The following is a 55,675-nucleotide window of genomic DNA, read 5'->3' as shown; positions in this document are numbered from 1 at the left end:
AGCCCACCAGCACCAGGCTGGACAGCACCACCTTGACCTTGACGCCCGGTGTCCAGCTGGCGGCGAAGGTCTGCACGCAGGTGATGATGGCAAGTACCGCGCCATAGAGGTTGAGGGCGTTGTGGCTGATGATGTTGAGCAGGAACAGCACCATCAGCACCGGGCCCAGCCAGCCGGTGGCCTGGGCCACGGCGGCCATGGCGTCGTTACCGGCCGGCACCGCCAGCACCGCCACCACACCAAAGGAAAAGGCCAGGATGGTGCCCAGGGTGGCGCCCAGGTAGGTCGCCCAGAAAGGTCGTGCGATCCCCACGGCTTCCGGCAGATAGCGCGAGTAGTCGCTGGTGTAGGGCGAGAAACTCAGTTGCCAGATCACCCCCAGCGACAGCGTAGCGACGAAACCGCTGGCATTGAGACCGCCACGGGTCAGGAAGTCCGCGGGTAGCGGCTGGGTCAGCATCATGGCGAAACCCGCCAGCAACCCCGCGCCCATGACCCAGGTACCCCAGCGATTGAGGGTATGGATGCAGCGATAACCGATCACCCCGATGGCCGTGGCGCTCAGGGCGCCGACCACGATGGCCAGCGGCATGGGTACGGCCGGCACCAGGCCTTGGATCGACTTGCCGGCCAGCACCACGTTGGAGGTGAAAAAGCCCACGTAGATCAGCGCGGTAACGCAGACGATCAGCAGGGCGCCATAGCGGCCGAACTGGCCACGACTCTGCACCATCTGCGGAATGCCCAGGCGCGGCCCCTGGGCCGAGGCCAGGGCCAGCACCACCCCGCCGAGCAGATGCCCGAACACGATGGCCATCAGGCCCCAGGCCAGATTCAGGTGGAAGGTCTGGACCACCATGGCGCCCGTGACGATAGGCAACGGCGCGATATTGGTGCTGAACCAGAGGGTGAAGAGATCGCGGCTATGGCCGTGGCGTTCGGCCGGGGCGACGTGATCCACGGTATGGGTTTCGATGGCGACGGCGGAGCGAGGGGCTGCGGACATCCAGGAATTCCATTGTTGTAGTTGTGGAAGACGCCTGCTGGACAGGTCGTCCTGGTGAGCAGAAAGTATTACGGTATACCAGATTACACAACCGCCTTTTGGCGTGTGGAAGCGACGTCTGGGGACCGCCGCCGAATCTCGTTACATCTCTGCTTGCCAGTTCACGTATTATGGTATACCAATAAAAACATCGACTGGCTGAGCCGTCGCGTACCGCCAACAAGAGACACCCGAGCCCCGCGCCGAGGTGGAAGACAAGAGGTAGGCTTCTATGAAATTTTCCCTGTTCGTGCACATGGAACGCTGGGACGAAAGCGTCAGCCATCGGCAGCTGTTCGAAGAACTGACCGAGCTGACCCTGATGGCCGAAGCCGGCGGGTTCTGCACCGTCTGGGTCGGTGAGCATCATGCGATGGAATACACCATTTCCCCCAGCCCCATGCCGATCCTGGCCAACCTGGCGGCGCGTACCTCGACCATCCGCCTGGGCGCCGGCACCCTGATCGCGCCTTTCTGGCATCCCCTGCGTGCAGCCGGCGAATGCGCCCTGCTGGACGTGATCAGCGAAGGCCGCATGGAAGTAGGCCTGGCCCGCGGCGCCTACCAGGTGGAATTCGACCGCATGGCCGGTGGCCTGCCTGCCACTGCCGGCGGCAAGCACCTGCGCGAACTGGTCCCGGCGCTGCGCAAGCTGTGGGAGGGCGACTATGCCCACGACGGCGAAGTCTGGCAGTTCCCCACCTCCACCAGCGTGCCCAAGCCGGTCGGCACCCCGCCGATCTGGATCGCCGCGCGGGATCCGGATTCGCACAATTTCGCCGTGGCCAATGGCTGCAACGTCATGGTCACGCCGTTGATGAAGGGCGATGAGGAAGTGGTCGACCTCAAGCACAAGTTCGACAACGCCCTGGCCAACAATCCCGGCGTCGCCCGGCCCAAGCTGATGGTGCTGCGGCATACCCATGTGCACGCCGCCGAGGAGCCCGAAGGCTGGAAGATCGGTGCCCAGGCCATTGGCCGCTTCTACCGCACCTTCGATGCCTGGTTCGGCAACAAGGAAACCCCGGTCAACGGCTTCCTCGCCCCGAGTCCGGAAGAGAAGTTCGCCGGCCGCCCGGAATTCGAGCTGGAGAATATCCGCAAGAACACCATGATCGGCACGCCGGAAGAGGTGATCGCCCGCCTGCGCCACTACGAGGAACTAGGCGTCGACGAATTCAGCTTCTGGTGCGACAACAGCCTGCCTTTCGCCGAGAAGAAGAAGTCGCTGCAACTGTTTATCGACAAGGTGGCGCCTGCCTTCGCCTGATCCTCGGGCTGCGTAGTGACGCGGCCCTCAACACGCCCAAGTGCGTGGCATACCATCATCCAACAGACATCCCAGGAGTCAGCATGAGTTTCGAAATCCGCAAGGTCGTCACCTATCTCGAAGAAACCCATATCGAAGGGGGCAAGGCCACCGACAAGCCGGTGACCATGGCCGGCGTCGCCGTGGTGATCCGCAACCCCTGGGCCGGCCAGGGCTTCGTCGAAGACCTCAAGCCCGAGATCAAGGCCCACTGCTCCGACCTGGGCGCCTTCATCGTCGAGCGCCTGACCCGCGCCATCGGCGGCGCCGAACGCATCGAGGCCTATGGCAAGGCGGCCGTGGTCGGTGCCGACGGCGAGATCGAACACGCCTCGGCGGTGATCCATACCCTGCGATTCGGCAACCACTACCGCGAGGCGGTCCAGGCCAAGAGCTACCTGAGCTTCACCAACAAGCGCGGCGCGCCGGGCACTTCCATCCAGATCCCCATGATGCACAAGGATGACGAGGGCCTGAGATCCCACTACATCACCCTGGAAATGCGCATCGAGGATGCCCCGCGGGCCGACGAGATCGTGGTGGTGCTGGGCGCTGCCGATGGTGGCCGCCTGCATCCGCGCATCGGCAACCGCTACATCGACCTCGAGGAACTCGCGGCTGAAAAGGCGCGCTGAGGAGAACCCGCGAATGATCCGGTCTACAGACGCCAAGACCCCCGCCGGCACCGCCTACCGCATCGCCGGCGATGGCAGCCCCCTCGTCCTGATCCACGGGGTGGGGCTCAGCAAGGACATGTGGGGCGGTCAACTCGCGGGGCTCGCACCACGCTACCAGGTGATCGCCTATGACATGCTCGGCCATGGCGAGAGCCAGCGCCCGGCGGCGCAGGCGACGCTCGACGACTATGCCGCGCAGCTCACCGAACTGCTCGATCACCTGCGGCTGGAAACGGCCGTGGTGGTCGGCTTCTCCATGGGCGGCCTGATCGCCCGGGCCTTCGCCCTGAGCCATCCGCAGCGGCTGGACGCGCTGGTGATCCTCAACAGCGTGTTCAATCGCTCGGTGGAGCAACGCAGCGGAGTTCTGGAGCGGAGCCGCCAGGCCGAACTCGAAGGCCCCGACGCCAATCTCGATAGCGCCCTGGCCCGCTGGTTCAGCCGCGAGTATCAAGGCGCCAACCCGGCGCAGATCCAGGCGCTGCGTCAAGCCTTCGCCAACAACGACCCCCAGGGCTATCTGACCACCTACACCCTGTTCGCCACCCAGGACCGCTACGGTGCCGAGCGGCTGGACAGCCTCCAGGTACCCACCCTGGTGGCTACTGGCGAGCTGGACAGCGGCTCGACCCCGGAGATGGCGCGCCAGCTGGCCGCACGGATTCCGCGCGCGCGCACTGCCGTGCTGGCCGACCAGCGCCATATGATGCCGGTCGAGTCACCCAAGCTGGTCAACGCCCTGCTGCTGGACTTCCTCGACGACGTCCTGGCCAAGGCCCCTTCCACTTCCATCAAGGGATACGTGGCATGACCCTGCAACGTTTTCAGATGTGCATCGACGGCGAATGGACCGCGGCCCAGTCGGGCCGTACGTTCGCCAGTCTCGATCCGGCCACCGCGACCGCCTGGGCGGAATTGCCCGACGCCGATGCCGACGACGTCGACCGCGCCGTCCAGGCCGCCCAGCGAGCTTTCGAGGCGCCGGCCTGGCGTGGCCTGACCGCCAGCGCCCGCGGCAAGCTCCTGCGCCGGCTGGGCGATCTCATCGCCGCCAACAAGGAGGCCCTGGCCCAGCTGGAAAGCCGTGACAACGGCAAGCTGATCCGCGAGACCCGTGGCCAGGTCGGCTACCTGCCGGAATTCTTCCACTACACGGCGGGCCTAGCCGACAAGCTCGAAGGCGGCACCCTGCCCCTCGACAAGACCGACCTCTTCGCCTACACGGTGCATGAACCCCTGGGCGTGGTCGTCGGCATCGTGCCCTGGAACAGCCCGCTGTACCTGACCGCCATCAAGGTCGCCCCGGCCCTGGCCGCTGGCAACACCGTGGTGATCAAGCCGTCCGAGCACGCCTCCGCCACCATCCTGGAGCTGGCGCGACTGGCCCTGGAAGCCGGCATTCCGCCCGGCGTGTTCAACGTGGTGACCGGCTATGGCCCGGGCGCCGGCGCGGCCCTCACCCGCCATCCGCTGGTGCGCAAGATCGCCTTTACCGGTGGCGCCGCCACGGCCCGCCACGTGGTCCGCGCCAGCGCCGAGAACTTCGCCAAGCTGAGCCTGGAGCTGGGCGGCAAGTCGCCCAACATCATCTTCGCCGACGCCGACCTCGATAGCGCGATCAACGGCGCGGTGGCCGGTATCTATGCCGCCTCCGGGCAGAGTTGCGTGGCCGGCTCGCGGCTGCTGGTGCAGGACGAGATCTACGATGAATTCGTCACCCGGCTGGTGGAGCGCGCCCAGCGCATCCGTATCGGCAATCCCCAGGACGATGCCAGCGAGATGGGCCCGATGGCCACCGAGCAGCAGCTCGCCATCGTGGAGCAGCTGGTAGAAGCGGCCCTGGTCGAAGGCGCGACGCTGCGCCTGGGCGGCAAGCGACCCGACACCGGCAGCGCCGGCTGGTACTACGAACCCACCCTGCTGGAATGCGACCGCCACTCGCTGCGCATCATGCAGGAGGAAGTCTTCGGCCCGGTGGCCGCGGTGATCCGCTTCAAGGACGAGGCCGAGGCCCTGCGCCTGGCCAACGACAGCGAGCTGGGCCTCGCCGCGGGCATCTGGACCCGCGACCTGGGCCGTGCCCATCGCCTGGCGCGGGACATCCGCTCCGGCATCATCTGGGTCAACACCTATCGCGCGGTCTCGGCCATGGCGCCGATCGGCGGTTTCAAGAACAGCGGCTACGGCCGCGAGAGCGGCATCGACTCGGTTCTGGCCTATACCGAAACCAAAACGGTATGGATCAATCTGTCCCAGGCGCCGATGCCCGATCCCTTTGTAATGCGTTAAACGAGGTTGGCAGTCATGATCGATCCCGCAATCTACAAGCAAGTGATGGGCGCCTTTCCGTCCGGCGTCACCGTGGTCACCACCCTGGATGCCGAAGGCAACCTCGCCGGCCTGACCGCCAGTGCCTTCAGTGCCCTGTCGCTGGATCCGGCGCTGGTGCTCTTCTGTCCCAACTACAGCTCCGACACCTACCCCCTGCTGCGTGACGGCAAGGGTTTCGCCATCCACCTGCTGAGCGCCGAACAGCAGCGTATCGCCTATGCCTTCGCCAGCAAGGGCAAGGACAAGACCCAGGGCATCGAATGGACGCGCAGCGCCCTGGGCAATCCGCTGCTGGCCGATGCCACGGCGGTGATCGAGTGCGAGCTGTGGCGCGAGTACGACGGGGGCGACCACGCCATCATCGTCGGGGCGGTGAAGAATCTGATCGTGCCGGACCAGGAGGTGATCCCGATGCTCTATCACCGGGGCCGCATGGGCGCCGCACCGATCTATGCCTGAGCGGACGGGCCCATGAACGCCTGCAGGGGGCATGCTAGACTTGCCCTCTTCCGCCCTGGCGAGCACGCAGGCCCCACGTAGTCGCGTGCCTCGTCGTCGCCTGTAGAACCGGTCCGCCAGAGAGCCCCATGAGACGCGCGCAACTAGACGACAGCTTCAAGATCACCCGCAGCCCGGTCACCCTGCGTGAAATGGTGTGCAATCGCCTGCGCCAGGCGATCCTGAACTTCCAGTTGCTGCCGGGCGACCGCCTGGTGGAGCGCGATCTCTGCGACCGCCTAGGTGTGAGCCGCACCTCGGTGCGCGAAGCCCTGCGTCATCTCGAATCCGAAGGCCTGGTGGAGTTCGCCGATGCCCGCGGGCCGCGCGTCGCCATCATCACCCTGGAGGATGCCTGCGACCTCTATGAGCTACGCTGCGTGCTGGAAGGCCTGATCGTGCAACTCTTCACCTTGCGCGCCGGCCCCCGGGAAATCGAGGCGCTGGAACAGGCTCTCGAGGAAAACCGCAGGGCCCTGGAGGGCGCCGAACTGCCAGAGGTCATCGAGACCGTCCAGAACTTCTACAACGTGCTGATGGAGGGCTGCGGCAACCGCGTCGCCGCCACCCAGCTGCGCCAGTTGCAGGCGCGGGTGAGCTACCTGAGGGCCACCTCGGTGTCCCAGGCCAATCGCCGCCAGGCGAGCAACGCGGAGATGGAGCGCATGGTCGCCGCCATCCGCAGTGGCGATGCCCTGGCCGCCCACCAGGCTTCGGTCGATCACGTCCGTGCCGCCGCCCACGTCGCCCTCGACTACCTGCAGCGGCAACAGGAGCACCAGGGCGAACAGGCCCGTGAACTGTTCATCCCGCGCGTCCAGGACGAGCCGCGCATCGAGCGCTAGCCCTCTTCGGCCAGCCGCGGCAACCGCCGCCCCTGGCCGCCGCTCTCAAAGTCCTTCGACGATGAAGATCTCGGCCCGGGCCGCCGTCTGCCGGTGCCCGCAGGCGTCCTGATACTCCGCCGAGCGATAGCAGGCCAGGGCCTGTTCGTAGGAATCGAACTCGATCACGACCCGGCGCGTCGCCCAGCCGTCGCCCTCCAGCTGCTCGGCGCGTCCGCTCCGTGCGAGGAAGCGTCCGCCATAGCGGGCGAAGGCCGCAGGGGCGCGCTCCGTATAGCCGCGATAAGCCTCGGGATCGGTCACATCGACCTCTGCAATCCAATAACCTTTCATGGCGCTTTGCCTCTTTCGCTACGTTTTGTCTCATGGTATACCAGATTACAGAACAATCCAAAACCCTGAGAGGTAGCCGTGGCCATCCATCCCATCGAAGCGATCATCGAGGATTTCCGTGCCGGCAAGATGGTCATCCTGGTCGACGACGAAGACCGCGAAAACGAAGGTGACATCCTGCTCGCCGCCGATGCCTGCACCCCTGCCGCGATCAGCTTCATGGCCCGCGAAGCCCGCGGCCTGATCTGCCTGACGCTGACCGAGGAACGCTGCCGCCAGCTCAACCTGATGCAGATGGTCAGTGACAACGGCACCGTCCACGGCACCGCCTTCACCGTGTCCATCGAAGCCGCTACCGGCGTCACTACCGGCATCTCGGCCGCCGACCGGGCGCGCACCATCGAAGCCGCAGTGGCACCGGACGCCACCGCGCGGGACCTGGTCCAGCCCGGCCACATCTTTCCGCTACGCGCCAGCGATGGCGGCGTGCTGACCCGTGCCGGCCATACCGAGGCCGGTTGCGACCTGGCGCGCCTGGCCGGTCGCGACCCTTCCGCCGTCATCGTCGAGGTGATGAACGACGACGGCAGCATGGCCCGGCGTCCGGATCTGGAGCGCTTCGGCGAACGCCACGGCATCAAGCTGGGCACCATCGCCGACCTCATCCACTACCGACTGCGCCACGAGCACACCGTCACGCGCATTGGCGAGAGCGAATTGCCCACCGTGCACGGCACCTTCCGCCTGCTGACCTACGAGGACCGCATCGAAGGCGGCGTCCACCTGGCCATGGTGATGGGCGACATTGACCGCGAGACGCCTACCCTGGTTCGCGTCCATGCCCTGGACCCCCTGCGCGACCTGGTCGGTGCCGAATACAGCGGGCCGCCGAGCTGGACCTTGTGGGCTGCCTTGGAACGCGTCGCCCAGGAAGGCCACGGCATCGTGGTGGTGCTGGCCAACCACGAATCCTCCCAGGCGCTACTGGCCCGGGTGCCCTCGCTGACCCAGCCCAAGCGGCTGTTCGAACGCTCCCAGTCGCGCATCTATGCCGAGGTAGGCACCGGTGCGCAGATCCTGCAGGACCTGGGCGTGGGGCGTATTCGCCACCTGGGCTTGCCCCTGCGGTACGCCGGCTTGACCGGGTACGAATTGGAGATCGTCGAGACCCTGCCTTTCCCTGGCTGAAGCCCCTTCCAGAGGCCTTGGACAGGCTTGCAAAAAGTTTGGAATACCATAATATCGAATGACAAAATGACCCACTCGACAGGGTCGACAGCTCTACTTCGAGGTGCCGCTATCCGCCTCGAATCGCACGACTCCTACAAGGCCGCGGCACCTCTGCCGCGCCGATCCAATAACAAAAGAGGGCGTCACAATGTTGCTGAAGCTTAAAGTCGTCTCTGTGGTCGCTGCCGGCCTGTTGACTACGCTGGCCCTTCCGGCCCAGGCGGAAAGTCTCAACTTCACCAGCTGGGGCGGTACCACCCAGGACGCCCAGAAGCAGGCCTGGGCCGAACCCTTCACCCAGCAGACCGGCATCCAGGTAGTGCAGGACGGCCCCACCGACTACGGCAAGCTCCAGGCCATGGTGCAGAGCGGCAACGTCCAGTGGGACGTGGTCGACGTGGAAGCCGATTTCGCCCTGCGGGCCGCCCAGCAGGGCCTGCTCGAACCCCTGGATTTCAAGACCATCGATCGCACCAAGATCGACCCGCGCTTCGTCAATGACCATGCGGTGGGCTCCTTCTTCTTCTCCTTCGTGCTCGGCTACAACCAGGGCAAGCTCGGCAGCAAGCAGCCGCAGGACTGGTCGGCGCTGTTCGATACCACCACCTACCCCGGCAAGCGCGCGCTCTACAAATGGCCGAGCCCCGGCGTTTTGGAGCTGGCCCTGCTGGCCGACGGCGTGCCCAAGGACAAGCTCTATCCCCTGGATCTGGATCGGGCCTTCAAGAAGCTCGACACCATCAAGAAGAACATCGTCTGGTGGGGCGGCGGTGCCCAGTCCCAGCAGTTGCTCGCCTCCGGCGAAGCGACCCTGGGACAATTCTGGAACGGTCGCGTCCATGCCCTGCAGCAGGACGGCGCGCCAGTAGGCGTGAGCTGGAAGCAGAACCTGGTCATGGCCGACATGCTAGTGGTGCCCAAGGGCGCCAAGAACAAGGACGCCGCGATGAAATTCCTCGCCGAGGCCAGCAGCCCTCGCGGCCAGGCGGATTTTGCCAATCTCACCGCCTATGCGCCGGTCAACGTCGACAGCATCGCCAAGCTGACCCCGGACCTGGCCAAGAATCTGCCCACCGCCTATGGCAGTGAGCAGGTCACCCTGGACTTCGCCTACTGGGCCCAGCACGGTGGCGAGATCGCCAGCCGCTGGAACGAATGGCTGGTGAAATGACATGTCTGCCTCCAGCTCCAGCCGGGCGGTGCTCGGCACTGCCAAGGACCGCCGTGCGCTGAACGATCCGGCGCGGACCCGGGGTGAACGCGCCGTCCGCTGGAAGGGCGCGAGTCACCTCGTCCCTGCCCTGCTGTTCCTCGGCTTGTTCTTCCTGGTCCCGTTGATCGGCCTGCTGCTGCGCGGCGTTCTCGAACCCACGCCGGGCCTGGGTAACTACCAGACCCTGTTCGCCAATGGTGCCTATGCCCAGGTGCTGCTCAATACCTTTGGGGTCGCCGCCCTGGTGACCCTGTTCAGCGTGCTGATCGGCTTTCCGCTGGCCTGGACCATCACCCTGATGCCCCGCGGCTGGGGCCGGGTGCTGTTCAACGTGGTGCTGCTGTCGATGTGGACCAGCCTGCTGGCCCGTACCTACGCCTGGCTGGTGCTGCTGCAGGGCTCGGGGGTGATCAACAAGTTGCTCATGGCGATGGGTCTGATCGACGAACCCCTGGCGCTGGTCAATAACCTCACCGGGGTGGTGATCGGCATGACCTACATCATGATCCCCTTCATCGTGCTGCCGCTGCAGGCAACGTTGCAGGCCATGGACCCCATGGTGCTGCAGGCCGGCGCCATCTGCGGCGCCAGTCCCTGGACCAACTTCCGCAAGGTGTTCCTGCCCATGTGCCGCTCGGGCCTGGGCTCTGGCGCGCTGATGGTGTTCGTCATGTCGCTCGGCTACTACGTTACCCCAGCGCTGCTGGGCGGGGCGCAGAACATGATGCTGCCGGAGTTCATCATCCAGCAGGTGCAGTCCTTCCTCAACTGGGGCCTGGCCAGCGCCGCCGCGGCCTTGCTGATCGTCATCGCCCTGGTGCTGTTCGCCCTCTATCTCAGGTTGCAACCGGAATCCCCGGTCGACCCCCAGAACGCGAGGTAACCCCATGCTGCTGACTCCCAGTGCCCTCGGCTGGCGGCTGCGCGGTGGCCTGCTGCTGATCACCGGCGCCATCGCCGCGGTGCTCCTGCTGCCCATCGTTTTCATCGTGCTGCTGTCGTTCGGTTCGTCCCAATGGCTGGTCTTTCCGCCGCCCGGCTGGACGCTCAAGTGGTACCAGCAATTCTTTTCCAACCTGGAGTGGATGCAGGCGGCCCTGGCGAGCCTCAAGGTGGCACTGCTGACCACCCTGGTTTCGGTAACCCTGGCGGTGCCCTGCGCCTTCGCTCTCGTGCGCGGCAAGTTTCCCGGGCGCAAGACGCTCTATGCCTTCTTCACCCTGCCGATGATCGTGCCACTGGTGGTAATCGCCGTGGCCATCTATGCGCTATTCCTGCGCCTGGGCTACACCGGCACCCTGCTGGCCTTCGTGGTCAGCCACGTGATCGTCGCCCTGCCCTTTGCCCTGATCGCCGTCATCAACTCGCTCAAGCTGTTCGATCAGTCCATCGAGGATGCCGCGGTGATCTGCGGTGCCTCGCGCCTGCAGGCCATCTACCGGGTGACCCTGCCGGGGATCTGGCCGGGGGTGTTCGCTGGCGCTCTGTTCGCCTTCCTGGTGTCTTGGGACGAGGTGGTGCTGAGCGTGATGATGGCCAGCCCCAACCTGCAGACCCTGCCGGTGAAGATGTGGGCGACGCTGCGCCAGGACCTGACACCGGTGATCGCCGTGGCCTCCACGGTACTGATCGGCCTTTCCCTGCTGGTGATGCTCGCGGCTGCCCTGCTGCGCCGCCGCCAACCCCTTTCCCGCTGAGCTCCCGGAGCCTGCCATGAGCGCCGTACTCCAGAACAACGCCCCCGCGGCCCCGCTGGTCCGCCTGCAGAACCTGAACAAGCACTACGGCGATTTCACCGCCGTGGATGATCTCTCGCTGGACATCCAGGAGGGTGAGTTCCTCACCTTCCTCGGCTCCAGCGGCTCCGGCAAGTCCACCACCCTGTCGATGCTGGCGGGCTTCGAGACGCCCAGTTCCGGCGCCATCAGCGTGGCTGGCCGCTCGCTGCTGAGGGTCCCACCGCACCAGCGCGACATCGGCATGGTGTTCCAGCGCTATTCGCTGTTTCCGCACCTGTCGGTGCGCGACAACATCGGCTTCCCCCTGGATATCCGCAAGATCGGCGCCGCCGAGCGCAACCAGAAGGTCGACGCCATGCTGCGCCTGGTGCAGCTCGAAGCCTTCGCCCATCGGCGTCCCGCGCAACTCTCCGGCGGCCAGCAGCAGCGAGTGGCCATCGCCCGGGCGCTGGTCTACGAACCACGCATCCTGCTGATGGACGAACCCCTGGGCGCGCTGGACAAGAAGCTGCGTGAAGACCTGCAGGACGAGCTGCGCCAGCTGCACCGTCGCCTGGGGATCACCATCGTCTACGTGACCCACGACCAGGAGGAGGCGCTGCGGCTATCCCAGCGCATCGCCATCTTCAGCCACGGGCGCATCGTCGGCCTGGGCAGTGGCTACGACCTCTACCAGAATCCGCCGAACGCCTTCGTCGCCGCCTTTCTCGGCAACTCCAATTTCTTGCGCGTGACCGCGCGGGCCCAGGCGCATTGCGAGTTCGAGGGGCAGGAACTGGCGATGCGGCCCACGGCCAGCGTCAGACCGAGCCAGGCGCTGCTCCTGATGCTGCGCCCGGAAAAGCTGCAGTTGCTGACCACCGAACAGGCACCGACCCTGCCCATGCCGGCAGGCTGGAACGAGATTCCGGCCCGGGTGGGCGAGGCCCTCTTCCTCGGGGAAAGCCAGAGCTGCGTGCTGCAGACCGCGGGCGGCGCCCAGCTGATGGTCAAGTCTCTGGCCCACACCCAGGGCCTGCAACCTGGCCAGGTGGTGCGCCTGCGCTGGGCCGCCAGCGATGCCTGCGTCTACACCGAGTGGAACGATGCCGACCTGACCAAGGCCGCCGCTCACTAAGGCAGGAGGGCGGGCCTCGCGCGTCCGCCTCAGCCCGCCGCCGATACCAGAAACTGCCGAAACGCCTGGGCGCCGGGTCCCAGGCGCTCCTCGGGGCTCCAGATCAACCCCAGCTCCATGGGCGGAATGGCATCGGCCACCGGACGCGCTTCCAGCTTGCGCCCTTCCAGTGACCAGCCGCGATAGAGCATGTCGGACAGGATGGTCACGCCAAAGCCATGGGCGACCAGGCCGCGCAGCGATTCCATGGACGAGGTCTTGAACACCACATTGGGCGCAAGGCCGGCCGCGCGCCAATAGCGCAGTGTCGAGGTTTCGCCCTCGTCCACCGTGGCGAGGATATAGGGATAGGGCGCGATGTCGGCCAGGCTGACCTGCTCCGGAGCGAGCAAGGGATGAGCGCTGGGCAACCAGAGCTGGCGCGGCGAACGCATCAGCAGATGGCGCTGGAAGGGCTGGGCGGCGTCGACGTTGGAGATGACGGTGAGGCCGAGCTCCAGGGTGCCATCGTTGATGCCCGCCTCGATACTGGGTCTGTCCATGTCGCGCAGGTCGATGTCGATCTGCGGATAGCTGCGCTTGAAGCGCGCCAGGAGGGTCGGCAGGTAGTAGCCGAGCACCGCATAGGAAGCCCCGACCCGGGCCTGGCCGGTCAGGGCATGACTCTGGAACAGCGGCTGACTCACGGCGTCCTGCAGGGTATCGAGAATGTGCCGGGCATGGTGATAGAACTGGTGCCCCTCGGCGGTCAGCTTGACTCCATGGGGCAATCGCTCGAACAACCGCACCGCAAGCATCGTCTCCAACTGGCTGACCGCCGTGGTCACGGCCGACTGGCTGACGTTGACCGCGCTGGCGGCCAGGGAAAACTGGCTGTTCTCGGCGGCGGCGACGAAATAGCGCAGTTGCCGCATCGAGATGTCCTTGTGCAGTGCCATCTGATTTTCCAATACCTGGATTCTATTTTTATCGTTTCACGATAGCGCATTTCTCCTCCTAGACTCAGAGGCACAGGCGCGCCGCCTTCCTCTCGCGGTCGCCACGACAAGAATAATGAACAGGAGGACGGACCATGCGCGCCCTGGCGCCATCGCTCCGCATGCGCGTCTCCCCCGCGCCCATAGCGTGCCGTCGGCAGCCACGTCCGACGCCTTTCCTGCTCGTTCTCCCGGGCCGCGCAGGATCCTGCTTGCCAGGTCATCTTCCCGTATTCCCTCTTGACCCTGGTACGCCCGGCGCTGCCCCGCTGTGCCCTCTCCTCACCCGCCAATCCCAACAACAGGTGACCCCATGAGCTATCCGAGTCTCAACTTCGCCCTGGGCGAGACCCTCGATCTGCTGCGCGATCAGGTGCGCAACCTGGTCACGCGCGAGGTGGCACCACGCGCGGGCGAGATCGATGCCAGCAACAGCTTTCCCATGGATTTGTGGCGTACCTTTGGTGACCTCGGGCTGCTAGGCATCACCGTGGGGGAAGAATACGGCGGCTCGGGACTCGGCTATCTGGCCCACGCGGTGGCCATGGAGGAGATCAGCCGCGGCTCCGCCTCGGTCGCCCTCTCCTATGGCGCCCACTCCAACCTCTGCGTCAACCAGATCCATCGCAACGGCACCGCAGCGCAGAAGGCGCGCTACCTGCCCAGGCTGGTCAGCGGCGAGCACATCGGCGCCCTGGCCATGAGCGAGCCCAATGCCGGCTCGGACGTGGTCTCCATGAAGCTGCGCGCCGAGCGGCGCGGTGACCGTTTCGTACTCAATGGCAGCAAGACCTGGATCACCAACGGCCCCGATGCCCATACCTATGTCATCTATGCCAAGACCGAGCCGGAACAAGGCGCCCATGGCATCACCGCCTTTATCGTCGAGCGTGACTGGAGCGGTTTCAGCCGCGGCAGCAAGTTCGACAAGCTGGGCATGCGCGGCTCCAACACCTGCGAGCTGTTCTTCGACGACGTCGAGGTGCCGGAGGACAACGTGCTGGGACAGGTGAACGGGGGCGTGAAGGTGCTGATGAGCGGCCTGGACTATGAGCGGGTGGTCCTCGCCGGTGGTCCGGTGGGCATCATGCAGGCCTGCCTGGACGTGGTCCTGCCCTATATCCACGACCGCCGGCAATTCGGCCAGAGCATCGGCGAATTCCAGCTGATCCAGGGCAAGGTGGCCGACCTCTACACCGGCCTCAATGCCAGCCGCGCCTATCTCTATGCCGTGGCCCAGGCCTGCGACCGTGGCGAGACCACCCGCAAGGACGCCGCCGGGGTGATTCTCTACACCGCCGAGAAGGCCACCCAGATGGCCCTGGAAGCCATCCAGATCCTAGGTGGCAACGGCTATATCAACGAGTACCCCACCGGCCGCCTGCTACGCGACGCCAAGCTCTATGAGATCGGCGCCGGCACCAGCGAGATCCGCCGCATGCTGATCGGGCGCGAGCTGTTCAACGAAACCCGGTGAGGAGCCTTCCATGACCGTGCTGACCTCCACCCTGAACCGCCGCACTCCGGACTACCAGCGCAACGCCGCCGCCATGGCCGAGCAACTGGCCCGGCTCGACCAGCTCCTGGCGCGCATCCGTGAAGGCGGCGGGCCCAAGGCCCAGGCGCGCCATACCGCCCGCGGCAAGCTGCTGCCCCGCGAGCGCATCGACCAACTGCTGGACCCCGGCTCGCCCTTTCTGGAAATCGGCGCCCTGGCGGCCCTCGACGTCTATGAGGAAGAGGTACCGGCGGCCGGGGTGGTGGCCGGTATCGGCCGCATCGAGGGCGTCGAGTGCATGATCATCGCCAACGACGCCACCGTGAAAGGCGGCTCCTATTATCCGCTGACGGTGAAGAAGCACCTGCGCGCCCAGGCCATCGCCCTGCAGAATCGCCTGCCCTGCCTCTATCTGGTGGATTCCGGTGGCGCCAACCTGCCGCGCCAGGAGGACGTCTTCCCCGACCGCGAGCACTTCGGGCGGATCTTCTTCAACCAGGCGACCATGAGCGCCCAGGGCATCCCCCAGATCGCCGTGGTGATGGGCTCCTGCACGGCCGGCGGGGCCTATGTGCCGGCGATGAGCGACGAGACCATCATGGTGCGCCAGCAGGCCACCATCTTTCTCGCTGGCCCGCCGCTGGTGAAGGCCGCCACCGGCGAGGTGGTCACCGCCGAGGAACTGGGCGGCGCTGATGTCCATTGCCGCATTTCCGGCGTGGCCGACCACTATGCCGAGAACGACACCCATGCCCTGGCCCTGGCGCGGCGCTGCATCGCCAACCTCAACTGGCGCAAGCTGGGTGACCTGCAGCTCAAGGCGCCAGTCGCCCCGCTGTATCCGGCCGAGGACCTTTACGGCCTGGTCCCGGCCGATCCCAAGCAGCCGCTGGAGGTACGCGAGGTGATCGCCCGGCTGGTGGACGGCAGCGTCTTCGATGAATTCAAGGCGCAGTTCGGCACCACCTTGGTGTGTGGCTTCGCCCATCTGCAGGGTCATCCGGTGGCCATCCTAGGCAACAACGGCATCCTCTTCGCCGAATCGGCGCAGAAAGGTGCGCACTTCATTGAACTGGCCTGCCAGAGACGCATCCCTCTGCTCTTCCTGCAGAACATCACCGGCTTCATGGTCGGCAAGAAATACGAGGAAGGCGGCATCGCCAAGCACGGCGCCAAGCTGGTCACCGCGGTGGCCTGCGCCCGGGTGCCCAAGTTCACCGTGATCATCGGTGGCAGCTTTGGCGCCGGCAACTACGGCATGTGCGGTCGCGCCTACGATCCACGCTTCCTGTGGATGTGGCCCAACGCGCGTATCGGCGTGATGGGCGCCGAGCAGGCGGCCGGGGTGCTGGTGCAGGTCAAGCGCGAACAGGCCGAACGCGCCGGTGAGCCCTTCGACGATGACGAAATCACGCGCATCAAGGCGCCCATCGTCGAGCAGTACGAGCGCCAGGCCCATGCCCACTATTCCAGCGCGCGGCTGTGGGACGACGGGGTGATCGACCCGGCCCAGACCCGCGAGGTCCTCGCCCTGGCCCTGTCGGCCAGCCTCAACGCCCCTCTCGAGCCGACGACCTTCGGCGTCTTCCGGATGTAGGCCATGACTGACTTCCAAACCCTGGATCTGACCCGCGACCCGCGCGGCTTCGCCACCCTCTGGCTCGACCGTCCGGACCGCCACAACGCCCTGGATGCACGGATGATCGCGGAGTTGGGCACAGCGCTCACCGAGATCGCCGCCGATGCCGAGCTGCGCTTTCTGCTCGTACGTGGGCGCGGCCGGCACTTCTGCGCGGGTGCCGACCTGGCTTGGATGCAGGCGTCCGCCACCCTGGACGCGGCCGCCAACCAGGCCGACACCGAGCGCCTGGCCGAGGTGATGTATCGCCTGCAGGCCTTGTCGATGCCCACCCTCGCCGTGGTGCAGGGCGCAGCCTTTGGCGGCGCCGTGGGTCTGGTCAGTTGCTGCGACCTCGCCGTGGCTGCCAGTGACGCCACCTTCTGCCTGTCGGAGGTGCGCATCGGCCTGGTGCCCGCCGTCATCGGCCCCTTCGTCATCCGAGCCCTGGGCGAACGGGTGGCACGGCGCTACATGCTGGGTGCCGAACGCTTCTCCGGTGCGCGCGCCGCCGAGCTGGGCCTGGTCGCCGAGACCGCGCCCGCCGCCGACCTGGAGCCCCTCGTGGAAGCCTGGATCGCCCGCCTGCTGGACAACGGTCCTCAGGCCTTGCGGGCCTGCAAACGGCTCCTGGACGGCGCCGGCGATGGTGTGCCGAGCCCCACGGTGCGCCAGTTCACCGAGGGCCTGATCGCCGCGGTCCGCGTCACCCCTGAAGCCCAGGAAGGCCTAGCCGCTTTCCTGGAAAAGCGCCGCCCCGCCTGGCAGGAGACCACGCCATGACCTTCGACCGTCTGCTCGTCGCCAACCGAGGCGAGATCGCCTGCCGGGTGATGCGCACCGCCAAGGCCCTGGGCCTGGGCACCGTCGCCGTGCACAGCGCCATCGACGCCAGGGCACGCCATGTGCGCCAGGCCGACCTGGCGGTAGACCTCGGGGGCGCCAAGCCGGCCGACAGTTACCTGGCCGGCGAGCGGATCATCGCCGCTGCCCTCGCCACCGGCGCCCAGGCCATCCACCCTGGTTATGGCTTTCTGTCCGAGAACGCCGCCTTCGCCGAAGCGGTGGCCGCGGCGGGACTGGTCTTCGTCGGGCCGCCCGCCGCGGCGATTCGCGCCATGGGCAGCAAGTCCGCGGCCAAGGCGCTGATGACCGACGCCGGGGTGCCCCTGGTGCCGGGCTATCACGGCGAGGACCAGTCCCTGGCCACCTTTCGCGACGCCGCGGCGCGCATCGGCTATCCGGTCCTGCTCAAGGCCACCGCCGGCGGTGGCGGCAAGGGCATGAAGATCATCGAGCGCGAAGCCGACCTGGCCGAAGGTCTTGCCTCCGCCCAGCGCGAAGCGCTCTCGGCCTTTGGCGATGCGCGGATGCTGGTGGAGAAGTACGTGCTGCAACCGCGCCACGTGGAGATCCAGGTCTTCGCCGACGGGCAAGGCCATTGCCTCTATCTCAACGAACGCGACTGTTCCATCCAGCGCCGCCACCAGAAGGTGATCGAGGAAGCTCCCGCGCCCGGTCTTACCCCCGAATTACGCCGGGCCATGGGCGAAGCCGCGGTACAGGCGGCCCAGGCCATCGGCTATGTGGGCGCCGGCACCGTGGAATTCCTGCTCGACGCCCGCGGCGACTTCTTCTTCATGGAAATGAATACCCGGCTGCAGGTCGAGCACCCGGTTACCGAGGCCATCACCGGCCTGGATCTGGTGGCCTGGCAGTTGCGCGTCGCCGCCGGTGAGGCGCTGCCTCTCACCCAGGCCCAGGTGCCCCTGCACGGCCATGCCATCGAGGTGCGCCTCTATGCTGAGGACACCGACCAGGGCTTCCTGCCGGCCTCGGGCACCCTGCAGCTCTACCGCGAGCCCACGGCGGGTCCGGGTAGGCGCGTGGACAGCGGCGTGGAGGAAGGCGACGAGGTATCGCCCTTCTATGATCCCATGCTGGCCAAGCTCATCGGCTGGGGCGACAGCCGCGAACAGGCGCGCCAGCGACTGCTGGCCATGCTTGATGAAACCGCGGTAGGCGGCTTCGCCACCAACCTCGCCTTCTTGCAGCGCCTGCTTGCCCATCCGGCCTTTGCCGCGGCCGAACTGGATACCGGCTTTATCGAGCGTCACCGGGATGCCTTGCTGCCCGTACCCTGTGAGCTACCGGAGGCCTTCTGGACCCTGGCGGCCCAGGCCTGGCTGGCGACGCTGCCGGCCGCTGCCGATCCGACGTCGCCCTGGGCTTCCCGCCAGGGCTGGCGCCTGGGTGGACCGCCACATATATCGCTGCGCCTGGCCTGTCGCGGCGAGGTGCGCACCGTCGCCCTTCCCGGTTCGTCGGCGGTGGAGCTGAGCGGTGATCGCCTCCATTGGCATGCAGACGACATCCGCCAGAGCGCCCGCTTCTATCGCCGTGGCCAGACACTGTTCCTCGAATGGGAGAATCGTTTCGAAGCCGTTACCTGGGCCGATCCCCTCGCCGAGGTCGCGCGCCAAGCCGATGCCGGTGGGCTCACGGCGCCGATGAACGCCAGTGTGGTAGCCGTCTCGGTGGCGGTGGGCGACACCGTGGACGCCGGTACGCCGCTGGTGGTGCTGGAGGCGATGAAGATGGAACACAGCATCCGCGCGCCCCGCGCCGGCGTCGTGACCGCGCTGTTCTGCAGCCCTGGCGAACTGGTGGCCGAGGGCACAGCCCTGGTGGAACTGGAGGAGTCGGCACCATGAGCGATGCCCTGCCGTCCCGGGTGCGGGTGGTCGAGGTCGGGCCACGCGATGGCCTGCAGAACGAACCCCAGGCGCTTGGCACTGCGGAGCGCATCCAGCTGTGCGAGGCCTTGGTCGCCAGCGGTGTGCAACATCTGGAAGTGGGCAGCTTCGTTTCGCCCAAGTGGGTGCCGCAGATGGCCGGGACCGCCGAGGTGCTGGCGGGACTGGGCTGCCCGGCGGGCGTGGTCCGCTCGGTACTGGTGCCCAATATGAAAGGCTTCGAGGCTGCCCTGGTAGCGGGGGTGGATGAAATCGCCGTCTTCGCCGCCGCCTCGGAGGGCTTCTCCCAGCGCAACATCAACTGCTCCATAGCCGAGAGCCTGGCGCGCTTCGTGCCAGTGGTCGAGGGCGCGCGGGCGGCGGGGATCCGGGTGCGAGGCTATGTATCCTGCGTGCTGGGCTGCCCCTACGACGGCGAGATCGCACCTGATCAGGTGGCGAGCGTGACGCGCGAGCTGCTGGAGCTGGGCTGCGCCGAAGTCTCCCTGGGGGACACCATCGGCGTCGGTACCCCCGGCCGAACCCGGGCGCTCTGGCAGCGGCTGGGTCGGGAGGTGCCGCTCACCCGGCTGGCCGGGCATTTCCACGATACCTATGGCCAGGCCCTGGCCAATGTCTATGCCAGTCTGCTCGAAGGCATCGCGGTGTTCGACAGCTCCGTTGCCGGGCTCGGCGGCTGCCCCTATGCAAGCGGCGCCAGCGGCAATGTCGCCAGCGAGGACCTGGTCTATCTGCTCGACGGCCTGGGCATCGCCAGCGGTCTCGACCTGCCCCAGCTCATCGAGGCGGGCCACCAGGTGTCCGCCCAGCTGGGGCGGCGCAACGAGTCCCGGGTCGGTCGCGCCCGGGCAGCGCGAGCGGTCGACTAGCAAAGGCTCTGGCGGGCGCCCATGGCAACCGCCGGGGCTTGCTCTCATAATGGCGACTTCTCTTCTCCAAGGACCCGTTTTGGCCAGGAAGTCTCGACGCGAACTCGCCCAGCTCGATGGCACCGCGCTGCCTCTCACCGTGCGCGAGGTCGCCCTCGCCGCCGGGGTGTCGCCCATTACCGTATCCCGGGCGCTGCACCGCCCGACCCTGGTGAGCGCTGCCACCCGCGAGCATGTCCTGGCCGTGGTCAAGGAGCTGGGCTACGTGCCCAATCTGCTGGCGGGCAGCCTCGCCTCCAGCAAGAGCCGGCTGGTGGCCATCCTGTTGCCCACCATCGCCAACTCCATCTATGCCACGGTGGTGCAGGCGATCATGGAACGCCTCACCGAGGCCGGCTACCAGGCGCTGATCGGGCCCACCGGCTACTCCCCGGAAAAGGAAGAGGAGCTGCTAGAAGCCATCCTCGGCCGCCGGCCCGATGGCATCGTGCTCACCGGCACCCTGCACACCCCAGCCAGTCGCGAGCGCCTCGCGGCGCTGAACATCCCCGTGGTGGAAGCCTGGGATCTGAGCGAAGAAGCCCTGGACATGCAGGTGGGCTTCTCCCATGAGCAGGTCGGCGTCGCCCTGGCCGACCACTTCGTTGCCCGCGGTTATCGCCGCTTCGGGGTGATCTCGGTGGACGATCCCCGCGCCATGCGCCGCAACCTGGCACTGCAGGCGCGGCTTGCCGCCCTGGGCGTCACCGAGGTACCCATGGAAGTCCTGCCCCTGCCGGCCACCTGGGAGGTCGGTCGCATCGGCCTCGCGCGGTTGCTGGCAAGGCCCGAGCCCGCGGAACTGGTGCTGTGCAGCTCAGACACCCTGGCGCTGGGCGTGGTCGCCGAGGCTACCAGCCGCGGCTTGAGCATTCCCGAGCAGCTGGCCGTGATCGGCTTCGGCGACACCACCAATGGTCGTTTCGCCAATCCGGCGCTGTCCACGGTCAGCGTCAACGCCGACGCCATGGGTCACCGCGTGGCTCAATCACTGCTCGATCGGCTGGCCGGCGATCAGCGGACCGTCCGCCTGGATACCGGCTTCGTGCTGATCGAACGCCAGAGCTCCTAGTGCGGTAGACCAGGCGTCACCCACACCATTTTGACGGCACTTTTTTGACCTGGCAGGCGTCGCCCTTCTTGCAATAGCGCTGCCATGACTCGTCATGGCGTCTGGCACAAATCGCCAACCGCTCAACCGTGCCTGTAGGATTTTTCGAAGCACCACGCTGACCAGTTTTTTGCGCCTTGCCACAGATTTACCGGTTGAATGATAGCGTTATCTGTTTAATGATACCGCTATCGTTGTCAGACGACTTACAACCTAAGACCGCTGCTCGATCTCCGCCCGCACACAAAAACAACCAGTGGGAGCTATCCATGCAAGACACCAAGCAGACGCGCGTCCGCTATCTGATCCTGTTCATGTTGTTCGTGGTGACCACGATCAACTATGCGGACCGCGCCACCATCGCCATCGCCGGCTCCAGCCTGCAGAAAGACCTTGGCATCAGTGCCGTCTCCCTCGGCTACGTCTTCTCCGCCTTCGGTTGGGCCTATGTGCTCGGCCAGATCCCGGGCGGCTGGCTGCTCGACCGCTTCGGTTCGAAGAAGGTCTATGCCGCAAGCATCTTCACCTGGTCGGTGTTCACCCTGCTGCAGGGCTACATCGGTGAATTCGGCATCGGCACCGCGGTATTCCTGCTGTTCGCCCTGAGATTCATGGTCGGCCTGGCCGAAGCCCCCTCCTTCCCCGGTAACGCCCGCATCGTCGCCGCCTGGTTCCCCACCAAGGAGCGCGGCACCGCCTCGGCCATCTTCAACTCCGCGCAATACTTCGCCACCGTGCTGTTCGCGCCGCTGATGGGCTGGATCGTCTACACCTTCGGCTGGCAGCACGTCTTCGTGGTGATGGGCGTACTGGGCATCGCCTTCTCGGCGGTCTGGATGGCGGTGATCTATAGCCCGCGCGAACATCCCCGCGCCAATGCCGCCGAGGTCGAGTACATCGCCAGCAACGGCGGCCTGGTCGACCTGGACACCCCCGGCAAGAAGAGCGAGGGTCCGAAGTGGAGCTACATCGGCCAGCTGCTGACCAACCGCATGATGGCCGGCATCTACCTGGGCCAGTTCTGCATCAACGCCCTCACCTACTTCTTCCTCACCTGGTTCCCCGTGTACCTGGTGCAGGAACGCGGCATGACCATCCTCAAGGCCGGCATCATCGCCTCCCTCCCGGCGATCTGCGGCTTCATCGGTGGCGTGCTGGGCGGGGTGATCTCCGACTACCTGCTGCGTCGTGGCAACAGCCTGAGCGTGGCGCGCAAGACCCCCATCGTCGCCGGCATGCTGCTGTCGATGAGCATGATCCTGTGCAACTACGTCGACGCCGACTGGATGGTAGTGGGCTTCATGGCCATGGCCTTCTTCGGCAAGGGCATCGGCGCCCTGGGCTGGGCGGTGGTCTCCGACACCACGCCCAAGCAGATCGCCGGTCTTTCGGGTGGCCTGTTCAACACCATCGGCAACCTGTCCTCCATCAGTACTCCGATCATCATCGGCTACATCATCGCCGCCACCGGCTCCTTCAAGATGGCCCTGGTGTTCGTCGGTGCCAATGCCCTGGTGGCCGCCATCAGTTACCTGTTCGTCGTGGGCGAGATAAAACGCGTCGAGTTGCGCGGCGTCACCACGCCGCCTGCCGAAGCCCCGCTCGCCGCTGAAACCTCTCGCTGATCGACAAGGAGCCCGACCATGACTCAATTCAATGCCTCCCCAGCCCTGCACACCGGCACGCCCTTGGTCACCTCGCTGGAAGTCGTCCCCGTTGCCGGCCAGGACAGCATGCTGCTCAACCTCAGCGGCGCCCATGGTCCCTATTTCACCCGCAACGTGCTGATCCTCAAGGACAACGCCGGTCGTACCGGTGTCGGCGAGGTACCCGGCGGCGAGACCATCCGCCAGACGCTGGAAGACGCCCGCCAATTCCTCATCGGCCAGCCGCTGGGCCAGTACCAGCGCATCCTCGGCCAGGTCCGCCAGGCCTTTGCTGGCCGCGATGCCAGCGGCCGCGGCCTGCAGACCTTCGACCTGCGCGTCGCCATCCATGCGGTGACCGCCATCGAAGCCGCCCTGCTCGACCTGCTCGGTCAGCACCTGGAGGTACCGGTAGCCGCCCTGCTCGGCGAAGGCCAGCAGCGCGATGCCGTGGAGATGCTCGGCTACCTGTTCTATGTCGGCGACCGCAACAAGACCACCCTGGACTATCGCAGCGAAGCCGAGAGCGACGACGCCTGGTTCCGCGTGCGCAACGAAGAGGCCCTGACCCCCGAGACCGTGGTGCGCCTGGCCGAGGCGGCCTACGACCGCTACGGCTTCAAGGACTTCAAGCTCAAGGGCGGGGTGCTCAGCGGCGACGCCGAGATCGAGGCGGTCACTGCCCTGGCCGAGCGCTTTCCCGAGGCGCGCGTCACCCTGGACCCCAATGGCGCCTGGTCGCTCAAGGAAGCCATCCGCCTGTGCCGCGACCAGCACCACGTGCTGGCCTATGCCGAAGATCCCTGTGGCGCCGAGAACGGCTACTCCGGTCGCGAAGTCATGGCGGAGTTCCGTCGCGCCACCGGCCTGCCCACCGCCACCAACATGATCGCCACCGACTGGCGCCAGATGGGCCATGCCATCCAGCTGCAATCGGTGGACATCCCCCTGGCCGATCCGCACTTCTGGACCATGCAGGGTTCGGTGCGGGTGGCGCAGATGTGCAACGACTGGGGCCTGACCTGGGGTTCGCACTCCAACAACCACTTCGACATCTCCCTGGCCATGTTCACCCATGTCGCCGCCGCGGCGCCGGGCAAGATCACCGCCATCGACACCCACTGGATCTGGCAGGACGGCCAGCGCCTCACCCGCCAGCCCCTGGAGATCAAGGGCGGCCTGGTCGAGGTGCCGCAGCAGGGTGGCCTGGGCGTGGAACTGGACCTGGACGCCCTCGGCCGCGCCCACGAGCTGTACAAGACCAAGGGCCTGGGTGCGCGGGACGACGCCATGGCCATGCAATTCCTCTCGCCCAACTGGACCTTCGATAACAAGAAGCCCTGCCTGGTGCGCTAGGCCCTCGGCCCGCCAACAGCGCCCGCTCCGGACTCTCCGGGGCGGGCGCTGTTTCCGTTCCAGCGTCCGAAACATCGCTTTACACTTACCGATAGCCTGCTAAGCGTTCGTTAAGCTCACCGGTTCGACACTGAACCCAAGGTATCTCGCAACCCTGCCCGATACCCCCGCGGTTCCAGTTACTTTCGTATCCGGGAGAAGCACATGAACCTCAATCGTCGTATCGCCAAGAGCCTTCTCGTCCTGACCCTCGCCTCGGTGTTTTCCACCGCCGCCCTGGCCGACACCCGACCCGACATCGCCACCCAGCAGGTCGCCACCCTGCCGGCGATCTCCCAGCAGGGCCAGCAGGCCTTCATGGACGTGGTCGCCGCCCGCCAGGACCTCTTCGAGGCCCATGTCGATCAGGCCAAGCAGCAACTGGCCGCCGCCGAAAGCGCGCTGCAGACCGCCCAAACCGACAAGACCGCCTACCTCAAGTCGGCCAGGGACCTGCGGGGTCAGGACGGCAAACTCATGGAGGTCTCCGCGCAGGACGCCAAGGCCACGTCCTGGCTGCCGATCTGGAGCGGCATGGCGCTGCGTGACGACTATGTCGCCACTCCGGCCAAGAACCAGGCCGTGGCCCAGGCCAACGAGAAGATCCAGCAGGGCGATACCAAGACCGCCGGCGAGATCCTCAAGGTGGCCGGCGTCGACGTGGACTACTCGACCGCCGTGCTGCCGGCCCAGGAAACCCTGGACCTGGTGCACCGGGCCAATCAGGAGCTGGGCCATGAGCAATACTGGCAGGCCAACCTGACGCTCAAGCAGGTGCAGAACAGCCTGAGATACGACAACGCCAACGTCGACGTGACCCCCACCAGCTGGTTCTCCAGGACCACCACGGTCTTCACCCCGGTCGACAAGACCTGAGCCGGGCGCAGGCCCCTGAGGCCCACAGAATCGTTAACTTCAGCGTAACGATTCCGTCCTCAGGTTGATTGAATGCCAGGCAGCCGAGGTCTAGGGTGGCTCCACGACAGGTGATTCGTGGAGACCACAATGACAACGACATCCTCCCCACCGGCTCGGATCGCCAGGCGCCGCAGTGACAAGCAGCAGCGCCTGGACCGGGTGGCCGCGCTGGCCGATGGCAAGGTGTTGCCCACCGCCTCCATCGTCGCCGCGCTGGAACAGCTGCTGGCCCCCGGTGACCGGGTGGTGCTGGAAGGCAACAACCAGAAGCAGGCCGACTTCCTCTCCCGCAGCCTGGCCCAGGTCGATCCGGCCAAGCTGCATGACCTGCACATGATCATGCCCAGCGTGGGTCGCGCCGAGCACCTGGACCTGTTCGAGCGCGGCATCGCCCGCAAGCTGGACTTCTCCTTTGCCGGCACCCAGAGCCTGAGGATCAGCCAGCTGCTTGAGGACGGGCTGCTGGAAGTCGGCGCCATCCATACCTACATCGAACTCTATGCCCGGCTGCTGGTGGACCTGATTCCCAAGGTGGTACTCAGCGCCGGCTTCATGGCCGATCGCGCCGGCAACATCTACACCGGCCCCAGCACCGAGGACAGCCCGGCGCTGATCGAGCCGGCGGCCTTCAGCGACGGCATCGTCATCGTCCAGGTCAACCAACTGGTGGACGATGTCTCCGAACTGCCGCGGGTGGATATCCCGGCGGACTGGGTGGATTTCGTGGTGGTGGCCGACCGGCCCTTCTATATCGAGCCGCTGTTCACCCGCGATCCGCGCCACATCAAGCCGGTGCACGTACTGATGGCGATGATGGCGATCCGCGGCATCTACGAACGTCACCAGGTGCAGTCGCTCAACCATGGCATCGGCTTCAATACCGCCGCCATCGAGTTGATGCTGCCCACCTACGGCGAGCGCCTGGGCCTCAAGGGCAAGATCTGCCGGCACTGGACCCTGAATCCGCATCCCACGCTGATCCCCGCCATCGAGAGCGGCTGGGTGGAAAGCGTGCACTGCTTTGGCACCGAGCTGGGCATGGAGGGCTATATCGCCCAGCGCCCGGACGTCTTCTTCACCGGTCGCGATGGCTCGCTGAGATCCAACCGGCTGCTCTGCCAGCTGGCCGGTCAGTACGCCGTGGACCTCTTCATCGGCGCCACTCTGCAGGTGGATGGCGACGGCCATTCCTCCACCGTGACGCGTGGTCGCCTCGCCGGCTTCGGTGGCGCGCCCAACATGGGCCATGATCCGCACGGTCGGCGTCACCCCACCCCGGCCTGGCTGGACATGCGGCAGCAGACCGGTGACAGCGCGCCCGCCCTGCTGGAACGCGGCAGGAAGCTGGTAGTGCAGATGGTCGAGACTTTCCAGGAAGGCGGCAAACCTACCTTCGTCGACACCCTGGATGCGGTGGAGGTGGCGCGCAAGACTAGCATGCCGCTGGCGCCCATCATGGTCTATGGCGACGACGTCACCCACCTGCTCACCGAAGAAGGCATCGCCTATCTCTACCGGGCGCGCTCGCTGGAGGAACGCCGGGCGATGATCGCCGCCGTGGCCGGGGTCACCGCCATTGGCCTGCGCAGCGACCCGGCCGAGGCCCGGCGCCTGCGCCAGGAAGGCCTGGTAGCCCTGCCCGAGGACCTCGGCATCCGCCGCACCGACGCCAGCCGCGAGCTGCTCGCGGCCAAGAGCATCAGCGAGCTGGTGGAGTGGTCGGGCGGGCTCTATCAACCCCCCGCCAAGTTCAGGAGCTGGTGATGCGCGCCCTCGCCCGCCTTGCCCCGTCACCCGCCGAGCGCCTGGCCGATCTGGCCGTTTCCGCCCTGGTGGACGAAGCCGAACTCTCGCCCAAGCCGGCCCTGGTGGATCGCCGCGGCCAGGGCGCCCACAGTGACCTCAGTCTTGGCCTGATGCTGACCTCGGCCCAGGCCCTGCAGCCCTGTTTCCAGGCCATGGCCGAAGCCGCAGAGCGAGGGCTGCCTGCCGCCGAACTGCGCCGCCTGATCGGCCAACTGGGGCGTGACGGCGAAGCCGCCATGCTGCAGGTCACCGGCGGGGTCAATACCCATCGCGGCGCTATCTGGGCGCTGGGGCTGCTGGTGACGGCGACCGTGCATGAACGTCCGACTTCAGCCCAAGCGCTGTGCCTGGCGGCCGGTCGCCTGGCCAGCCTGCCCGATCCGGGAGCGCCCCAGGCCGCGCCCAGCCATGGCCAGCGCGTCGCCCAGCGCTATGGCGTCGGCGGTGCCCGGGCCGAGGCCGCCGCGGGCTTTCCCGCCATCCACCAGCGCGGCCTGCCGCAGCTGCGCGCCAGCCGCCAGGCCAGTGCCGGCGAACAGAACGCTCGCCTGGATGCACTCCTGGCCATCATGACCGCGCTGGACGATACCTGTGTGTTGCACCGCGCGGGCCCCGCGGCCCTCACCACCATGCAGCAGGGCGCCCACGCCGTGCTGCAGGCCGGGGGCAGCGCCAGTCTCGCCGGGCGCCGCCAGCTGCTGACCCTGGACCGCCAGTTGCTGGCCGCCAATGCCTCCCCCGGCGGCGCCGCCGATCTGCTGGCCGCCACCCTTCTCGTCGATCGCCTGGAGCCCCGGCTCCCTGGAGACCTCTGATGGAACACTTCACCTGCAGCTATCCGGCCAGCCAGCGCCGCCAGGGTCGCGCCCTGGTGGGCTGTGTCGGTTCGGGGGACCTGGAAGTCCTCCTCGAACCCGCCAACGCCGACTTCACCCTCAAGGTGACCACCTCGGTCAACGGCAGCGAGCCTCGCTGGCGTGCCCTCTTCGACCGGCTGTTCGCTACCCGCGAGGACCTGCCGGCCCTGACCCTGGACATCCATGACTTCGGCGCCACCCCTGGCGTGGTGCGCCTGCGCCTGGAGCAGGGCCTGGAAACCCTCGACCTGGAGGAAAGCACCCATGGCTGAAGCCCCTCTTCCCGATGTCCAGGAGCTGCTGCACAGCCGCAGCTTCGTCGAACTCGGCGCCCGCGAGCGGGCCCGTGTGGTGCTCGATGCCGGCAGCTTTCGCGAGCTGGTCGGGCCCTTCGAGCGACTGATGTCGCCGTGGTTGCCCAAGCAGGGCATCGTCTGCCAGGCCGATGACGGCGTGGTGGTGGCCATGGGGCTGATCGACGGCCAGCCCGCGGTGGTCTGCGCCATCGAGGGCGCCTTCCAGGGCGGCAGCATGGGTGAAGTGGGCGGCGCCAAGATCGCCGGTGCCCTGGAGCTGGCGCTGGAAGACAACCTCGCCGGCACCCCGACCCGCGCGGTGCTGTTGCTGGAAACCGGCGGTGTGCGCCTGCAGGAGGCCAATCTGGGCCTGGCCGCCATCGCCGAGATCCAGGCCGCCATCGTCGCCCTGCGTGCGCATCAGCCGGTCATCGGCGTCATCGCCGGCAGCGTTGGTTGCTTTGGCGGCATGTCCATCGCCGCCGGCCTATGCAGCCAGCTGATCGTCACCCGCGAGGCACGCCTGGGACTCAATGGTCCCCAGGTGATCGAACAGGAAGCCGGCATCGAGGAATACGATTCCCGCGATCGCCCCTTCATCTGGAGCCTGACCGGCGGCGAACAGCGGGTCGCCACGGGTCTGGCCGACGTCTTCGTCGCCGACGACAGCACCGCCGTGACCGCTGCCATACGCCAGGGCTTCGCGGACGGCGGTGCAGCTCCCCTACGCAGCCAGCAGGCCGAGGCCTATCTGGCACGCCTTGCCGACCTCGACACCGGCCCCCAGGCGGATGCCGCGGCGGTTCGCCACCTCTATGCGGGAGATCAGCCATGAGCACCCAGCCTTCGCAACGCGGCCTGACCTGGTTCCAGGCCCTCGCCGGCCAGGGTGAAACCGGCACGGGCCTGCCCGCCTCCCTGCGCGTCGCCGACCTCGAACTGGCCGGCCGGCCCGCACGCTGGCTGGCCGTGGTGCCCGATACCGACAATCCCTTCCCCCGCGCCCGGCAGGGCGAGGTCGGCCTGCTGGAAGGTTGGGGCCTGGCCCGGGCGATCCAGCAGGCCGTCACCCAGGATCGCGACGCCTCGGTAAAACGCACGTTGATCGCCCTGGTGGACGTGCCCAGCCAGGCCTACGGTCGCCGCGAAGAAGCCTATGGCATCCACCAGGCCCTGGCCGGAGCCGCGGGTGCCTATGCCGAGGCGCGCCTGGCCGGCCACCCGGTGCTGGGCCTGCTGGTGGGCAAGGCCATGTCCGGGGGCTTTCTGGCCCACGGCTACCAGGCCAATCGGCTGCTGGCCCTGCGTGATCCCCAGGTACAGGTGCATGCGATGGGCAAGGCCTCGGCGGCGCGGGTGACCCTGCGCAGCGTCGAAGACCTGGAGCGCCTGGCCGCCGACATCCCGCCCATGGCCTACGACCTGGACAGCTATGCCTCCCTGGGCCTGCTCTGGCGCCAGCTGCAAGTCGCTCAGCCCGACCAGCCCTCGGCCGCCGATCTGGAGCAGGTACGCCAGGCCCTGGCCGAGGCCCAGGCAGATGTGCTCGCCAGCGGCGCCACCGATCTCAAACTGCGTCTGGACGGCGCCAATCGCGCGGCCTCTCGCGAGGTGCGCGAGCGCCTGCGGGCAGGTTGGAAGGCGTGATGAGCAGGCGGAAGAGCCCGTTGGGCTTCGCTGATGCTCAACCCAACCTACCGGACACCCCTGTAGGTTGGGTTGAGCGCAGCGAAGCCCAACACAGGCCCCACGACCTCCTCTGGGGCCTGACCCCGGACGCCTTGCCCGCGCACGCTCCACTCTGGGCCCACCAGATCGCTCAGACTGGGCTGCCCGTGGTGGTGCGCCGAATCGCACCCGAGGCCGGCCGCATCCCCGTCGGCCTGCGCGGTGCCACCCGCGCCGAGCGCTTGGCGGCCTGGCTGGCACCGACCGCCGTAGTGCAACAGCGCGCGCCTGAAAACCTGCGGATCGCTGAGGGCTGCCGCGATCTACCTGTCTTCGACACCCTGGCCCGCGTGCAAACCCTGCTCGATGACCTGGGGCTGCCCTGGGGTCCTACCGGTGCTGCCGGTTACGAACTGGCCTCTGGCTGGCCGGCGCTGCATGCCGGCAGCGATCTGGACCTGCTGGTCCGCTGCGACGTCCCGCTGCCTCGCGATCAGGCACGAGCGCTGCTGGCGTCGCTACAGGCGCAGGCACTCTGCCGGCTGGACATCCTCCTCGAAACCCCGCATGGCGGCGTCGCTCTCGCCGATTGGGCCGGAAGCGCGCCAAGGGTGCTGCTCAAGACCGTTGCCGGTCCCCAGCTGGTTAGCGATCCCTGGCCAGGGGAGCGCGCCGCATGAGCACCCTCTTCCAGTTTCCCGGCCAGGGCGCCCAGCGTCCCGGCCTGCTGCATGCCCTGCCCGCGGAGCCCGAGGTCCGGCGCACCCTGGAGGAAGCCACCAAGGTGCTGGAAGCCGATCCCCTGAGCCTGGACACCGCGCACGCCCTGGAACACACCCGCGCCGTCCAACTGTGCCTGCTGATCGCCGGCGTCGCCACCGCGCGCCTGCTGCTCAATCGCGGACCGGCGCCGCAGCTGGTGGCGGGTCTGTCGATTGGCGCCTATGCCGCGGCGGTGGTGGCCGAGGCCCTGGACTTCGCCGACGCCCTGCGCCTGGTGGCCCTTCGCGGCGAGCTAATGCAGACGGCCTATCCCAAGGGCTACGGCATGCTGGCGATCCTTGGTTTGGACCGTGCCACGGTGGAAGGGCTGGTCGCTGACCACCATCGTGCCGAAGCGCCTATTTATCTGGCCAACGCCAATGCCGAACAGCAATACGTAGTCGCGGGTAACGACGCCGGCCTGGCAGTGCTGTCCGAGGCGGCGCGCACCCAGGGCGCCGCGGCGGCCAAGCGCCTGGCCATGAGCGTGCCCTCTCACTGCCCCCTGCTCGCCGAAGCCGCCCAGACACTCAACCAGGCCTTTGGCGAGGTCGAGCTACGCGCGCCTCGGCTGGCCTATCTGAGCGGGACTTCCGCGCGGCGGCTGGTGCGCGCCGAGCAACTGGGTGACGACCTGGCCTTCAACATGGCGCGGCCCATCGAATGGCACGCCACCCTGGAAGCCGCCCGCGAACGCGGCGTGCGCCTGGCTATCGAACTGGCGCCCGGCAGCGTCCTCAGCCAACTGGCCAAGCGCGTCCTGCCTCCGGCTGGCGTACTGGCCTGGCAGGATACCCACCCCGAGACCCTGGACGCGCTCAGGCGCGAGGAGGCGGCCCGACTGGACTGAGCATTCCCCATACGGCGGCTGCCCTCACCCCAGCCCTTTCCTGAGGGAGAGGAGGTAAAAGCGAGGACAGTGGCCAGGCTTCACCCCACCCCAAGCACAACCGAGGACAACAACAATGATCATCTACGGTGTAGCTCTCCTGGCCGTCTGCATGCTTGCAGGCGTCATCATCGACGACTTCCTGGGCGTCTTGCTCGGGGTCAAGTCCAATGTCGGCGGGGTGGGCATCGCCATGCTCCTGCTGATCTGCGCCCGACTCTATATGGAGCGGCACGGTGGCATGAGCAAGGAATGCGAATTCGGCGTCGGCTTCTGGGGCGCGCTGTACATCCCGGTGGTGGTGGCCATGGCCGCCCAGCAGAACGTGGTCACCGCCCTGCATGGCGGACCCGTGGCAGTGCTGGCGGCCGTTGGCGCCGTGGGTATCTGCGGGGTGACCATCGCCCTGATCAGCCGCAGCCATCGCGGCGAACCGTTACCCCCGTTGCCGGACGCAGCCGTGGTACCCGCGCCAGCGGTCGCCCATGCCGCGCCGGCCGGAGGTCGCTAGGATGAACGACATCGTCACCAAAGCGCTGCAACACAATGGCCTGGTCGCTGCCTTCGCGCTGATCGGCCTGATCATGTGGATCTCGGTGGTCCTCTCCCGCCGGCTGACCTTTGGCCGGGTGCACGGCTCGGCCATCGCCATCGTCATCGGCCTGGTGCTGGCCTGGGTCGGGGGCACCGTCACCGGTGGCCAGAAAGGCCTGGCTGACCTGGCCCTGTTCTCCGGCATCGGCCTGATGGGGGGCGCCATGCTGCGTGACTTCGCCATCGTCGCCACCGCCTTCGAGGTGCAGGCCACCGAGGCACGCAAGGCGGGGATGATCGGCGCCGTGGCCCTGCTACTGGGTACGGTGCTCCCCTTTATCGTCGGCGCCGCCGTGGCCTGGGCCTTCGGCTATCGCGACGCCGTGAGCATGACCACCATCGGCGCCGGTGCGGTGACCTACATCGTCGGCCCGGTGACTGGCGCCGCCCTGGGCGCCAGTTCCGACGTCATGGCGCTGTCCATCGCTACCGGCCTGATCAAGGCAATCATCGTCATGGTGGCGACGCCCGCCTCGGCGCGGCTGCTGGCGCTGGACAATCCGCGCTCGGCAATGGTCTTCGGCGGCCTGGCAGGCACCGTCAGCGGCGTTACCGCCGGCCTCGCCGCCACCGATCGCCGGCTGGTGCCCTATGGTGCCCTCACCGCCACCTTCCACACCGGTCTGGGCTGCCTGCTGGGGCCGTCGCTGCTGTTTTTCTGCGTGCGGGCATTGGTCGGTTAATTACGCGCATACATCCGGCATTCAGCGACGAACGCGAGCAGATTGGGGTCGCGCTCGCGGCTACGCAGGAACACCGCACCAATGCGCTGCTGGAGGCGATAGCGCGGCGCCAGGGGCAACAGCTTGAGGCGGTTCTGGTAGACCGCCTCGACCCGCCCGGGCAGCAGCGCGTAGCCCACCCCGGAGCTGACCATGCTCATCAGCGAGAAGATGTCGTTGACCTGCATGATCACCTCCGGCTCGAAGCCGGCCTGGGCGAACACCTGGCGCCCGTCGCGAAAGGTGGCGAAGCCCTGGGTCAGGGTCACGAAGGGCACGCCGGCGAGGTCACGCAGGTCGACCTCGGCCTGGTCGGCGAAGGGCGAATCACTGGGCGCGGCGAGAAAGATGTCGTCACTGAACAGCTCCACGCTTTCGCAGTCGGCATCCACCACGGCGTCGTCCAGGGCCACCAGCATGGCGTCCAGCTTGAAGTCGTGCAGTTGCTCGGCGAGATCGGCGTTGGAGCCCAGCACCAGATCGATGTTGAGTTCGCTGCGCCTGAGCTTGAGCCCCATGATCAGCTGGGGCACGGTCTTGACCGTCAGCGAATAGAGCGCCCCCAGACGAAAACGATCAGCCGAGAAGCCCGCCGCCTGGCGCGTGAGCCGTACCGTCTCGGCCAGGTCCTGCATCAACCGTTCGGCACGGGCCTCCAGCACGAAGGCGCCGTCCAGCGGCGTCAGGGTGCGCCCCTCGTGCTTGAACAGCGGGCAGCGCAGGGCGTTTTCCAGCGAGTGGATGGCCCGATGCACGCTGACATGGCTGGTGCCCAGTTCAGCGGCGGCGCGTGCCAGGTTGCGACTGCGCATGAAGGCCAGAAAGATCTCCAGCTTGCGCAGGGTAAGTTCGTCGGTATCGGACATGGCGGCCAGCGAGCGAGGAAGATAGCTGCTCACCTTGCCCGTAAGGCCAGGCGGCGTCGAGGCCCGTGGCGGACTGGTCGTGAACGTCGGCACACCGTACCCTGCCCTGGCCTCGAAACAGGTCTGGGATCTATGCAACTGGAATGGCTGGAAGACTTCATCGAACTGGCGCGCACCCGTAGCTTCTCGCGTGCGGCGGAAAACCGCTTCGTAACCCACCCGGCTTTCGGCCGACGTATCCGAGCCCTGGAAGACTGGTGCGGCGCTTCGCTGATCCGTCGTCAGCAGCCCATCAGCCTGACGCCCGAGGGCCTGCTGCTGCTGGAAACGGCGCGCGAGGTGGTCGATCGGCTGAGCGAATGCCGCTCGCTGTTCCAGGGCGCCGCCCTGCAGCGCGAACAGCCGATCCGTATCGCTACGGGCCGTACGCTGGCCAGCGACTTTTTTCCGGAGTGGTACGACAGCCTCAGTGCGCGCTTCGGAGAATTTCCCGTCTCGCTCATTACCAGCGGTGCCCAGGAAGCCATCAGCCGACTGGCCGCGGGCGATGCCGATCTGATGCTGATCTTCAGCAGTCCGCTGACCGAACGACTGCTCGATCCGGCGCGCTTCGACTCCCTGGTCATCAGCCAGGACGAGCTGCTGCCCGTCAGCGCGCCGGATGCCGACGGGCAACCCCGCCACCGCCTGGACGATGGCGCTCCCGCCGTACCTTGGCTGGCCTTCGCACCGTCGCTGGCCCTGCGTGGCGTCCTGGCCCGGCATCTCGCCCGCCTGCCAGGCAAGCTGGCCATGCGCATGATCTACCAGGCCGACTCCTACCCCGCCATCCACCAGATGGCGCGGCGCGGCCACGGCCTGGCCTGGCTGCCCCGCATGGTGGTACGCGAGTCCCTGGCCCAGGGCAGTCTGGTGCTAGCGGGATCGGCCAGTCTGGTCGCCACCTTCGACATCTGCCTGCACCGGCTGCGCGGTCGCCACGATGAACGCCTCGAACGCATCTGGCAGACGCTGGCGGAAACTGCCTCATAACGGTGCACGGCGAAATAATCGGCTCCAGGCACTCGGCCAGCACGTAGGCTCTTGAGCCCCTGTGCCCACTTGGCCCTCAGTTGTGCCGAAACGGCAATTGAGCCACTGCCCAACCATGACCCAAGGTTGAACCTCACTCGTGAAGGCGCCGCCACCCTCGGCCGCGCTCCGCCAAGGGGAACCAGGCCATGTCGCACTCCATATCGACCCTTGCCAGCGCCGAGGCTGGCGCACCAGCCCGGCGCGGCTCCTGGAAGGAAATCTGCGCGGCCGGCATCGGCAACGCGCTGGAATTCTACGACCTGCTGATCTACGGCTACTTCGCCGTCATCATCAGCCGGCAGTTCTTTCCGGCGGAAAATGAAACCACCTCCCTGCTGCTGAGCGTGGCCACCTTCGCCATCTCCTTCATCATGCGGCCTCTGGGTGCCGTGGTGCTGGGCTCCTATACCGACCGCCGCGGTCGCAAGGCCTCGCTGACGCTGTCCATCGCCCTGATGATGATCGGCACCCTGCTGATGACCTGCGTGCCCACCTACGGCCAGATCGGCCTGCTGGCGCCGCTGATCGTGATCATCGCGCGGATGCTGCAGGGCTTTTCCAGCGGCGGCGAGTTCGGCGCCTGCACCGCCTTCATGGCCGAGAACGCCACCGAGGGTCGGCGCGGCTTCTTCGCCAGCTGGCAGCTGTCCACCCAGGGCCTGGCCACGGTCTTCGCCGCTGGCGTGGCGGCGGTCCTGAGCTATGTGCTCAGCCCGGCGCAGCTGGACGACTGGGGCTGGCGCCTGGCCTTCGGCATCGGTCTGCTGATCGGTCCTATCGGCCTGTATATCCGCCGGCAGATGGATGAAACCCCTGAATTCAAGGCGCTGGCCCGCCGCGAAGGCCCGGAGCCAACCCCGGTGCGGGATCTGCTGAAGGCCGACTGGCGCGTGCTGCTGCTGTGCATCGGCGTGGTGTCCGGCGCCACCGCCTTCAACTACGTGCACAAGCTGTACATGCCCACCTACGCCATGAAGCAACTGCACATCGCCGCCACCTCCTCCTTTCTGGGCGCCTTCATTACTGGCCTTGCCATCATGCTGATGTCCCCGGTATTCGGCATCCTGTCCGATCGCTTCGGCCGCCTGCGGGTGCTGGGCATCGCCATGACCCTGGTCGGCCTGTCGTCCTATCCGCTGTTCCTGCTCCTCAACGCCCTGCCCTCCATCACCACCCTGCTGCTGGTGCAGGCGCTGGTGGGCGTCTTGATCGCCGCATCCCTCGGGCCAATCCCGGCGATGCTGGCCGATGCCTTTCCCACCCGTACCCGCGGCTCGGGCCTGTCGCTGAGCTACAACTTCTCGGTCACGGCCTTTGGCGGCTTCGCCCCGTTGGTGGTGACCTGGATGATCAACAGCAGCGGCGACAACCTGGCCCCCAGCTATTACGTGATGGCCACCGCCGCCCTGAGCCTGGTCTCGATCCTGGCGCTGACCCGCGCCCGGCGCCACGTCCCGTCCTGATCCATCGCCGGGGCCCGGCCCCGGCCTGCCCACCCTAGGAGCCTGCCATGACCACTCTCGCCCAGATCCGTGCCGGTCTGCCCCGCTACCCCATCGAAGTCGCGTTTCCGGATGTCGACCGCTGGAAGACCGGCAACACCGGCATCGACTATGTCCACACCTTCGACAGCGGCGTCGAAGGTCCTCACGTGGCCATCATGGCCCTGACCCACGGTAACGAGGTCAGCGGCGCCATCGCCGTCGACGAATTGCTGAGCCGGGGTATCCGTCCGCGCCGCGGCAAGCTGACCCTGGCCTTTGGCAACGTGGCCGCCTATCACGCCTTCGACCCGGACGACATCGACGCCACCCGCTACCTGGAGGAGGACATGAATCGCGTCTGGCTGCCACAGCGACTCCAGGGTCCGGCCACCACGGCAGATTTGGCGCGTGCCCAGCAACTGCGCCCGCTGATCGACGAGATCGACTGGCTGCTGGATATCCATTCCATGCACGAGCATTCCGCGCCGCTGATGATGACCGGTCCCCTGGAAAAAGGGCTGCGTCTGGCCGCCCAGCTGGGTACGCCGGAATTTGTCATCGCCGACGCCGGGCATCAGAACGGTCGGCGCCTGCGCGACTTCGGCGGCTTTGGCGAAGGCGATAGCCCCAAGAACGCCCTGCTGATCGAAACCGGCCAGCACGTGCTGGCCGTGAGCCGCCAGATCGCCCTCGATTGCGTCGCGCGCTTCCTCCTATTGGCCGAGGTGGTGGATGAAGCTGCGGTGGCCGACCTGTTACAGGTGGCCAAGCCGGTGCGCCAGCGCTTCCTGCGGGTGACCGATGCCATCGTCGCGGACACCCTGGACTTTCGCTTCACCCAGGACTTCAAGGGCCTGGAGACCATCGCCGAAGCGGGCACCCTCATCGCCACCGACGGCGAGCGCGAGATCCGTACGCCCTACGCCAACTGTGTGCTGATCCAGCCCTCGATCCGCCACCTGGGTAGCGGTGTCACTGTCGTGCGCCTGGCGCGGGAGCTGGGCGAGGACGAAGTGCCGCGCTGAGCCGGGGAGTGAGGCGCTGCAGGTGCCGCTTGTCACACTGTCTTAGCAGGAACGAGGGTGATCCTTCGACCACTAAGGCACCTGCAGCCGTTCCCTGAGCAGCGCAACGAACGCCTGGGCCGCCGGGGTGAGGCTGCGGCCGGCGGGGGTCAGGATGCCCAGCGGGCGGGCCAGGCTTTCGCCGCGCACCGGCAGCGCCGCTACCGGCGCCTCACCGCCCGCCGATTCCGGCAGCAGGGCCACGCCCTGCCCGGCGGCCACCAGGGCCAGCAGAGTGCTCATGTAGTTCGCCTCCAGCGCCGCCACCAGGCGCAGGCCGGCGGCGGCGAAGGCGAAGTCCAGGCACTCGCGCACGCTGCTGTCACGCCCGGTCAGCAGCAAGGGTACGGCGTCGAGTTCGGCCAGGGTGATTTCCGTCCGCTCCGCCCAGGGATGGTCGCGGGGTACGAACAGCTGCAGGTGATCGACGTACAGCGGCTGAAAATCGAGCCCCACGGCGCGCGGGCGGACGCCAATGCCGAGATCGACATGACCTTCGTGCACCAGGGCCTCGACCCGTCCGGCCACCACGTCCTGCAAGCGGATTTCGATGGCCGGATGGCGCGCCTGAAAGACCCTCAGCAGTTCCGGAAAGGGCCCCATGAAAAACGACGGCAAGGCGGCGAGGGTGACCCGCCCGCGGCGCAGGCCAGCCAGGTCCCGGGCATGGGTCTGGACATCGCCCAGGTCCACTATGACCCGTTCCAGGGGGCCGCGCAGTTCTTCACCCGCGGTGGTCAGATGGACCCGCCGTGATGTGCGTTCGAGCAGCTGCACCTCAAGCCAGGCTTCGAGTTGCTGGATCTGCACGGTGAGCGCGGGCGGTGACAGGTGCAACTCCTCCGCGGCGCGGGCGAAGGAGCCATGGCGGGCCACGGCGAGAAAGGCCTGCACGTGCTGGAGCAGATTCTTCATTTTGTTTTTCTGAACGCTGCTTCGGAAGATTCCAATTTACAGGACGTCGGCCGTCTTCGAATACTGCGGGCACAACAACAAAACCTCCCGTGCGCCCGCTCGCCGCGCCACGGTCCAAGGAGTCCGCCATGCTTGCCCTGCTCGGTGTCGTCACCATTCTTGCGTTGCTCGTCGCGGTCATGAGCAAACGCGTTTCACCCCTGGTCGCCCTCATCGTCATCCCCATCGCCGCCGCCCTGATCGGTGGCTTCGGCCTGGGGACCAGCGCCTTCATCATCGCCGGGATCAAGGGCGTCGCCCCGGTGATCGGCATGTTCGTCTTCGCCATCCTGTTCTTCGGCATCATGACCGACGCCGGGATGCTCGATCCCATCATCGACCGCATCCTGCGCACCGTTGGCACCCGGCCGACGCGCATCGTTTGCGGCAGCGCCCTGCTCGCCCTGCTGGTGCACTTGGACGGCTCTGGCGCGGTGACTTTCTTGGTGACCATCCCCGCCATGCTGCCGCTCTATACCCGCCTTGGCCTGGATCGCCGCATCCTGGCCTGCGTCGCGGCCATGGCCGCCGGGGTCAATTTCCTGCCCTGGACCGGGCCGGTGCTGCGCTCGTCCGCCGCCCTGCACGTGCCGGTGGCCGATCTCTTCCAGCCGCTGATCCCCGTGCAGCTGGTGGGCCTGGCTTTCGTCTTCGCCAGTGCCTGGTGGCTCGGGCGCCGCGAGGAGAAGCGCCTGACCCTGGCCGGCCAGGCGCCCTGGCTGGACGCTGGTGGCGCGGGCGCTGCGCCGGAGCGGGTACTCAGCGACGCCGAGCGCGCCCTGCGCCGCCCTGGGCGTTTCTGGATCAATCTGCTGCTGACCCTGGTGGTGATGGGTGTGATGATCGCCGGCTGGGTCGATCCGGTGGTGATGTTCATGCTCGGCACCGTGGCCGCGCTGTGCCTGAACTACCCTTCGGTGGACGCTCAGAAGGCGCGGATCGACGCCCACGCCAAGACCGCCCTGACCATGGCCAGCATCCTCTTCGCCGCCGGCGTCTTCACCGGCATCATGCAGGGCAGCGGCATGCTCAAAGCCATGGCGCAGGTGGCGGTGGCCGGCATCCCAGCCGGGCATGGCCAACTGATCCCGGCGGTGGTGGGCTTCCTGTCCATGCCGCTGAGCCTGCTGTTCGATCCGGACTCCTTCTACTTCGGCGTCATGCCGGTGATTGCCGAGGTCGGCCGCAACCTGGGTGTCGACCCGGTGCAGGTGGCCCAGGCCTCGCTGCTCGGGGTGCACACCACCGGCTTCCCGGTCAGCCCCCTGACCCCGGCGACCTTCCTGCTGGTGGGCCTGTGCAAGCTGGACCTCGCCGATCACCAGCGCTTCACCATCCCCTTTCTGTTCGCGGCCTCCGTCCTGATGACCCTGACCGCCCTGCTCCTGGGAGTCTTCTAGATGACCCGTCTTCTTCGCATCGGCTGCGGCGCCGGCTATTCCGGTGATCGCATCGAGCCCGCCGTGGAGCTGGCCGAGCATGGCCGCCTCGACTACCTGGTGTTCGAATGCCTGGCCGAACGCACCATCGCCCTGGCGCAACAGGCGCGACTCGCCGATCCCGAGGCCGGCTTCGATCCGCTGCTGGAGGCGCGGATGCGGCGCATCCTGCCACTGCTGCGCCAGGCGGACCGTCCGCGCCTGCGGGTGATCACCAACATGGGCGCCGCCAACCCGACCGCCGCGGCGCGCAAGGTCGCCGCCCTGGCCCGGGAGCTGGGCGTCACAGGGCTGAAGATCGCCGCGGTAGCCGGCGACGATGTGCTGGCCCAGCTGCCGGCCGACGCCCTGCTGGACAATGGCCAGACCCTGGCCGAACTGGGCGACCGGGTGATCTCGGCCAACGCCTACCTGGGGGTGGACGGCATCGTCCAGGCCCTGGAAGCGGATGCCGATATCATCGTCACCGGCCGGGTAGCCGATCCCTCGCTGTTTCTCGCCCCCCTGGTGCACGAGTTTGGCTGGGCCGCGGATGACTGGGAGCGCCGCGGACGTGGCACCCTGGTCGGTCACCTGCTGGAATGCGCCGGTCAGGTCACTGGCGGCTACTTCGCCGACCCGGGCTACAAGGACGTCCCGGACCTCGCCCGCCTTGGGTTTCCCCTGGCGGAAGTAGACGCTGATGGCCACGCCACCATTACCAAGGTGGCCGGTTCCGGCGGCTGCGTGACCCCCGCGACCTGCACCGAGCAGTTGCTTTACGAAGTGCATGATCCAGCCGCCTACCTGACCCCCGACGTGACCGCCGATTTTTCTGGTGTCGCGCTACAGCAAGCGGGCCCGGACCGGGTATCCGTGAGCGGCGCTCGTGGCACCGCGCGGCCGGACCAGCTCAAGGTGTCGGTGGGCTATCGTGATGGCTGGCACGGTGAGGGTCAGCTCTCCTACGCGGGTCCCGGCGCCGTCGCCCGCGCCCGACTGGCCGCTGCCGTGGTACGCGAGCGTTTGCAACTCTGCGGCGTACCGGTCGAAGAGCTGCGCTGTGAGCTGATCGGCTGCGACGCTCTCCATGGTGAAACGCTCGCTGCCCGGGCGACCGGCGAACCCTGGGAGGTACGGCTGCGAATAGTTGGCCGCTGCGCCACCCGCGCGGCGGCAGTGCAGATCGGCAACGAGGTGGAAACCCTCTATACCAATGGCCCAGCGGGGGGCGGCGGTGCGACCAAGGCGGTGCGCGAGGTCATCGCCGTGGCTTCGCTGCTCTGGCCACGAACCGCCGTCACCCCTACCCTGGATCTGGAGACGCTGCCATGAAAGTACGCGAGATTGCCCACGTCCGTACCGGCGACAAGGGGGACACCTCGAACATGGCGGTGATCGCCTATCGTCGGGAAGATTTCGACCGCCTGCGCCAGGCCCTTACCGCCGAAAGGGTCGCGGCCTGGTTCGCCGACAGTCGCCCGACCGATGCCGCGCCCGTTCGCCGCTACGAGCTACCCGCCCTGGGCGCGCTGAACTTCGTGCTGCCAGGCGCCTTGCGCGGCGGCGTCACCCGCTCCCTGGCGCTGGACGCCCATGGCAAGGGCCTGGGCGCAGCCCTGCTGGACCTGGAACTGGACGACTGATCAGCCGCGGCGCGATACCCAGCCTGGAGCGCCAACCTCGCCGCCCGGCTGGGTCGTCAACAGCGGTGCTTCCGTATCGAGTGACACCTGGGCCACCTTGTGCTGAAGGATCGAAGCTCGTCCTGTCACGAAGCTGCCATCAGTCCCCAGCAAGCTGGGGTCCCTGATCGCACCCGTGGCCGAGGCCGCCTGATGGATAACCGCCGCGCTCCTCACTCGCTCAGTTCGCCCGGTATCACTCGACGTCCCTGCCTAATTACTGCGGCTGAACGCTGCCTGGCGCCGCAGGCACGGATCCAGCGCATCGCCGATGCCACGCGATGCCTGGTCGCACTCGGTCATGAGCGAATCCTACTGGTTTCAACGGCGGAGCGAGCCATGGCACTAACTGACGCCGAGCTGCAGGGACACTGCCAGATCATGCTGGCAGCCGGCCTGCCGCTCTTGCCCCGTCTGGAACTCGATGAGGTAAGCGAGCCAGTCTGGCCGAAGCTGACAACCTTGCTTAAAGAGGTCGCCCCCACCGCCTTGCTGTGCACTCAGCACGCACTGGTGGCAAGACTCAGAGGCGCCCTGCACCAGCACGCCGGGCTGCTGGGTTCTGTGCTTGTCGTGGGGCCAGGGGCCAGCGACCCGCAGAGGGGTACGACCTGGCATTGACCCCGTGGAGACATCTGGAAGCACCAGCCCCAACCAGACGTCTGCCGATTCTTTCCTCGCTCAGAAATTCGAACCCCGGATGCCCTGCCCGGCCTGATCGGGCTGCTGCAGGTTGCCCGAGGTATCGGCCTTGACCGAGTTCCAGTCGATCTCGGCGCGCTGCACCGCATCGGCCGTGAAGCGTTCGTTGAGTTCCGGCGCCAGGCGATGGCCCCAGTAGGCCATCTTCGCCTTGTAACCCACAGTGATTTCCTTTTGCGGTTGCAGCAACGCCCTGACAATGGCCTGGACCGCCTTGTCCGGTGCGTCCTTGGTCGGCAGATCGGGGCGGTGGCCGGTATAGGTGGCCGCATGGCCCCAGATCGGGGTATCCAGCGCCCAAGGCAGCACCGTCGACAGCTGAATGTTGGGCTGCCGACCACGCCGCAGTTCCTGCTGGAGCACACGGCCGAGGCTGAGCACCGCGGCCTTGGACGCCGAATAGGAGGCCTGGTAGGCATGGGGGATCTCGCCGTCGACCGACGCCACGTTGACCAGCCGGCCATAACCCTGGCGGCGGAAGCGCTGCATGGCCAGGTGGGTACCGATGACCACGCCTTTGACATTGGTATCCAACAGACGCAGGTGGTCGTCCAGCGGGATCTCTTCGAAGCGACCCACCGCGACGACGCCGGCATTGTTGATCCAGCCGTCGATACGACCGAAGCGCTGCTCAGCCTGCTCGGCCAGGGCATTCACCTGCGCCACGTCGGCGACGTCGGTCGGCACCACCAGGGCAGCGATGCCTAGCGCCTGCACCTCCACCGCCAGGGCTTCGAGTGCTTCGGTCCGCCGTGCGGCCAGCACCAGATTGGCACCACGCTGGGCCAGCGCCAGGGCCACACCGCGACCGACGCCACTGGAAGCGCCGGTGACGACGATGGTCCGGCCGAGCAGCTGCTGGCGATCAGGCCGCTCTGAGCGCCGGGACGAGGTGCGGTTCAGCAGGGCCAGGGCGGCAGGCAGGGCAAGTAACAGTGGCAGGGTACGCATCAGGGGTCTTCCTCGGGTCTGTGTCTGAGGTGTGACCCGCAGGCGACCGCGGTAACGTCCCGCTTGGGACGACCGGGGCCTGGCGCGACGACGGCAACCGCTTCGCTTGATCGGGGAGATCGCCGCGCCAGGGCAGCCGCCTTGCTCCATGACCGTTCGGCGGAAGACTTCAGTCTTCTGGCTGGCGATGCGGCATGACGATGCCATGCAGCTTGATCCGCCGATAGAGAGTGGCCCGGGACATACCCAGCGCTCGGGCAGCAGGAACGGCCTTCCAACGGTGGCGCACCAGCACGGAGAGGATCAATCGCCGTTCAGGGCTATCGACCTGTGGCTGTGGCTCCGTGGACAGCGGCACGTCTGGCCCCAGGCTGGCCGGCAGGTGATCGAGGGTGATGAGGGCGCCGTCGCAGAGCGCACAGGCGTAACGCAGCACATTGCGCAACTCGCGCACGTTGCCCGGCCAGTCGTGAGCGAGGATGGCCTCTTGCACCTGCGGTGCCATTTCCGGGATGGCACCGCTACCGCGCTCCTCCGCCAACAGGCGCTGCGCCAGGGCCAAACGGTCGGCGCGTTCACGCAGCGGTGGCAGCTGGAAGACGGCGCCGTTTAAGCGATAGAGCAAGTCTTCGCGAAACAGGCCGGCCGCGACCCGTTCGCCGAGATCCCGATGGGTGGCGCAGACCAGACGGACGTCCACCCGCCGTGGCTGGGCGCTGCCCACCGGCAGCACCTCGCCCTCGGCCAGCACGCGCAGCAGGCGAGTCTGCAGGACGAAGGGCATGTCGCCGATCTCGTCGAGAAACAGCGTGCCGCCATCGGCCGCCACGATCAGGCCGTCGCGGCCCTGGCGCTGGGCCCCGGTAAAGGCACCGGCCGCGTGGCCGAACAGCTCGCTCTCGATCAGGCTCTCCGGCAGCGCCGCGCAGTTGAGGGCGACGAAGGGCCGTCCTGCGCGATCACCGCCCTCGTGCAAGGCGCGGGCAAAGACCTCCTTGCCAGTACCCGTCTCACCCGTGACCAGGATTGGCAGGCCGTGGCGATAGAGGCGCTGGCCAGTCTGCAGTGCCTGGCTGATCCGTGGTTCCTGTTCCGGCTCAGCCTCGACCTGGGCGCGAACCAGGGGAATGACCACGCCCGCGCGCTGGCGTGGCGCCCGTACCCGGGCATGGAAGTGCGCTTCGCCCAGGCGCAGGGGTTCGCCATAGTCCTCCTGTAGCCGCGCCGAGGCGTCGCGACCGAACAACTCGTCGAGGCGCTGCGGCAGATAGCCCAGCTGGCTCAGGCAGAGCTGTCGGGCCGGACGATTCAGACCGGTCAGGCGACCGCTGGCATCCCAGGCGAGCAGAAATTCCGGCTGGGTGTCCAGGTAGCTGGCCTGGGCATGGCCGCAGAGCACCCAGTCCCCCCGGGCACTGTGCATGAAGTAGGCATTCTCGATGCGCTGGGCGCTGTCACGGGTGAATTGCTGGATCAGCAACTGGCTGCGGCGATCGTCCGGCGAGCGTGGCGCCGACACGTCCAGCACCCCGAGCAACTCGCCACCCGGGGCGAACACCGGCGCGGCGGTACAGGTCAGGCCGGTGAAGGCCACGCGGAAGTGATCGGCCTTGTGCACCGTTACTGGCGCCCGGTCGGTCAGCACCGCGGCCACGCCGCAGGTGCCCTCCTCCTGCTCGGACCAGCAGGTCCCCAGGTAGAGTCCGGCGCGGCGGCATTCCTCATCGAGCCGATCGCTGACCCGGTAGTCCAGGGTATGGCCCTGGGCATCGGCCAGCAGCACGCAATAGTCGGCGGCCTCGACCCGCCCATGCAGGGCCGCGAGTTCGCCGTCGGCCACGCGCAGGAAGTCTTCGGCGGCCTGCTGGTGCTGGCGCAATTCGTAGCGCGAGAGGATGCGCGGGCCCCGCAGGCTGCCCGGGTCGAGCTGATACTGCTCGAAGGAGCGCCGCCAGGAATCGAGGATGCGCCCGGGCGGACTGGCCGCGCGCAGCGGGGCGCGCAGGGCCTGGTCGATGGCGCGGGCGTGATAGCGGGCCTGGGTAGACAACATGGGCGTCTCTCCCTGAATTCCGGTCATGGCATGGAAGGCCGGTCATTGTTCTGCCCTTCATTTAGCGCTCCCCGGGCGCTGGCTTCAAGTCCGCCGCTCCGTGAGACGAATCGTCTCAGCGTCTCGCTGTTCCGCCATCGCTCTGAGACGAGCGGGCTCGTCCAGCCGCTCCCGACCAGACCGCTCCAGGTGCCTGCAGCCCGCGCCAGGCCTGACCCGTGAGGGATCGACGCCAACCTGGCACCGGCCTTGCTCTGGGCTCTGCGACGCTCCCATGACAACGACAAGAGGGCCAGACCCATGAGCGCATCGCGGTATAGCAGAGCGGCTCCCATGACGGGCGACCTGGCACTCCGGAGCCCGTCATGCCCATAACCGTTGGCATCCTGCCCAACCCGGCCTCGGGCCGTGACCTGCGGCGGCTGACCGGTAATGCCGCCCTGACCTCCAGCACCGACAAGGCCGGGGTGGTGATGCGCCTGCTGGCCGCCTTTGGCGCCACCGGCGTGGAGCGGGTGCTGCTGCCGCCGGACATGACCGGCATCGCCGCCGCCGTGCTCAAGGCCAGCGGCAGCCGTCAGGCCCGCGAGCAGCACTGGCCGGAGCTGGTGTTTCTCGATCTGCCGCTCACGCAAACGGTGGATGACACCCGCCGTGCCGCCAGGGCCTTACTGGCCCAGGGCGCTCGGGTGATCGCCGTGCTCGGCGGCGACGGCACCCACAAGGCGGTCGCCGCCGAGGTAGGCGACCTGCCGCTGCTGACCCTCTCTACCGGCACCAACAACGCCTTTCCGGAATTGCGTGAGGCCACCAGCGCGGGGCTGGCCGGCGGCCTGGTCGCGGCCGGCCGGGTCGACCCGGCACTCGCGCTGCGACGCAACAAGCGGCTGCGGGTGGAAGTGCCCGAGCGCGGCCTTCGCGACTGGGCGCTGGTGGACGTGGCGGTCTGTCGCCAGGCCTATATCGGTGCCCGCGCGGTGACCCAGGTGGAGGATCTCGCGGAGGTTTTCACCACCTTCGCCGAGCCCTGGGCCATTGGCCTGTCGGCCTTGTGCGGCCTCTGGCATCCGGTCGCGCGCAGCGCCCCCCATGGCGGCTGGGTGCGGCTGGAGCCCGAGGCTCCGGCGCAACTGACCGTTCCCCTCGCCCCTGGCGTGCTGGCCCAGGCCGGCATCGCCGCCAGTGGCTTGCTCCTGCCCGGCGAACCCCGGGCGCTGTCCCTCGCTACCGGCACCTTGGCGCTGGACGGCGAGCGGGAAATCGAATTCGGCCCCGAGGAGCGTCCGCAGGTGACGCTGGACCTCGACGGCCCCCTGAGCATTGACGTGGAGCGGGTATTGGAGCTGGCGGCGCAGCAGCGCCTGCTGGTCCGCCGCCTGCCCGCGTCGCCCCTCGGCAATCCTGGAGAACAATAAGATGAGCGAGAACCCCAGCGTCGAAAACCTGAGCCATGCCTACCGGGTGATGCGCACCATCCGCGCCTTCGAGGAGCGGCTGCACGTGGAATTCGCCACCGGCGAAATTCCCGGTTTCGTCCACCTCTATGCCGGCGAGGAGGCCTCGGCCGCCGGTGTCATGGCCCACCTGGGCCATGAGGACAGCATCGCCTCCACCCACCGTGGCCACGGCCACTGCATCGCCAAGGGCGTGGACGTCTACGGCATGATGGCCGAGATCTACGGCAAGAAGACCGGGGTCTGCCAGGGCAAGGGCGGCTCAATGCATATCGCCGACCTGGAAAAGGGCATGCTCGGCGCCAACGGCATCGTCGGGGCTGGCGCGCCCCTGGCCGCCGGCGCTGCCCTGGCGGCCAAGCTCAAGGGCAGCGACGCCGTGGCCGTGGCCTTCTTCGGCGACGGCGGCTCCAACGAGGGCGCGGTGTTCGAGGCGATGAACCTGGCCTCGGTGTGGAACCTGCCGTGCATCTTCGTCGCCGAGAACAATGGCTACGCCGAGGCCACCGCCGCCAACTGGTCGGTGGCCTGCGACCACATCGCCGACCGCGCCGCCGGCTTCGGCATGCCCGGCGTGACGGTGGACGGCTTCGACTTCTTTGCCGTCCATGAGGCCGCCGCGGCTGCCGTGGCCCGTGCCCGGGCCGGCGAAGGCCCCTCGCTGATCGAGGTGAAGTTCACCCGCTACTTCGGCCACTTCGAGGGCGACGCCCAGACCTATCGCGATCCGGACGAGGTCAAGCAGGCCCGGGAGCAGCGCGACTGCCTGATGCAGTTCCGCGAGCGGGTGACGCGCTCCGGCCAGCTCCAGCCCGCCCTGCTCGACAGCATCGACCAGGAGGTGGAACAGCTCATCGAAGACGCCGTGCGCAAGGCCAAGGCCGATCCCAAGCCCGGCCCGGAAGACCTGCTCACCGACGTCTACGTCACCTACGCCTGATCGGAAAACAACAAGGAGCGCCACCATGGCCAGAAAGATCAGCTACCAGCAAGCCATCAACGAAGCCCTGGAACAGGAGATGCGCCGCGATCCCACCGTCTTCCTCATGGGCGAAGACAACGCCGGGGGCGCCGGAGCGCCTGGCGAGCAGGATGCCTGGGGCGGCGTACTCGGGGTCACCAAGGGCCTCTACCACAAGTTTCCCGGACGGGTGCTGGACACCCCGCTGTCGGAGATCGGCTACGTCGGCGCGGCGGTAGGCGCCGCTGCCCGCGGCACCCGGCCGGTGTGCGAACTGATGTTCGTCGACTTCGCCGGCTGCTGCCTGGACCAGATCCTCAACCAGGCCGCCAAATTCCGCTACATGTTCGGCGGCAAGGCCGTCACCCCGCTGGTCCTGCGTACCATGGTCGGCGCGGGCCTCCGCGCCGCGGCCCAGCATTCGCAGATGCTGACCTCCTGGTGGACCCATATCCCCGGCCTCAAGGTGGTCTGCCCGGCCACCCCCTACGATGCCAAGGGCCTGCTGATCCAGGCCATCCGCGACAACGACCCGGTGATCTTCTGCGAGCACAAGCTGCTCTACGGCATGCAGGGCGAGGTGCCCGAGGAGTCCTACGCCATCCCCTTCGGCGAGGCCAGCTTCCTGCGTGAGGGCGACGACGTCAGCCTCATCACCTATGGCCGCATGGTGCACCTGGCCATGGAGGCCGCTGCCAACCTGGCGCGCCAGGGTGTTTCCTGCGAGGTGCTGGACCTGCGCACCACCAGCCCGCTGGATCGCGACAGCATCCTGGAAAGCGTCGAGAAGACCGGCCGCGCGGTGGTCATCGACGAAGCCAATCCGCGCTGCTCGGTGGCCACCGACATCGCCGCCCTGCTTGCCGAGCAGGCCTTCGACGATCTGCGCGCCCCGGTGCAGCTGGTGACGGCGCCGCACACCCCGGTGCCCTTTTCCGATGCCCTGGAAGACCTCTACATCCCCGACGCGGCCAAGATCGAGCGCGCCGTGCTGAAGATCACCCAAGGGAGGCAGGCCGCATGAGCCAGATCCATACCCTGACCATGCCCAAATGGGGCCTGTCCATGAGCGAAGGCCGGGTCAACGCCTGGCTCAAGGCCGAAGGCGACAGCATCACCAAGGGCGACGAGGTGCTCGACGTCGAGACCGACAAGATCAGCAGCAGCGTGGAGGCGCCCTTCTCCGGCACCCTGCGCCGCTGCCTGGCGCGGGAGGACGAGACCCTGGCGGTAGGCGCCCTGCTGGCCATCGTGGTGGAAGGCGAAGCCAGCGACGCCGAGATCGAGGCGGTGATCGCGCGCTTCCAGGAAGACTTCGTACCCGGTGGCGAAGACGCCGCCGACGCCGGTCCTCAGGCGCAGCGCATCGAGCTCGACGGCCGGCCGCTGCGCTATCTGGAACGCGGCGAAGGCGGCCTGCCGCTGGTGCTGATCCACGGCTTCTCCGGCGATCTGGACAACTGGCTGTTCAACCACGAGGCGCTGGCCGCCGAACGCCGGGTGATCGCCCTAGACCTGCCGGGCCATGGTCAGTCCGGCAAGGGCCTGGCCAGCGGGGACCTTGCCGAGCTAGGCGCTGCGGTGCTGGCCCTGCTCGACCATCTGGACATCCCCCGCGCCGTGCTCGTCGGCCACTCCATGGGCGGCGCCGTGGCCCTGCAGCTGGCGCAGACCGCGCCACAACGGGTTGCCGGCCTGGTCCTGATCGGCAGCGCCGGGCTGGGCCAGGACATCAATGGCGCCTACCTGGAAGGCTTCGTCGCCGCCACCAGTCGCAACCAGCTCAAGGGACCGGTCAGCCTGCTGTTCAGCGATCCTGGCCTGGTGACCCGGCCACTGCTGGAGGACCTGCTCAAGTACAAGCGCCTGGAAGGCGTGGACCAGGCCCTGAATCGACTGGCCGGCACGCTCTTCCCCAATGGCCAGCAGGCCCAGGTGCTGCGCCAGGTACTCGAAGGGGATCTGCCCGCCCTGGTGATCTGGGGCAAGGCCGACGCCATCATTCCGGTCCAGCATGCCCAAGGCCTGCCGGAAACCGTTCAGGTCGAGATCCTGGAGGGCCAGGGCCATATGGTGCAGATGGAGGCCGCGGACCGGGTCAATGCCCTGATCCAGGCCTTCCTGCCCCGCTGCGAACGCTAGAGGAGCCTCATGATGAAAGCAGCCCGTTTCCATGCCGCCCGCGATATCCGGGTGGAAGACGTCCCGGCCCCCGACGCGCCGGGCCCCACCCAGGTACTGGTGAAAAACCAGTACTGCGGGATCTGCGGCACCGATCTGCACGAATACCTTGGCGGTCCCATCTTCATTCCTACCGCGCCGCACAGCTACACCGGTGGCAAGGTGCCGCAGATCCTTGGCCACGAGTATTCCGGCGTGGTGGAGGCCGTGGGCAGCCAGGTGACGTCGGTGAAACCCGGTGACCGGGTCTCCATCCAGCCCATGGTGTCGCCACGCGACGATTACTACGGCCGCCGCGGCCAGTACCAGCTCAGCGAACAGCTGGCCATCATCGGCCTGTCCCATCCCTGGGGCGGCATGGCCGAGTACTCCCTGGTGGAGGACTACAACGCCATCCCCATGCCGGACGACCTCAGCACCGAGCATGCGGCGCTGATCGAGCCCACGGCGGTGACCGTCTATGCCACTCACCGGGGTGGCGTGAAGCCTGGCGACAGCGTACTGGTGGCCGGTGCCGGGCCCATTGGCCAGCTGCAGGTCATGGCCGCCCGCGCGGCGGGTGCCACGCGGATCTTCCTGGTGGACCTCAACGACAACCGGCTGGAGATGGCCCACCGCCTGGTGGAGGGGCTCATCACCCTGAATCCCGGTAGCACCGATGTGCTGCGCGAGATCCGCGCCCGGACGGCGGGGGGCGTGGGGGTGGATGTGGCCTTCGAATGCGTGGGTGCCGAGGCGCCACTGGGACTGTGCCTGGAAGCCGTGCGGCGCCAGGGCGTAGTGGTCCAGGTGGGGATGCAGGGCAAGCCACCGGCGCTGGATGGCTTCACCCTGACCTACAAGGACGTCGACCTGCGCGGCTCCTGGTGCTACTCCACGCTGATGTGGCCCCAGGTGGCAGCCCTGATCGCCAGCGGCCAGCTACCGGCCGAGAAGGTCGTGACCCGCCATATCGCCCTGGACGACGTGGTGGAACAGGGGTTCGAGGCTTTGCTGGACAAGGCCGGCACCCAGCTGAAGATCCTGATCGAGCTCTAGCGCTTACCACGCGGTCGGCGGGGGCCGCCGTGTGGGCTTTTACGGCCTTACTGGAAGGTCGTCGCGGCGAAGCTGGGGCGCGCCATGAGCCGCCGATGAAAGGCCACCAGCCGAGCGCGGCCCGACCAGTCGATCTCTGGCAGGCGAAAGCTCAGGTAGTCCAGCCCGACGGCTACGAGGTAATGGCTGAAATCGAGGTCTTCCGCGTCACGCTCCGGATGTTCTTCCAGGCGCGCCAGTAGGCGCTCGATGGCTGCCAGCCGCCGTGCGCCGAGCACGGACCCATCCTGGCCCGCGCCGCCATGCTTGCGGGCGATGACGGTGCCGAAGGCCGCGTCGATCAGGCCCTGGCCCAGGCCGGCCAGTTGCAGCCGCTCGGCCGCAAGCGCGGCACCGCCGCCCAGCTGGTGCAAATGGACGCAGATCAGCAGAGTCTCGCTGAGGGCGATACCCTCGTCGGTGATCAGCACCGGCACCTTGTTGGCCGGGTTTGCGGCCAACAATTGCACGTCTTCGTTCCAGGGGTCACTCCATACCAGTGCCAGTCGCTCGCCAAAGCCGGCTTCGAGGGCGGTGACGCGCGCGGCGCGGGCATAGGGCGAGGTCTGGTTCAGCAGCAACTGCATGGCGGACTCCTTGACACGGGCGGGCGGTGAAAGGGGCCCGCCCGTATAGCCGCTCCCGTGCGCCTTCAGCGCGGCCGGGTCACGGTGAGGACGACGGCGGCGATGCGATCGGTATGGGCGTAGACGCCCGCCTCCAGCTCTTCACCGAAGACATCCGGATCCAGTTCGCGATAGCGCCAGGCCATGTCCTGACCGTCCAGGCGGGTGCGGACTTCTTCGAGGAAGGGATCTCGACCGTCGACCATGGCGACACCGGTATAGAGCAGCAAGGTGCCGCCCGGTGCCAGGCGCTGCAGCGCCGTGTCGAGGATGGCCAGGGACAGGCCAGCCCCGAGGGGACCACCGCCATGGCGATAGGCACGCTCACCGGGATCGACCAGATAAGGCGGATTGGACAGGATGAAATCGAAGTCGCCGGCCACATCGTTCAGCAGATTGCTGTAGCTCGCGCTGACATTGTCGGCCCCGGCCAGCTCGGCGTTGGTCCGGGTCAGCGCCAGGGCGCGCTCGTTGATATCCACCGCCAGCACCTCGGCATCGGGCCGCGCCAGGGCGACCAGGATGGCACCCGGACCGGCACCGCTGCCGATGTCCACGGCGCGGCGGATGTCGGCGGTGTCGAAGCGCAGCTGGGCTTCCAAGGCATTGGCGTAGCGATAGGTGTCAGGGCCGAAGAACACCGCATCGGCTTCTTCGGTGGGATAGGCGGAATGCACGAACAGCTGGCCGCCCAGGCTCGATACCCGCACCCGACTACGCCAGCCGCCCGGCACCGCGGTCAGCAGCTCGGCCGCCGCCAGGGTATCGACGAGAGATCCGGGCAGCAGCTCGGGGGAAAACGGCCGGCTCCAGCCGAAGATGCCCTGCAGATCCTGCGCCCAGGCGTTGCCGGGCCGGGCATTGACCCGCGCGTGGGAGGCCGGGGTGGGCGTGATGAAGTGGTAGTCCGCCGCACGCAGCGTCTCGATCAGCAGTTTCAGGGCAGCGGCCGCGTCAGGGCTGGTCGCGGTTCGTTCGGGATGTTCCATGGCCGTCACGGGTGGTTCCTTCAATGACAGTCGAAATGAAAAAGGACCCGCGAGGGTCCTTGAATAGGGTCAGCCTAACAGGGAGACGAACAGTCGCGTCGCCAACAGGCCGGCGCGGCTGTGATGGCGTGCCGGTGACAGCTGCTCCACCAGCAGGGCCATGGCGGCCGCGCGGCTGGGCTGGCTGGCCAGACGCTGCTCCAGCGCGACCTCATCGCTATCGAAGTCGCTCGCCTGGGCCTTGCTCGCATTGGCCGCCGTGCCCTGCTCGGCTTCCAGCGCCGGGCACAGGCGCTCCTGCTGACGCTGGCGAGCGCGAAAGCTCACTTCCCGGCGTGGCAGTACCGCCACCCGCTCGGCGGCAGCCTGGTTCCGGGCGCCGCTGTGCACGAAGTCGCCAGCGATCCAGTCGTGGATCAGCTGTTGCTCGTAGGCAGTGAAGACGCCGAACATCTCGGCGCGCTCCCCCTGGATCAGGCGCCAGAAACGACTGTTGGCCGGATCTTCATGACGCTTGATCCAGCCCTGCTCCTGCATGACCTGAAGGAAATCGGGAATCTGCGAGGGATCGGTTAACCAGTCGCTGACACTGCGGCCACCGATGCGGCAATAGTCCGAGTGCACATAGCGCCCAACGGTACTCTTTTCCGCCAGCACCTCGATCACCGCCTGCTCCAGATCGAAGCTGCCGATCACCGACGTAGTGCCGGCGCCCAGTTCGTTGAGCAGATAGCCCTGCACCACGCGCTGGTAGAAGGCGGTGCGGCCTTCGGCAGGCATGGCATCGTGCACCGCCTGTAGCGCCTTGCGCGCATGACCGGTGCCGGCATTGTCGACGGTAACGTGAAGGGTGAAGTAATAGGGGTCGATACCCAGTTCGTTGAGCTCGTAGGAGGTGATCAGTAGGTGCAAGGGCAACTGCTCGTAACCCAGATTGAAACCGAGCACCTCGGGCAGGTAGTGATCGGCGTGGTAGGCCAGGGCCAGCTGGATCGCGCCCTGGACATAGTGGTCGTCGCTCAGCTGCGAGAAATCTTCACAGCCATGGCTGGCCAGCAGCTTGCGATAGAGCACCACATGATTCTTGTCGGGCTGACCGTCACCCAGTTCTTCGAGATAGATCTGGATGGCCGCGCGATAGCGCAGGTCGTCCCAGTGGGCGAGCGTGCCATAGAGCCAGGCGCCATCGACCAGCTTGGTAGGCGCCACGCCACGCAGGAAGTACAGCGCATGGGCCTTGCTGCCAAAATAGCGTCGCGGCGCGCCAGCCTTGCGGGCTGCCAGATAGTCCTGGTACTGAGCGCCGACCCGGGCGTTGTTCTCCAGCACCCAGGCTTCCAGCGCCTCGGGATCCGCCGGGAGGTCGGCCTTCATGGCACTCACGGCCTGCAGCTGGTCATCGAGATAGTGCCGCGCCCGCTCCCGCGCACCACCGCTGGGTTTTTCCACCAGCAGCTCGCGATAGAGCGACTTGGCGGGTTCCAGGGCGACGGGAGTCGACCCAGGGCGCTGGCCGGTTACGGCTCTTGTAGTGGTCTGCATAGAGGGCACATCTGGCAGCTGATGAATACCCTATTCGGCCTGCAGGCCCCAGCTTGGTTCCGACCGGCCCAGGCATGCGGGCCGGCCGTCTCGCTTGAGGCCGTCAAACGCCTACGCTTGCCCGGCCTGCCATTCGTCGGCGAACGCCCCAATCGGCTGACCTGCCCTGCTTTCACCGACAACACGGCGACGGGTGACCGGACGACAGGCCTCAGTTCCTGCCGTACCAGGCCGATAGCCTGACAATTAGTACGACCTCCAGGCCCTGCCCATGTCCCCTGCCGATTCCGACGTCGATCTTCGCGCCCTCCTCGATTCGATTCAGGAGTTCATCGTCGCCAAGGACGGTCAGGGGCGCTGGTTGTTCGTCAACCGCATCGTGCTCGAAGCCTATGCCATGGTCGGCTTCGACTACGTCGGCGTCACCGACGCCGAGTTGATCGAGCGCTTTCCCGCCTTTGCCGAGGCGTTCGTCTACAACATCCGGACCGATGAAATCGCCTGGCAGAACGCCGCGCCCACGCTGGTCGAAAAGTCCTTCATGGGCCCCGATGGACGCATCAATACCTGGGAAGTGGTCAAGACCCCGCACTTCGACGCCCAAGGCGAGCGCCGGCTGCTGACCATCGTCAGCCGCAATGTCACCGAGCGCAAACTGGCCGAGACAGCCCTGCAGGAGAGTGAAAGTCGCTACAAGTCCCTGGCCTATCTGGATGCCCTGACCGGGGTGGCCAACCGACGCAGCATTCTCGACCAGATCGCGCGCCATAGAGCCAGTGATGCCAACAGCCCCTGTGCCCTCTTCTACCTGGACCTAGACTGCTTCAAGGCCATCAACGACGAATTCGGCCACGAGTTCGGCGATCTGCTACTGGTGGCCTTCGTCGCCCGGGTGACGGCCTGCTTGCGTCAGGGGGATCTGCTCGGCCGCATCGGCGGTGACGAATTCATCGTCTTCCTGCGCGATACCTCGCCCGCTGCCGCCCTGTCCATGGCCGAGCGCCTGTGCCGCGCCCTGCAGGAGTCCTGGCAACTCCAGGGCGTCACCTTGAGGACCACCTCCTCCATCGGCATCGCCCGCTGCACCGATGGCAGCCTCAGTGTCCATGAGCTGATCCGCCGGGCGGACGCCGCTCTTTACCAGGCCAAGCGAGCTGGGCGCGCGCGGGTCGTGCTGGACGAGGCCTAGAGTCGTTCCGTGGGCTGGGCCCGGATCAGGATCTCGCGCTGCCGGAAGGCCGTTTCCAGCTGGCGGCGATAGCCGTCCCACCAGGCCCGATCCAGGGCCTCGGTCATCACTTCGTAGACCAGCAACTCATCGTCCTCGACCTGATCCGCCTCGTCCTGGCACAGGCCTTCGACCGGAGCCCGGCTGAAGGCCGTCAGGCCGCCAAAGCGCTCGACCAACACCTGGCGTACCTCCTGAAACAGTGCATCCGGCAGACGCTGGCCGTCATTGTCGTTGAGGGGTAACAGTAATTGGACGAGGTACATGGCCGTCTCTCCTGGGGTATTGGCTGCAGACCCTGGCGCACCCCGGATGGGTTCCCTCCCGTTGGTCCTGCAGCCCCTGCCCGCCAGCCGCCCGGAAACGAAAAGGCCCTGCCGAGACGCTCTCGGCAGGGCCTTTCACCACCTTTGCGTCTGGATCAGACCGAGAAGCGGCCAACCAGGCGATTCATGTCCACCGCCAGGCGCGAGACCTCGTGAGCGGCCGCGGCAGTCTGGTGGGCACCGGCCGAGGTCTGGATCGAGAGGTCACGGATGCTGACCAGGTTCTGATCCACCGAGCGGGCGACCTGGGCCTGCTCTTCCGACGCCGTGGCGATGAGGAAG

The 55,675-nt window shown here is 67.2% G+C and carries 53 protein-coding genes (2 of these 53 cut by a window edge); 41 read left to right on the top strand and 12 right to left on the bottom strand.

The genetic code is table 11. From position 1 onward, the window contains the following. Positions 1-1,006: the 5' portion of a purine-cytosine permease family protein gene (locus tag ACUCV0_RS21600; RefSeq protein WP_482213642.1), read on the bottom strand. It extends 401 nt beyond the left edge of the window; 1,006 of the gene's 1,407 nt are visible here — the first part of the coding sequence; the start codon lies at positions 1,004-1,006; the stop codon falls past the left edge of the window. A gap of 271 nt (positions 1,007-1,277) precedes the next feature. On the opposite strand from ACUCV0_RS21600, the gene ACUCV0_RS21595 reads away from it, so the two are divergent. From ACUCV0_RS21595 to ACUCV0_RS21570, 6 genes are all read left to right on the top strand, one after another. Then, on the top strand, positions 1,278-2,315 hold the full coding sequence (locus ACUCV0_RS21595) for an LLM class flavin-dependent oxidoreductase (protein ID WP_059315034.1): 1,038 nt from the start codon (positions 1,278-1,280) through the stop codon (positions 2,313-2,315). A gap of 83 nt (positions 2,316-2,398) precedes the next feature. Then, the gene (locus ACUCV0_RS21590) at positions 2,399-2,989 is read left to right on the top strand and encodes an amino acid synthesis family protein (RefSeq protein ID WP_059315035.1); all 591 of its coding nucleotides are present in this window, start codon (positions 2,399-2,401) and stop codon (positions 2,987-2,989) included. A 13-nt stretch (positions 2,990-3,002) separates the two neighbouring features. Further along, positions 3,003-3,842, top strand: coding sequence for an alpha/beta fold hydrolase (locus ACUCV0_RS21585; protein ID WP_482213641.1), 840 nt, complete (start codon positions 3,003-3,005; stop codon positions 3,840-3,842). After that, positions 3,839-5,320, top strand: coding sequence for an aldehyde dehydrogenase (locus ACUCV0_RS21580; RefSeq protein WP_482213640.1), 1,482 nt, complete (start codon positions 3,839-3,841; stop codon positions 5,318-5,320). The genes ACUCV0_RS21585 and ACUCV0_RS21580 overlap by 4 nt, the downstream gene beginning before the upstream one ends. Before the next feature lie 15 nt (positions 5,321-5,335). Continuing rightward, positions 5,336-5,821, top strand: a complete 486-nt coding sequence (locus ACUCV0_RS21575; RefSeq protein WP_059315038.1) for a flavin reductase family protein — start codon at positions 5,336-5,338, stop codon at positions 5,819-5,821. Positions 5,822-5,949: 128 nt separating this feature from the next. Continuing rightward, positions 5,950-6,705, top strand: coding sequence for a GntR family transcriptional regulator (locus tag ACUCV0_RS21570; RefSeq protein WP_482213639.1), 756 nt, complete (start codon positions 5,950-5,952; stop codon positions 6,703-6,705). Positions 6,706-6,750: 45 nt separating this feature from the next. On the opposite strand, the gene ACUCV0_RS21565 is transcribed toward ACUCV0_RS21570, so the two are convergent. After that, positions 6,751-7,038, bottom strand: a complete 288-nt coding sequence (locus tag ACUCV0_RS21565) for a DUF1330 domain-containing protein (RefSeq protein WP_482213638.1) — start codon at positions 7,036-7,038, stop codon at positions 6,751-6,753. A gap of 78 nt (positions 7,039-7,116) precedes the next feature. On the opposite strand from ACUCV0_RS21565, the gene ribBA reads away from it, so the two are divergent. The 5 genes from ribBA to ACUCV0_RS21540 all read left to right on the top strand — a co-directional run bounded on the left by ribBA (position 7,117) and on the right by ACUCV0_RS21540 (position 12,337). Further along, a complete protein-coding gene (gene ribBA / locus ACUCV0_RS21560) occupies positions 7,117-8,226 on the top strand; it encodes a bifunctional 3,4-dihydroxy-2-butanone-4-phosphate synthase/GTP cyclohydrolase II (protein WP_313649641.1) in 1,110 nt (369 codons plus the stop codon). Between the two features lie 190 nt (positions 8,227-8,416). Continuing rightward, positions 8,417-9,439, top strand: coding sequence for an ABC transporter substrate-binding protein (locus ACUCV0_RS21555; protein ID WP_338544388.1), 1,023 nt, complete (start codon positions 8,417-8,419; stop codon positions 9,437-9,439). A 1-nt stretch (position 9,440) separates the two neighbouring features. Then, positions 9,441-10,364: an ABC transporter permease subunit gene (locus tag ACUCV0_RS21550; RefSeq protein ID WP_313649642.1), complete on the top strand. Its 924-nt coding sequence runs from the start codon at positions 9,441-9,443 to the stop codon at positions 10,362-10,364. A gap of 4 nt (positions 10,365-10,368) precedes the next feature. Next, on the top strand, positions 10,369-11,178 hold the full coding sequence (locus ACUCV0_RS21545; protein WP_482213637.1) for an ABC transporter permease: 810 nt from the start codon (positions 10,369-10,371) through the stop codon (positions 11,176-11,178). Between the two features lie 16 nt (positions 11,179-11,194). After that, positions 11,195-12,337: an ABC transporter ATP-binding protein gene (locus ACUCV0_RS21540; RefSeq protein WP_482213636.1), complete on the top strand. Its 1,143-nt coding sequence runs from the start codon at positions 11,195-11,197 to the stop codon at positions 12,335-12,337. Between the two features lie 29 nt (positions 12,338-12,366). On the opposite strand, the gene ACUCV0_RS21535 is transcribed toward ACUCV0_RS21540, so the two are convergent. Further along, positions 12,367-13,275: a LysR substrate-binding domain-containing protein gene (locus ACUCV0_RS21535; protein WP_313649645.1), complete on the bottom strand. Its 909-nt coding sequence runs from the start codon at positions 13,273-13,275 to the stop codon at positions 12,367-12,369. 352 nt (positions 13,276-13,627) lie between these two features. Here ACUCV0_RS21535 and ACUCV0_RS21530 point away from each other — a divergent pair, with 352 nt between their 5' ends. The 18 genes from ACUCV0_RS21530 to madM all read left to right on the top strand — a co-directional run bounded on the left by ACUCV0_RS21530 (position 13,628) and on the right by madM (position 32,719). Next, the gene (locus tag ACUCV0_RS21530) at positions 13,628-14,791 is read left to right on the top strand and encodes an isovaleryl-CoA dehydrogenase (protein ID WP_482213635.1); all 1,164 of its coding nucleotides are present in this window, start codon (positions 13,628-13,630) and stop codon (positions 14,789-14,791) included. A 10-nt stretch (positions 14,792-14,801) separates the two neighbouring features. Further along, the gene (locus tag ACUCV0_RS21525) at positions 14,802-16,409 is read left to right on the top strand and encodes a carboxyl transferase domain-containing protein (RefSeq protein ID WP_482213634.1); all 1,608 of its coding nucleotides are present in this window, start codon (positions 14,802-14,804) and stop codon (positions 16,407-16,409) included. Positions 16,410-16,412: 3 nt separating this feature from the next. Then, positions 16,413-17,213, top strand: a complete 801-nt coding sequence (locus tag ACUCV0_RS21520) for an enoyl-CoA hydratase-related protein (protein WP_482213633.1) — start codon at positions 16,413-16,415, stop codon at positions 17,211-17,213. Continuing rightward, positions 17,210-19,144 (top strand): acetyl/propionyl/methylcrotonyl-CoA carboxylase subunit alpha, encoded by a 1,935-nt coding sequence (locus ACUCV0_RS21515; RefSeq protein ID WP_482213632.1) that lies wholly within the window; start codon positions 17,210-17,212, stop codon positions 19,142-19,144. The genes ACUCV0_RS21520 and ACUCV0_RS21515 overlap by 4 nt, the downstream gene beginning before the upstream one ends. Continuing rightward, positions 19,141-20,055 carry a hydroxymethylglutaryl-CoA lyase gene (locus tag ACUCV0_RS21510; protein ID WP_482213631.1) on the top strand — a complete coding sequence of 305 codons (915 nt, stop codon included), beginning with the start codon at positions 19,141-19,143 and terminating at the stop codon, positions 20,053-20,055. Before ACUCV0_RS21515 ends, ACUCV0_RS21510 begins: the two co-directional genes overlap by 4 nt. A 79-nt stretch (positions 20,056-20,134) precedes the next feature. After that, entirely contained in the window at positions 20,135-21,166 is a 1,032-nt protein-coding gene (locus tag ACUCV0_RS21505) for a LacI family DNA-binding transcriptional regulator (protein WP_059315051.1), read from the top strand. Between the two features lie 308 nt (positions 21,167-21,474). Then, positions 21,475-22,830 (top strand): MFS transporter, encoded by a 1,356-nt coding sequence (locus ACUCV0_RS21500; RefSeq protein ID WP_059315052.1) that lies wholly within the window; start codon positions 21,475-21,477, stop codon positions 22,828-22,830. A gap of 18 nt (positions 22,831-22,848) precedes the next feature. Beyond that, positions 22,849-24,207 (top strand): glucarate dehydratase, encoded by a 1,359-nt coding sequence (gene gudD, locus ACUCV0_RS21495; protein ID WP_482213630.1) that lies wholly within the window; start codon positions 22,849-22,851, stop codon positions 24,205-24,207. Between the two features lie 204 nt (positions 24,208-24,411). After that, entirely contained in the window at positions 24,412-25,122 is a 711-nt protein-coding gene (locus tag ACUCV0_RS21490; RefSeq protein WP_482213629.1) for a YfdX family protein, read from the top strand. Between the two features lie 129 nt (positions 25,123-25,251). Beyond that, positions 25,252-26,928, top strand: coding sequence for a malonate decarboxylase subunit alpha (gene mdcA, locus ACUCV0_RS21485; protein WP_482213628.1), 1,677 nt, complete (start codon positions 25,252-25,254; stop codon positions 26,926-26,928). After that, entirely contained in the window at positions 26,928-27,785 is an 858-nt protein-coding gene (locus ACUCV0_RS21480) for a triphosphoribosyl-dephospho-CoA synthase (protein WP_482213627.1), read from the top strand. Before mdcA ends, ACUCV0_RS21480 begins: the two co-directional genes overlap by 1 nt. Continuing rightward, complete coding sequence (locus ACUCV0_RS21475; protein ID WP_059315057.1) at positions 27,785-28,099, top strand: malonate decarboxylase subunit delta; 315 nt, start codon at positions 27,785-27,787, stop codon at positions 28,097-28,099. The genes ACUCV0_RS21480 and ACUCV0_RS21475 overlap by 1 nt, the downstream gene beginning before the upstream one ends. Further along, on the top strand, positions 28,092-28,958 hold the full coding sequence (locus tag ACUCV0_RS21470; protein WP_482213626.1) for a biotin-independent malonate decarboxylase subunit beta: 867 nt from the start codon (positions 28,092-28,094) through the stop codon (positions 28,956-28,958). The genes ACUCV0_RS21475 and ACUCV0_RS21470 overlap by 8 nt, the downstream gene beginning before the upstream one ends. After that, positions 28,955-29,770: a biotin-independent malonate decarboxylase subunit gamma gene (gene mdcE / locus ACUCV0_RS21465; protein ID WP_313649835.1), complete on the top strand. Its 816-nt coding sequence runs from the start codon at positions 28,955-28,957 to the stop codon at positions 29,768-29,770. The genes ACUCV0_RS21470 and mdcE overlap by 4 nt, the downstream gene beginning before the upstream one ends. Next, positions 29,770-30,471 carry a malonate decarboxylase holo-ACP synthase gene (locus ACUCV0_RS21460; RefSeq protein ID WP_482213625.1) on the top strand — a complete coding sequence of 234 codons (702 nt, stop codon included), beginning with the start codon at positions 29,770-29,772 and terminating at the stop codon, positions 30,469-30,471. The genes mdcE and ACUCV0_RS21460 overlap by 1 nt, the downstream gene beginning before the upstream one ends. After that, complete coding sequence (gene mdcH, locus ACUCV0_RS21455) at positions 30,468-31,403, top strand: malonate decarboxylase subunit epsilon (protein ID WP_482213624.1); 936 nt, start codon at positions 30,468-30,470, stop codon at positions 31,401-31,403. Before ACUCV0_RS21460 ends, mdcH begins: the two co-directional genes overlap by 4 nt. A 115-nt stretch (positions 31,404-31,518) precedes the next feature. Continuing rightward, positions 31,519-31,953, top strand: a complete 435-nt coding sequence (gene madL, locus ACUCV0_RS21450) for a malonate transporter subunit MadL (protein WP_482213623.1) — start codon at positions 31,519-31,521, stop codon at positions 31,951-31,953. A gap of 1 nt (position 31,954) precedes the next feature. Then, positions 31,955-32,719: a malonate transporter subunit MadM gene (madM, locus tag ACUCV0_RS21445; protein ID WP_059315062.1), complete on the top strand. Its 765-nt coding sequence runs from the start codon at positions 31,955-31,957 to the stop codon at positions 32,717-32,719. Here madM and ACUCV0_RS21440 read toward each other — a convergent pair. Further along, on the bottom strand, positions 32,716-33,624 hold the full coding sequence (locus ACUCV0_RS21440; protein WP_027599555.1) for a LysR family transcriptional regulator: 909 nt from the start codon (positions 33,622-33,624) through the stop codon (positions 32,716-32,718). The two genes, madM and ACUCV0_RS21440, sit on opposite strands and share 4 nt — an antisense overlap. 132 nt (positions 33,625-33,756) lie before the next feature. Between ACUCV0_RS21440 and ACUCV0_RS21435 the strand changes: the two genes are divergently transcribed. The 3 genes from ACUCV0_RS21435 (at position 33,757) to ACUCV0_RS21425 (ending at position 37,207) form a co-directional block, all read left to right on the top strand. Continuing rightward, the gene (locus tag ACUCV0_RS21435) at positions 33,757-34,656 is read left to right on the top strand and encodes a LysR family transcriptional regulator (protein WP_482213622.1); all 900 of its coding nucleotides are present in this window, start codon (positions 33,757-33,759) and stop codon (positions 34,654-34,656) included. 188 nt (positions 34,657-34,844) lie between these two features. Beyond that, entirely contained in the window at positions 34,845-36,161 is a 1,317-nt protein-coding gene (locus tag ACUCV0_RS21430; RefSeq protein ID WP_482213621.1) for an MFS transporter, read from the top strand. Between the two features lie 47 nt (positions 36,162-36,208). Next, on the top strand, positions 36,209-37,207 hold the full coding sequence (locus ACUCV0_RS21425; protein WP_482213620.1) for a M14 family metallopeptidase: 999 nt from the start codon (positions 36,209-36,211) through the stop codon (positions 37,205-37,207). A gap of 72 nt (positions 37,208-37,279) precedes the next feature. On the opposite strand, the gene ACUCV0_RS21420 is transcribed toward ACUCV0_RS21425, so the two are convergent. After that, complete coding sequence (locus ACUCV0_RS21420; protein WP_482213619.1) at positions 37,280-38,161, bottom strand: LysR family transcriptional regulator; 882 nt, start codon at positions 38,159-38,161, stop codon at positions 37,280-37,282. Positions 38,162-38,289: 128 nt separating this feature from the next. Between ACUCV0_RS21420 and ACUCV0_RS21415 the strand changes: the two genes are divergently transcribed. The 3 genes from ACUCV0_RS21415 to ACUCV0_RS21405 are packed head-to-tail and all read left to right on the top strand — an operon-like array spanning position 38,290 to position 41,264. Next, positions 38,290-39,600, top strand: coding sequence for a CitMHS family transporter (locus tag ACUCV0_RS21415; protein ID WP_059315068.1), 1,311 nt, complete (start codon positions 38,290-38,292; stop codon positions 39,598-39,600). Then, complete coding sequence (locus ACUCV0_RS21410; protein ID WP_482213618.1) at positions 39,601-40,953, top strand: acyclic terpene utilization AtuA family protein; 1,353 nt, start codon at positions 39,601-39,603, stop codon at positions 40,951-40,953. It begins immediately after the preceding gene. Next, positions 40,950-41,264, top strand: a complete 315-nt coding sequence (locus ACUCV0_RS21405) for an AtuA-related protein (RefSeq protein WP_313649091.1) — start codon at positions 40,950-40,952, stop codon at positions 41,262-41,264. Before ACUCV0_RS21410 ends, ACUCV0_RS21405 begins: the two co-directional genes overlap by 4 nt. Positions 41,265-41,984: 720 nt before the next feature. Here the strand turns inward: ACUCV0_RS21405 and ACUCV0_RS21400 are convergent. Then, positions 41,985-42,956, bottom strand: a complete 972-nt coding sequence (locus ACUCV0_RS21400; protein WP_482213617.1) for an SDR family NAD(P)-dependent oxidoreductase — start codon at positions 42,954-42,956, stop codon at positions 41,985-41,987. 169 nt (positions 42,957-43,125) lie between these two features. Further along, positions 43,126-45,009, bottom strand: coding sequence for a sigma-54-dependent Fis family transcriptional regulator (locus ACUCV0_RS21395; protein WP_482213616.1), 1,884 nt, complete (start codon positions 45,007-45,009; stop codon positions 43,126-43,128). Positions 45,010-45,374: 365 nt separating this feature from the next. Between ACUCV0_RS21395 and ACUCV0_RS21390 the strand changes: the two genes are divergently transcribed. Genes ACUCV0_RS21390 through ACUCV0_RS21370 form a run of 5 tightly spaced genes read left to right on the top strand, consistent with a single transcriptional unit; the run spans position 45,375 to position 50,643 of the window. Then, positions 45,375-46,424, top strand: a complete 1,050-nt coding sequence (locus ACUCV0_RS21390) for an ATP-NAD kinase family protein (protein ID WP_482213615.1) — start codon at positions 45,375-45,377, stop codon at positions 46,422-46,424. A 1-nt stretch (position 46,425) separates the two neighbouring features. Beyond that, positions 46,426-47,403 (top strand): thiamine pyrophosphate-dependent dehydrogenase E1 component subunit alpha, encoded by a 978-nt coding sequence (locus tag ACUCV0_RS21385; protein WP_059315076.1) that lies wholly within the window; start codon positions 46,426-46,428, stop codon positions 47,401-47,403. Positions 47,404-47,428: 25 nt separating this feature from the next. Further along, a complete protein-coding gene (locus ACUCV0_RS21380; RefSeq protein WP_058791369.1) occupies positions 47,429-48,448 on the top strand; it encodes an alpha-ketoacid dehydrogenase subunit beta in 1,020 nt (339 codons plus the stop codon). Continuing rightward, positions 48,445-49,566: an acetoin dehydrogenase dihydrolipoyllysine-residue acetyltransferase subunit gene (locus ACUCV0_RS21375; RefSeq protein WP_482213614.1), complete on the top strand. Its 1,122-nt coding sequence runs from the start codon at positions 48,445-48,447 to the stop codon at positions 49,564-49,566. Before ACUCV0_RS21380 ends, ACUCV0_RS21375 begins: the two co-directional genes overlap by 4 nt. A 12-nt stretch (positions 49,567-49,578) precedes the next feature. After that, positions 49,579-50,643 (top strand): zinc-binding dehydrogenase, encoded by a 1,065-nt coding sequence (locus ACUCV0_RS21370; RefSeq protein ID WP_313649080.1) that lies wholly within the window; start codon positions 49,579-49,581, stop codon positions 50,641-50,643. Positions 50,644-50,690: 47 nt separating this feature from the next. Here the strand turns inward: ACUCV0_RS21370 and ACUCV0_RS21365 are convergent, their stop codons facing one another. The 3 genes from ACUCV0_RS21365 to ACUCV0_RS21355 form a co-directional block, all read right to left on the bottom strand. Then, complete coding sequence (locus tag ACUCV0_RS21365; protein ID WP_482213613.1) at positions 50,691-51,269, bottom strand: glutathione S-transferase family protein; 579 nt, start codon at positions 51,267-51,269, stop codon at positions 50,691-50,693. A gap of 65 nt (positions 51,270-51,334) precedes the next feature. Then, complete coding sequence (locus ACUCV0_RS21360; protein ID WP_482213647.1) at positions 51,335-52,297, bottom strand: methyltransferase; 963 nt, start codon at positions 52,295-52,297, stop codon at positions 51,335-51,337. 69 nt (positions 52,298-52,366) lie between these two features. Next, complete coding sequence (locus ACUCV0_RS21355; RefSeq protein ID WP_482213612.1) at positions 52,367-53,839, bottom strand: iron-containing redox enzyme family protein; 1,473 nt, start codon at positions 53,837-53,839, stop codon at positions 52,367-52,369. Between the two features lie 271 nt (positions 53,840-54,110). On the opposite strand from ACUCV0_RS21355, the gene ACUCV0_RS21350 reads away from it, so the two are divergent. Then, positions 54,111-55,028, top strand: coding sequence for a GGDEF domain-containing protein (locus ACUCV0_RS21350; RefSeq protein WP_482213611.1), 918 nt, complete (start codon positions 54,111-54,113; stop codon positions 55,026-55,028). Here the strand turns inward: ACUCV0_RS21350 and ACUCV0_RS21345 are convergent. Further along, positions 55,025-55,333: a hypothetical protein gene (locus tag ACUCV0_RS21345; RefSeq protein ID WP_482213610.1), complete on the bottom strand. Its 309-nt coding sequence runs from the start codon at positions 55,331-55,333 to the stop codon at positions 55,025-55,027. The genes ACUCV0_RS21350 and ACUCV0_RS21345 overlap by 4 nt on opposite strands. A 155-nt stretch (positions 55,334-55,488) precedes the next feature. Beyond that, positions 55,489-55,675 carry the 3' end of a methyl-accepting chemotaxis protein gene (locus tag ACUCV0_RS21340; protein WP_482213646.1) on the bottom strand. The gene runs 602 nt beyond the window's last position, so 187 of the gene's 789 nt are visible here — the last part of the coding sequence; the start codon falls outside the window, past its right edge; the stop codon is at positions 55,489-55,491.

The organism is Pseudomonas sp. VMV1, from assembly GCF_056790235.1.
Note: the sequence above shows the minus strand (reverse complement) of the source record. Positions and strands in the feature narration are given on the sequence as shown.

Bases quoted from the DNA above. Each gene is read 5' to 3' on its own strand.
- ACUCV0_RS21385 (WP_059315076.1), top strand. From the start codon at position 46,426: ATGAGCGAGAACCCCAGCGTCGAAAACCTGAGCCATGCCTACCGGGTG.
- madM (WP_059315062.1), top strand. From the start codon at position 31,955: ATGAACGACATCGTCACCAAAGCGCTGCAACACAATGGCCTGGTCGCT.
- ACUCV0_RS21415 (WP_059315068.1), top strand. From the start codon at position 38,290: ATGCTTGCCCTGCTCGGTGTCGTCACCATTCTTGCGTTGCTCGTCGCG.
- mdcH (WP_482213624.1), top strand. From the start codon at position 30,468: ATGAGCACCCTCTTCCAGTTTCCCGGCCAGGGCGCCCAGCGTCCCGGC.
- ACUCV0_RS21545 (WP_482213637.1), top strand. From the start codon at position 10,369: ATGCTGCTGACTCCCAGTGCCCTCGGCTGGCGGCTGCGCGGTGGCCTG.
- mdcE (WP_313649835.1), top strand. From the start codon at position 28,955: ATGAGCACCCAGCCTTCGCAACGCGGCCTGACCTGGTTCCAGGCCCTC.
- ACUCV0_RS21555 (WP_338544388.1), top strand. From the start codon at position 8,417: ATGTTGCTGAAGCTTAAAGTCGTCTCTGTGGTCGCTGCCGGCCTGTTG.
- ACUCV0_RS21525 (WP_482213634.1), top strand. From the start codon at position 14,802: ATGACCGTGCTGACCTCCACCCTGAACCGCCGCACTCCGGACTACCAG.
- ACUCV0_RS21395 (WP_482213616.1), bottom strand. From the start codon at position 45,009: ATGTTGTCTACCCAGGCCCGCTATCACGCCCGCGCCATCGACCAGGCC.
- ACUCV0_RS21585 (WP_482213641.1), top strand. From the start codon at position 3,003: ATGATCCGGTCTACAGACGCCAAGACCCCCGCCGGCACCGCCTACCGC.
- ACUCV0_RS21420 (WP_482213619.1), bottom strand. From the start codon at position 38,161: ATGAAGAATCTGCTCCAGCACGTGCAGGCCTTTCTCGCCGTGGCCCGC.
- ACUCV0_RS21580 (WP_482213640.1), top strand. From the start codon at position 3,839: ATGACCCTGCAACGTTTTCAGATGTGCATCGACGGCGAATGGACCGCG.
- ACUCV0_RS21360 (WP_482213647.1), bottom strand. From the start codon at position 52,297: ATGGAACATCCCGAACGAACCGCGACCAGCCCTGACGCGGCCGCTGCC.
- ACUCV0_RS21400 (WP_482213617.1), bottom strand. From the start codon at position 42,956: ATGCGTACCCTGCCACTGTTACTTGCCCTGCCTGCCGCCCTGGCCCTG.
- ACUCV0_RS21435 (WP_482213622.1), top strand. From the start codon at position 33,757: ATGCAACTGGAATGGCTGGAAGACTTCATCGAACTGGCGCGCACCCGT.
- ACUCV0_RS21515 (WP_482213632.1), top strand. From the start codon at position 17,210: ATGACCTTCGACCGTCTGCTCGTCGCCAACCGAGGCGAGATCGCCTGC.
- ACUCV0_RS21440 (WP_027599555.1), bottom strand. From the start codon at position 33,624: ATGTCCGATACCGACGAACTTACCCTGCGCAAGCTGGAGATCTTTCTG.
- ACUCV0_RS21350 (WP_482213611.1), top strand. From the start codon at position 54,111: ATGTCCCCTGCCGATTCCGACGTCGATCTTCGCGCCCTCCTCGATTCG.
- ACUCV0_RS21475 (WP_059315057.1), top strand. From the start codon at position 27,785: ATGGAACACTTCACCTGCAGCTATCCGGCCAGCCAGCGCCGCCAGGGT.
- ACUCV0_RS21470 (WP_482213626.1), top strand. From the start codon at position 28,092: ATGGCTGAAGCCCCTCTTCCCGATGTCCAGGAGCTGCTGCACAGCCGC.
- ACUCV0_RS21535 (WP_313649645.1), bottom strand. From the start codon at position 13,275: ATGGCACTGCACAAGGACATCTCGATGCGGCAACTGCGCTATTTCGTC.
- ACUCV0_RS21500 (WP_059315052.1), top strand. From the start codon at position 21,475: ATGCAAGACACCAAGCAGACGCGCGTCCGCTATCTGATCCTGTTCATG.
- ACUCV0_RS21595 (WP_059315034.1), top strand. From the start codon at position 1,278: ATGAAATTTTCCCTGTTCGTGCACATGGAACGCTGGGACGAAAGCGTC.
- ACUCV0_RS21410 (WP_482213618.1), top strand. From the start codon at position 39,601: ATGACCCGTCTTCTTCGCATCGGCTGCGGCGCCGGCTATTCCGGTGAT.
- mdcA (WP_482213628.1), top strand. From the start codon at position 25,252: ATGACAACGACATCCTCCCCACCGGCTCGGATCGCCAGGCGCCGCAGT.
- ACUCV0_RS21570 (WP_482213639.1), top strand. From the start codon at position 5,950: ATGAGACGCGCGCAACTAGACGACAGCTTCAAGATCACCCGCAGCCCG.
- ACUCV0_RS21425 (WP_482213620.1), top strand. From the start codon at position 36,209: ATGACCACTCTCGCCCAGATCCGTGCCGGTCTGCCCCGCTACCCCATC.
- ACUCV0_RS21590 (WP_059315035.1), top strand. From the start codon at position 2,399: ATGAGTTTCGAAATCCGCAAGGTCGTCACCTATCTCGAAGAAACCCAT.
- ACUCV0_RS21460 (WP_482213625.1), top strand. From the start codon at position 29,770: ATGAGCAGGCGGAAGAGCCCGTTGGGCTTCGCTGATGCTCAACCCAAC.
- ACUCV0_RS21480 (WP_482213627.1), top strand. From the start codon at position 26,928: ATGCGCGCCCTCGCCCGCCTTGCCCCGTCACCCGCCGAGCGCCTGGCC.
- ACUCV0_RS21390 (WP_482213615.1), top strand. From the start codon at position 45,375: ATGCCCATAACCGTTGGCATCCTGCCCAACCCGGCCTCGGGCCGTGAC.
- ACUCV0_RS21430 (WP_482213621.1), top strand. From the start codon at position 34,845: ATGTCGCACTCCATATCGACCCTTGCCAGCGCCGAGGCTGGCGCACCA.
- gudD (WP_482213630.1), top strand. From the start codon at position 22,849: ATGACTCAATTCAATGCCTCCCCAGCCCTGCACACCGGCACGCCCTTG.
- ACUCV0_RS21375 (WP_482213614.1), top strand. From the start codon at position 48,445: ATGAGCCAGATCCATACCCTGACCATGCCCAAATGGGGCCTGTCCATG.
- ACUCV0_RS21540 (WP_482213636.1), top strand. From the start codon at position 11,195: ATGAGCGCCGTACTCCAGAACAACGCCCCCGCGGCCCCGCTGGTCCGC.
- ACUCV0_RS21520 (WP_482213633.1), top strand. From the start codon at position 16,413: ATGACTGACTTCCAAACCCTGGATCTGACCCGCGACCCGCGCGGCTTC.
- ACUCV0_RS21365 (WP_482213613.1), bottom strand. From the start codon at position 51,269: ATGCAGTTGCTGCTGAACCAGACCTCGCCCTATGCCCGCGCCGCGCGC.
- ACUCV0_RS21565 (WP_482213638.1), bottom strand. From the start codon at position 7,038: ATGAAAGGTTATTGGATTGCAGAGGTCGATGTGACCGATCCCGAGGCT.
- ACUCV0_RS21370 (WP_313649080.1), top strand. From the start codon at position 49,579: ATGAAAGCAGCCCGTTTCCATGCCGCCCGCGATATCCGGGTGGAAGAC.
- ACUCV0_RS21490 (WP_482213629.1), top strand. From the start codon at position 24,412: ATGAACCTCAATCGTCGTATCGCCAAGAGCCTTCTCGTCCTGACCCTC.
- ACUCV0_RS21575 (WP_059315038.1), top strand. From the start codon at position 5,336: ATGATCGATCCCGCAATCTACAAGCAAGTGATGGGCGCCTTTCCGTCC.
- ACUCV0_RS21355 (WP_482213612.1), bottom strand. From the start codon at position 53,839: ATGCAGACCACTACAAGAGCCGTAACCGGCCAGCGCCCTGGGTCGACT.
- ACUCV0_RS21405 (WP_313649091.1), top strand. From the start codon at position 40,950: ATGAAAGTACGCGAGATTGCCCACGTCCGTACCGGCGACAAGGGGGAC.
- ACUCV0_RS21530 (WP_482213635.1), top strand. From the start codon at position 13,628: ATGAGCTATCCGAGTCTCAACTTCGCCCTGGGCGAGACCCTCGATCTG.
- ACUCV0_RS21345 (WP_482213610.1), bottom strand. From the start codon at position 55,333: ATGTACCTCGTCCAATTACTGTTACCCCTCAACGACAATGACGGCCAG.
- ACUCV0_RS21380 (WP_058791369.1), top strand. From the start codon at position 47,429: ATGGCCAGAAAGATCAGCTACCAGCAAGCCATCAACGAAGCCCTGGAA.
- ACUCV0_RS21550 (WP_313649642.1), top strand. From the start codon at position 9,441: ATGTCTGCCTCCAGCTCCAGCCGGGCGGTGCTCGGCACTGCCAAGGAC.
- ACUCV0_RS21510 (WP_482213631.1), top strand. From the start codon at position 19,141: ATGAGCGATGCCCTGCCGTCCCGGGTGCGGGTGGTCGAGGTCGGGCCA.
- madL (WP_482213623.1), top strand. From the start codon at position 31,519: ATGATCATCTACGGTGTAGCTCTCCTGGCCGTCTGCATGCTTGCAGGC.